Here is a 55271-nt window from a genome sequence, read left to right as displayed (position 1 = left end):
GCTCATGACCATGGCGTGTGGTCTGGCCTTGATAGATAAAACCTTCGCCCAGGCAGCGCGCCAGCTTGTCGGTAGGGTTTTCTGCGAAGTCGCTGTAGTAGGCGTCGGTTTCGCCGGTCAGCAATACGTGCAGGACGTTATGGAAGTCATCGTTCCATTGCGCATCGAAATCGTGCTTTAACAGGCTGGCCTGGTTGAGTTCGTTTTCCAATACCAACCAGACATGACGGCCGGTGTCCACCTGCTGGCGAACCCGATGTGCCAATTGCTTGAGAAACCCCGGGTTGTCGATGGCGTGTACCGCATCCAGGCGCAGGCCATCGAAGCGGTATTCCAGCAGCCACATCAACGCGTTGTCGAGGAAGAAGTCGCGGACTTCCCGGCGATCAAAATCAATGCCTGCGCCCCAGGGCGTGTGCACTTCTTCCTGGAAGAAGCCTTTGGCGTATTGGCCCAGGTAATTGCCATCGGGGCCGAAGTGGTTGTAGACCACATCGAGGATCACGGCCAGGCCATGCTCGTGTGCGCTGTCGATCAGCGCCTTGAGCTGTTCGGGGGAGCCATAGGAAGATTGGGGTGCGTAGGGCAGAACCCCGTCGTAGCCCCAATTGCGCTCGCCGGGAAATTGCGCCAAGGGCATCAGTTCAATCGCGGTCACGCCGAGTTCGGCGAGGCGCGGCAGTTGCTTTTCAACAGCAGCGTAGCCCCCCAATACGCCAACATGCAGCTCGTAAATCACGGCCTCATGCCAGGGGCGGCCCTGCCAGTTGCTGTGTCGCCATTGATAGGCGAGCGGGTCGACGACGACGCTCCAGCCATGCACATCCGCAGCTTGAGCCCTGGATGCCGGATCGGGAACATCCGTTTCGCCGTCGATGTTGTAGCGGTAGTGAGTGCCCGCCGGGCACTTCACCTCTACCTCAAACCAGCCATCGGCCTGGGGCAGCATGGCAATGGACTTGCCGTCTTCCAATTCAACGCTGACATAAAACGCGTCTGGCGCCCACAAGGCAAAACGCGTGTGTTGCGCGTCCAACATGATTGCGCCGTGGGGCCAGGTTTCCAGATTCCGTGACGGCATCTATGAAGCCCTCCCTTGATTATTTAGCCGATTTCCCCAGCGCCTTGGCGACAAGCTGTTCGTACAGTTCGGCGTAGGGTTCTACCGCCTGGCACCAGTTGAAAGGTTGAGTCATGGCGCGGCAGCGCATGGCATTGAGCAGGCCTTTGTTGGCAAATACCCTGAACGTGCGGCTCAACGCTTCTTCGTAGCTCTGTGCGGTGGATTCATTGAACAGGAACCCGGTGACGCCATTTTCAATGGTGTCCGCCAGGCCGCCGGTATTGCGCGCCACCGGCAACGAGCCGAAGCGTTGCGCGTACATCTGGCTCAGGCCGCACGGTTCATAGCGCGAAGGCATCAGCAGGAAGTCGCTGCCGGCAAACATGCGCCGCGCATCGGTTTCGTTAAAGCCGATGCGTACGCCGATTTGGCCGGGGAAGCGCAAGGCCAGTTCACGCATGGCTTGCTCTTCTTCCGGCTCGCCGCGGCCGATAATCGCGATTTGGCCACCGTTTTCGACGATATAACTGCTGACCGCCTCGGTAAGGTCCAGGCCTTTTTGATACACCAGGCGCGAGACCACAGCGAACAGTGGACCGGTGGAGTCGGCCAGCCCGAACAACTCACGCACGTGGGCGGCGTTAATGCCTTTGCCGTCCCAGTCACCGATATTGAAGTTGTGGGTCAGGTGCGTGTCGGTAGAGGTTTCCCAGCTTTCATCGATACCATTGGGAATTCCGCTGAGCAGACCTTGCTGGGTTTTGCTGGCCAGGAAACCATCGAGGCCGCAGCCGAATTCCGGGGTGGTGATTTCCTGGGCGTAGGTCGCGCTCACGGTGGTGATATGGCTGGAGTACGCCATGCCCGCCTTGAGGAATGACATTTTGCCGTAGAACTCCATGCCTTCCTGTTGCAGGGCATGCGGCGGGATACCCAGCTCAGGCGTGGAGGCCAGGCTGACCACACCTTGATAGGCGAGGTTATGAATGGTGAACAGGGTGGGCGTACGCGACCCGCGCCAGTGCATATAGGCAGGCGCCAGCCCGGCAGGCCAGTCGTGGGCATGCACCAGGTCAGGGCACCAGTGGATCTGTGCCAGGTTGGCGGCGATGTCGGCGGCGGCCAGTCCCAGGCGGGCGAAGCGAATATGGTTGTCCGGCCAGTCACGGCCGTTATTGGCGCCGTACGGCGTACCTTCACGCTCATAGAGCTCAGGGCAAATCAAAACGTAGATGACCAGACCGTCCTTGAGGTCCATGCGCCCGATCTTGCAGGGCGGCAATGCAGCGTGACCGCCCAGCTCGCCAATGATATGGATCGGGTTGTCGCTTTCCATCACCTGCGGATAGCCCGGAATCAACACCCGCACATCATGCAGGTGGGCCATGGCGCGGGGCAGGGCGGCAGACACGTCGCCCAGGCCGCCGGTTTTCACCAGGTCGGCGAATTCCGAGGTCACAAACAGGACTTTCTTGCGATTAGGGTTCTGACTCACGATCGGCCGCACAGTGTTGGGCAGGTCGGCCAACGTAGTCGGTCCCCCTGCCGGCTGACTAAAACGCTCTCCCTGAGTATCTACAGCGGCACTGATCATAGTTCTCTCCCACATATTTGGTTGGCTAATGGCCCGCTGCCATCGGCTCCGATTGGCCACATCCTGCGGCCAGGCGCACAAGCACTGTACAAACTGGCAAGGCGTATGCCAGTTGCACTCATTGCTAAAAAAGATTGGATGGACGGGCATTTGGTGTGAGCCGCGTGCACTCGCCTCCCTTAAAAACTGGACCTATGGCAGAGTTGGAAAGTTTCGATTTTTTGCGGGGTTTTTGTTTTGGAACGGACCCATCGGTCATGAGTCTAGGCGAGATCCCAGAGCCTGTACGGTTTATGTGGGAATTTTGTAGGACAAAAAAGTTGTAACGATATGCAAGGTTTGAAACGCGCGCTGATTGAGGGGATCAGCGCGGTGGTTGTAGCGAGGGAGCAAGTCCGCTCTCCACAGGAGTGCGTATGCCCTCGATTGGTGCGTCAGCCAAGCACGCGAATGGGCGCGGCTTTTGCCCACGCCTGAATATCCTCGATCATCTGCTGATAGAACTGCCGATAATTCTGCTCGCTGACATAACCGACATGAGGGGTCGCCAAGACATTCGGCAAACGGCGGAACGGATGATCAGCCGGTAGCGGCTCTTCGCCATATACGTCCAGGGCAGCCCCCGCCAATCGACCCGCTTGCAGCGCCTGCACCAGGGCCTGCTCATCCACAATCGGCCCGCGCGCCGTATTGACCAGGCGCGCACTCGGTTTCATCCAGCTCAATGCCTGGGCATCCACCATGCCGCGACTGCGATCGCTGAGTACGAGGTGTACCGTCAGGATATCCGCCTGCTCAAACAGTTCACGCTTGCTGACCCAGGTGACGCCTGACTCGGCAGCACGTTCAGGGGTGAGGTTTTCACTCCAGGCAATCACCCGCATGCCGAACACCTGGGCAAACTGCGCGACCTTCTGGCCAATGCTGCCCAGCCCGAGCACGCCCAGGGTTTTGCCATACAGATCACCACCCAGGCCAACCTGCCATCCCCCCTCCCGCAGCGAGTTGGCTTCAGCCAGCAGGTTGCGGTTAGAGGCCATGATCAATGCCCAGGTCAGTTCCGGCGCCGCCTGCTTATAGCTGTCGGTGCCGCAGACCTGGATGCCCAGCGCCTTGGCGGCAGGGATGTCGATGGCGGCATTGCGCATGCCGCCGGTCACCAGCAGTTTCAGATTGGGCAAACCTTGCAGCAGGGCTTTATCGAAGGTGGAGCGCTCGCGCATAACGCAAATAACCTCGAACCCCTTCAAACGCTCGACCATCGTGGCGGTATCCGCCGGGTAGTCGTGAAGAAAATGCACTTCGCCGACTGATGCAAGAACCGACCAATCCACTACGCCACTGGCCACATTTTGCCAATCATCAATGACTGCGATCTGTACCGACATTCACGAGTGCCTCGAAAAAGGTTGGATTAAAGGGCGTTAAAGCCCTGTAACAGCGCTTGGTGAAACCGAGCCGGTTCTTCCATCGGTGGTGCATGCCCCAGGCCCGGGAATTCAACCAGGGTGGCATGGGGGATCAGCTTGGCCACTTGTTTGCCCAGCACGTCGTAGTGACCGAGCTTGGCCTTGACCGCAGGCGGTGCGATATCGCTGCCGATGGCGGTGGTGTCGGCCGTGCCGATCAGCAGCAGGGTGGGCATCTGCAAGTCCTTGAACTCGTAGTACACCGGCTGGGTGAAGATCATGTCGTAAATCAACGCCGAGTTCCAGGCGACCTGGGTATGCCCCGGCCCCTTATTCAAGCCGGCGAGCATGTCGACCCAGCGCTCGTATTCAGGCTTCCAGCGCCCGACGTAATAGGTGTTGAGTTCATAGTGGCGGATGCCGTCGGCGCTGAGTTTCAGTTCGCGCTCATACCATTGGTCGACGCTGCGGTAGGGCACGCCCAGGGCTTTCCAATCTTCCAGGCCGATGGGGTTCACAAGCCCCAGTTGCTCGGTTTGCGCCGGATAGAGCAGCGCGTAACGGGTGGCGAGCATGCCGCCCGTGGAGTGGCCGACGAGGGTGGCCTTTTGAATGCCGAGGTGTTCAAGCAGTTGGTGGGTGTTGATCGCCAATTGCTGGAAACTGTATTGGTAGTGATCCGGCTTGCTGGAGGTGCAAAAGCCGATCTGGTCCGGCGCAATCACGCGATACCCGTCGGCGCTGAGGGCTTTTATCGACTCATCCCACGTGGCGCCACAGAAGTTCTTGCCGTGCATCAACACCACAGTGCGCCCGTTGGCCTTGCCCTTGGCGGGCACGTCCATATACCCCATCTGCAAGGTTTTACCTTGGGACTGGAAGTTGAAATGTTCGACCGGGTAGGGGTATTGGAAGCCTTGCAGCTCAGGCCCGTAGGCAGGGCTTTCGGTGGCTGCGAGAGCGGGAAGGGCGCTGCCCAGCAGCAGGCCGGCAGCGCACAGTGAACGGATCAACGTCATGGGGTCAGGCTCCGAAGGCGACAGTGTCCGGATGCTGTGGCGAGGGGATTAAGCGAGGATTAACGGAGCGCGGCGAGATAGGCCGGCGCTGCGGTAGCGATCAGTCGAAGGCTTTCAACCCTGGTTATGCGGTTGCCAGGTGGTTCACCGTCAGCAGGGCCAGTACGCAGTATCGGGCGCATTTTGCAACGGTGACCAGCAGCAGGAATCGCCAGAACGGCTCGCGCATGACCCCGGCCACCAAGGTCAGCGGGTCGCCGATAATGGGCACCCAACTGAGCAACAACGACCAGTGCCCCCAGCGCTGATAGTGCGCGCGGGCCTTCTCCAGGTGCCGTGGGCTGACCGGAAACCAGCGCCGTGCCTGGAAGCGCTCAACCGAGCGCCCCAGCCACCAATTGACCACCGAGCCGAGTACATTGCCGACGGTGGCGATGCAGAGCAGCCCCCACAGGCTGTAATGCCCGCTGATCAACAGGCCCACCAGCACCGCCTCCGATTGCATCGGCAACAGCGTGGCAGCCCCGAAGGCGGCGAAAAACAGCCCCAGGTAACCGGCGAGCATCAATCAACGGGCCGGGTAGTCGGCCACCACCACGTCTTTACCTTCCCGGGTCAGGCCGATGACCTGGTAGGCATCGCTCATTCCGTCCATTTCCATACCCGGTGAACCCATGGGCATGCCTGGCGCTGCAATCCCCAGCAAGTCGTCGCGCTTGCGCAGGGCCAGCACCTGCTCGGCGGGCACGTGGCCTTCGACGAACTTGCCGTCGATCACCGCGGTATGGCACGAACCCAGGCGCGGCGCTACGCCCAGGCGCTGCTTGACGGCGCTCATGTCGGCTTCCACATGGTCATTGACCTTGAACCCGTTGCTTTCGAGGTGGCTGATCCACTTTTTGCAGCAGCCGCAGTTGGCATCGCGATGTACGTCAATGGGAATCAGGTCGGCAGCCTGCGCCAGGGTGGTGGTGAACAGGGCTGAAAGCAGGGCCAGTCGCAAGGTGGTTTTCATGGGATCTCACTGAATGCAGGGCAATAAGCCGGGCATTCTCCCTGCTTTTTCGAGCAGGACGCGGTGGTAATGTTTCAAAATTATACGGAGGTGGTGTTTTCCAACCGATGTTTGAGCTGGTCCAGCGCAATGGCTGACAGAGCGATCATGCGCTCATGCAAGGTGGCAAGCTGCAGCTCGGTCTCGTAGGTCAATACGCGCTTGAACAGGGTGCCGCCGCGATAGGCCTGCAAGAAATAGTGAATGGTGCCGTCGACGGCCAGGGAGGTGAAGACGGTTTTGAATTCACTGGGGCGGCAGGCTACCTGCACGCGATAACTCAAGGGCACGCGCACGCCCAGCAAGTCGATGATTTCGGTAAAGCGCGCGCCGACCGCAAGTGAACCGGTGGTCCCGGTGTCGGCGCTGAGAGAAGTGGGGTGCCACTCGTGCCAGCGATCAGGCTGGGTCACATAGTCGTAAACGATCTCGGGAGGCGCCTGAATAAAGCGTTCCTGACTGATTTGCTCCAAGCGGACCGAAGGCTCAGCAGCGTGCATGACACACCTCCTGTGTGGCGAGTTTTTGCACCGTATCGGAGTTGTCAGAATAGTCCGACTCCCGCGCTTTGCACGGGAGTACTGAGGCAATTGATCAGCGGACTTTGAAGCGACTCATCAGCGCGATCACCCGGCCATTGGCATTCAACAGGCTTTGCGTATTGGTTTCAGTGGCATGGCCACTTTCCACCAGCTCGTCGACCATATGTCGGATCTGCACCATGCTGCGGTTGATCTCCTCGGTCACCGCGCTTTGCTGCTCGGCGGCCGTGGCGATCTGGGTGCTGAGGTTGTTGATATGGCTGACCGAACCCGCCATCTCGTCAAGCCCGGTGTTCACCCGTGCCGTGGCATCTGCCGCCGATTGGCAGCTGGCCTGGGTGTTTTCCATGGCGGCCACCGACGAACTCACCCCGGTAGTCAGGCGTGCCAGCATCTCATTGATCTGCGAGGTGCTGGACTGGGTACGTGCGGCCAGTGCCCGGACTTCGTCGGCCACCACCGCAAAACCACGGCCTTGCTCACCGGCGCGGGCGGCTTCAATCGCAGCGTTGAGTGCCAACAGGTTGGTCTGGCCGGCAATCGCGCCGATAACGCCAAGGGTTTCGGTGATGCGCGCAGCATCCTGGCGCATATTTTCCACGGTGTGGGTAGCGCTGGCGACTTCGCCGATCAAGGCGCTGACGCTGCTGGACGCTTCGCCCACGACCACGCGGGAGCGGTCGGCATGCTCGTTGGCACGCTGGGTAAACGAGGCGGTTTCGGCCGCGTTTTGCGCGACGGTGTCGGCGGTGGAGCTCATTTCGGTGATGGCGGTGACGGTCTGATCGGTCTCCGAGGCGTGGCGGACCAGGATCTGATTGGTGTGGGCCGAGGTTTTCTGCAACTGCTCAAGGCCCGAAGACATGGCCCCCGTGGCCTGGGTCACCTCACCGATCATGTTCTGCAAGTAGACGATAAAGTGGTTCACCGAGTGGCCGATGGCGCCCAGTTCATCTTCGGCACGAATGGTAATGCGTCGCGTCAGGTCGGCATCGCCGGCAGACAGTGCTTCGATATTGGTTCTCAGCGACTTCATGCGCTGCACCAGTTGGCGGATTGCAAAGAACGCCAGCAGCACCAGCAGGAGCACCATGGGAATTTGCAGCAGGGCCAGGCTGCCGAGCACATCATCACGCTGGGCGGTGATCAGCGCCGTCGGGAGGGCTGTGGCGAGGAACCATGGAGTGCCTTCGATCGCACGCAGATAGAAGGTGCTGGCCACGCCCTGGTTGTCGAACTCAGCGCGTTGCAGCCCCTGGTCGCGATGGGCGAGGGCCTTGCTGACCTGAGCGGCAAACGCCGAGGTGCCGGCCAGTTCGCTGATGTTCTTCAACACCACGGGGCTGCTGATGCGCGAACTGTTGCTGATGATCTTGCCGTCACCCTCGACGATCAGCATCTGCCCACCGATGTCTTTTTCCTTGTTGGCCACCAGGTCATTGAAGAACCCCAGGGTCACGTCGATGGTGGCGACGCCATAGGCTGCGCCGTCACGCTGGATGGCCATGGCGCAATTGGTGCGCGGCTCCTGGCTGGCATCGTCTTTATAGGCGGCTGCCCAGGCGCATTGGCCGCGCGGCGAGGCGAGGCCGCCTTTGTACCAGCTCTGGTCGTAGTAATTGGGCGCAGCGTCGCTGTTCCAGAAGGTATTGACGGCCAGCTTGCCCGAGGCATCGCGGTGCCAGAAGGTGCTGTGCTTGTTGCGCCCGGGCGTACGCTGGTTAGGCAGTGGCCAGATGCCACCTCCGAATACTTTCAGCTCGCCGTACTGGTCCACCAGGCCGGGCAGGACTTTGTCGATGGCATCGCTGTCGAGCAGGGGAATGGTTTGGGTGATGCTGCGTTGCTGGGCCTGGACCTTGTTCAGTTCGCCCTTGATCTGTTCGGCCACCTCCGCGACGCGGTTGAGCACCACCTGCTCTTCCGTTTGCTGCAGCTTGGGTGCCACCAACTGGCCTATACCCACGACAGTCAGTACAAATAGCACCAGGACGAACAGCACTAGGAACAGGGTATAGCGGGTTTGGATAGAGCGAATTGGGGGCATGGGGTCGTCCTTACGAAGCGTTTATTATCGACGCGGCTTTGTTAGAGCTTCATCAGGCTATCGGCTTGGTAAGGCGGAGCTTTAGGTAACATCGTGCAACAAAAATCGGGCGCACCCTGAATCGGTGCGCCCGGGCCACACCGGCTACTGATTCACCAAGCCCATCGAGGCCTCGGTGTAGCGCAAACCGGCCGTGGCGCCGGCGGGGAAGATCGACGCCAGCGCTGCCGCTTCGGCAGGGCTCAGGACGATATCGACGGCCGCTACGTTCTTTTCCAGGTACTTGCGCTGTTTGGTGCCCGGGATCGGGATCAGGTAATCCCCTTGGGTGAGTACCCAGGCCAAAGCCAATTGCCCGGCAGTCACGCCTTTTTCGGCGGCCAGCGCCTGCACTTTATCCACCAGCAGCAGGTTTTTTGCGAAGTTCTCGCCCTGGAACCGTGGGCTGGAGCGGCGGTAGTCGTCGGCAGCGAAGTCCTCCGGGCTTTTCAGGGTGCCGGTGAGAAAGCCGCGCCCCAGCGGGCTGTAAGGCACAAAGGCGATGCCCAGGCGCCGGCACGTCTCCAGGCAACCGTTGTCTTCCTGGTCGCGGCTCCACAACGAGTATTCACTTTGCAAGGCGCTGATCGGGTGCACCTTGTGGGCACGCTCCAGGCTGGCGGCGGAGGCTTCACTCAGGCCCAGGTAACGCACCTTGCCCTGTTTGACCAACTCGGCCATGGCGCCGACGCTTTCTTCGATGGCCACCTCGGGGTCCACGCGGTGCTGGTAGTAAAGGTCCAGGGTGTCCACGCCCAGGCGCTTCAATGTGCCGTCAATCGCTTTGCGGATGTACTCAGGGCGACCATTCACACCGCGTGCCGCCGGGTTTGCCGGGTCCCGCACAAAACCGAATTTGCTCGCCAGGAACACCTGGTCGCGTTTGCCGGCGATGGCTTTGCCGATCAGTTCTTCATTGGTGTAGGGGCCATACATGTCGGCGGTGTCCAGCAAGGTGACGCCCAGTTCGAGGGCGCGGTGCAGGGTCGCAATCGCTTCCCGGGTATCAATGCCGGTGGTGTAGAAATCGGTCATGCCCATGCAGCCGAGGCCGATGGCGGAGACGTGAGGGCCGTTCTTGCCGAGTTGACGTGTGTGCATCGGAGCAGCTCCTTGGAGGGAAAGGCCCATTGTTCTCCTCGACAACTCAGGGATAAAGCCGCTAAAACCGCTATCACTATTATAATTTTCTAAACAATCCCCGGAGTTCACCCCGCTTTGGACCGATTTAATGCCATGCGCGTGTTTACTCGAATCGTCGAGTTGGGCGGTTTCGCCAAAGCCGCCGACAGCCTGCAATTGCCGCGTGCCTCGGTGACGATCGTGATCAAACAACTGGAGGCGCACCTGGGTGTGCAGTTGTTGCAGCGCACCACACGGCAAGTCAGCCCCACACTGGATGGTGCTGCTTACTACCAGCGCTGCGTCAGCCTCCTGGCGGATCTTGAAGAAACCGAAGCAGTGTTCTCCACCCGTGGCAGCCCGCGCGGTACGTTGCGTATCGACATGCCGTCGGGGATCGGGCGATTTCTGGTGATCCCCGCGCTGCCCGAATTCAGCACGCGTTACCCGCAGATCGAGTTGGAGATCGGCCTGAACGACCGTCCGGTCGACCTGATCCGCGAAGGCGTGGACTGTGTGTTGCGCGGCGGCCTGGCCCTTGACGAATCCCTGGTGGCAAGGCCTCTGGCAATGATGGACCAGGTGACCTGTGCCAGCGCCGGCTATCTGCAGCGGTTCGGCGTGCCCGAGTGCCTGGAAGAACTGGCCGGCCATCAAGTCGTCGAATACTTTTCCAGCAGCAGTGGTAAACGCTATGGCCTGGAGTTTCAGGTGGGCGAGGAAATTCGTTTGGTGGACTTGCCCAAGCAGGTCGCCGTCAACAGTGCAGATGGTTATCTGGCGGCGTGCGAAGCGGGTTATGGCCTGGTGCAGACGCCGTTCTATCACGCCAAACTGCAGCTGGAAGCAGGCCGCCTGGTGGAGGTGTTAAGCGCCATCAAACCACCCCGATTGCCACTGACCGCGCTTTACCCGCCGCACCGCCAGCTATCGCCGCGGGTGCGGGTATTGGTCGATTGGCTGGTGGAACTCTGCGCCCGGCCGGGCAATGGTTTGCGCCGCTAGGCTTGGGCCTTGCGATAGGCCCCGGGTTGTTGCCCGGTGACTTTGTGGAACGCCCGGGTGAACGCCGCAACCGACTGGTAACCGACCGCCAGCGCTACCTCCGCCACGGTCTGGTCCTGCTTGAAGAGCTGGCACGCATGGCGCATGCGCATCATCAACAGCACCTGCCCGGGCGACTGGCCACACAGCTCGTTAAACCGTTTGAAAAACGCCGAACGCGACAGCCCGGTACAGGCGGCCATGCTTTCCAGGGTCCAGGCCTCAGCGGGGCGGGCGATAAGCTGTTCCAGCAAGTGGGCAAATGCCGGCTGCCGTCCCAATGCCGCCAGGCCGCCGAGCTCGTTGTTGTCGATCACTTGCTGGCGCAGCACATAGAGAAACAACAAGTGGCAAAGACGCTCGAGCAAGGCCGAGGAGGGCGCGGGCATGCGCTGGCATTCTTGCAGGATCAGTTCGAACAGGTTGCGTGCGGCGGTTAACGATGGGTCGCCGGCCCGCAAGATGATCCAGGCGGGCAGGGTGTCGACGATCATCGCCGACAGGCCGGAATGGAAGTGGAAGAAACCGCAGACCAGGCCCACGCCATCGCTGGCCTCGTTATCCAGCGGCAGCATGGCACGGCGTGGACATTCCTGTGCGCCCTGCGCCGTCGCTTCGCCGGACAGCCGATACTCAAGGTCGCGCAGCAGAAACACCGCGTCGCCATTGTTCAAGTGTTGGGGGGTGGATTCTGCGTCGATATGCAGCCAGCACTGGCCTTGCACAATCAAGTGGAAACTCGCGCTGGCCAGGCCATGAGTGCTCGCATGCCAGTCGCCGCAATAGCGCCCGACATGGAACAGACTGGTGTTGAGTTCGAGGCTGTCTAATAACCAATCGACGAGAGCACTGGACGAATTCATCTAACGTAAAGACTCAAGAGCAAGTAATCGCTACTTTAGCCTATTGAGGGGATTTTTTATAACCAACAGACTGGAGACATGAACCCACCAGGAGACCACTCCATGTCCCGTGTACCGTTGCTGACCCCTGAAACCGCACCTGGAGCGGCCAAGCCGTTCCTCGAAAATGCCCTCAAGGGCTCGGGTTTCATTCCCAATCTGCTCGCCGTGCTGGCCAATGCGCCGGCCGCCCTGGAAACCTACATCACTGTCTCCGGCCTCAACGCCAAATCTGAACTGAGCCTGGCCGACCGCGAAGTCGTGCAGCTGATTGCCGCCACCACCCACGGCTGCGATTTCTGCGTCGCCGGTCACACGGCCGTTGCACGCAACAAGGCCAAGCTGCCGGAAGACGTTATTGATGCCTTGCGCCAGCGGGGTGAATTGCCCAATGCCCGTTATGAGACACTCGCCGCGTTCACCCGTGAAGTGATCGCCACCCGGGGCGACGTCAGCGACGCCGGTTTCGAGGCATTCCGTGCCGCCGGTTATTCCGATGGCCAGGCGCTGGAAGTTATTTTGGGCGTGAGCCTGGCAACGTTGTGCAACTTCGCTAACGTGTTTGCCCGTACCCCGTTGAACCCGGAGTTGGCGCAATACCGTTGGGAAAAACCGGCAAGCTGAATGGGCGATCGCCCACCTGCAGTAACAAGGAGAAACACGAATGCTTGACCCAATCTTGAGCCGTTGGCTCGATGTTCAAGCGCAGGCCCTGGATGTGGGCAGTTGCGATCCACAGGAAGTGCTGCCACGGCTGGCAGAAGCCAATGTATTACGTATCGGCGTGCCGAAAGCACTCGGCGGGCTGGGCGGCGATGTGGCCGGTGCAGTGGACGCCATCGCCAATGTCGCCAGCCATTCCCTGGCGGCCGCATTTGTCTGTTGGGGCCAGCGATCCTTTATCGAGTATTTGTTGCAGAGCCCCAATGAACGGCTGCGCGAGCAGCTGTTGCCGGACTTGCTCAGTGGCAAACTCGCCGGTGCCACGGGGCTGTCGAATGCGATGAAGTTTCTATCGGGCATCGAGGCGCTGCAAATCAGCGCCGAGCCGACTGACGACGGCTGGACCCTCAACGGTCGGCTGCACTGGGTGACGAACCTGCGCAAGAACGGGTTTGTCGCGGCCGCGGCGATCGAGCATGCCGGTGGCGGCGCGCCGTTTATCCTGGCGATTCCCGATTCAGTGGCGGGCTTGCAGCGTTCCCGCGACCTGGAGCTGATGGGGCTGCAATCGAGCAACACGGCAGCGCTGGGTCTGGAAGGTGTCGAGCTGAGCCGCGACTGGTTGCTGCACGAGGACGCGCGCCAGTTTTTGCCGGCAGTACGCCCGGCGTTTCTGGGCTTGCAATGCGGCATGTCCATCGGCCTGGCCCGCCGCTCGCTGGCGGAAGTGGCCAACCACCTGGGCGCGAGCCGCACGGTGCTGCGTGATGAGTTGGAAGCGTTGCGGGTGACGCTCGACCATCTGGTCACCGAGCTGAAAAAGGGTTTGCTGGCCGGACGGTTTGCGGCAGAGCCGGTGCCGCTGTTCAAACTGCGTATTGGCCTTGCGGAAACGGCCGCCAGTGCCGTGCAACTTGAACTGCAGGCCAGCGGCGGCAAGGCGTACCTCACCGCACACGGCAGCGGCTTTGCCCGGCGCTGGCGCGAGTCGGCCTTTGTGCCGATCGTCACGCCAAGCCTGGTGCAACTGCGCACAGAGTTGCACCGACAGGCCAATCTATGACCGCAACAGTATTGAGCGCCCAGGGGGTTTGCCTGGGCTATGCCAGCGGGCCGGTGCTGCAAGGGTTCGACTTGCACCTGCGGCCTGGCGAAGTGGTGTCGATCCTCGGGCCCAGTGGCGTCGGCAAATCCAGCCTGTTGCGCGTACTGGCCGGTTTACAGGCGCCCCAGGGCGGAACAGTGCAGGTGCTGGGCGAGCCCTTGAGCGGGCCGCACCCGAGGGTGGCGGTGGCCTTTCAGGACCCCAGCCTGTTGCCCTGGTTGAATCTGGAAAAGAACGTCGCCTTTGGCCTGGATTTCGCCCGCCAACCGCACGTGAGTCATGAAGAACGTCGCCGCCGCGTCGACCACGCTATCGCGGCGGTCGGGCTGGAACATGCCCGTCAGCAGTTCCCCGCGCAGTTGTCTGGCGGTATGGCCCAGCGCACGGCGTTGGCCCGCTGCCTGGCACGGCAACCGCAAGTGTTGTTGCTGGATGAGCCCTTCGGCGCGCTGGATGAAGTCACCCGCGCCGACATGCAGCACCTGTTGCTCAAGGTCAACCGCGAGCAAGGTTCGGCGGCGGTGCTGATTACCCATGATATTGATGAGGCGCTGCTGCTCTCCGACCGCATCCTGCTACTGGGCAACCGCCCGGCGCGGACCCTGGGCGAATGGCACATCGACCTGCCGCAACCGCGCGAAGAACAGGTTGAGGCCATCGGCGCACTGCGTATCGAGATTCTGAAAACCTTACGGCAGGCGAGCCGCCCTCAACCCAACCCTCTTGAACAATCGGAGTTCTCACATGTGTCTGGATGACCTCACTCACTCGCGCCGTGACTTTCTCAAACTTTCCGCCGTGCTCAGTGCCGCCGGTGCCTTGCCACTGCTGAGCAGCCTGCAAGCCCGCGCCGCCAGCGAGCCGGATGCACCGGTGCGTATCGGCTACTTGCCGATCACCGACGCCACACCGTTGCTGGTCGCGCACAACAACGGCCTGTTCGAAGCCGAGGGCATCAAGGCCGAGCGCCCCGTGCTGTTGCGCAGTTGGGCCCAGGTGATCGAGGCGTTTATTTCCGGGCAGGTCAACGTGATTCACCTGTTGTCGCCAATGACGGTGTGGGCCCGCTACGGCAGCAAAGTCCCGGCAAAAGTGGTGGCCTGGAACCACGTCGGCGGTTCCGGCTTGACCGTTTCGCCAGGCATTACCGAGGTGAAGCAACTGGGCGGCAAGTCAGTGGCGATTCCATTCTGGTACTCGATTCACAACGTGGTGGTACAGCAGTTGTTCCGCGACAACGGCCTCACACCCGTGGCGCGAGCTGCCGGTACTGAGATTGCGGCCAATGAAGTCAACCTGATCGTACTGCCGCCCTCCGACATGCCGCCGGCCCTGGCGAGCAAGCGCATCGATGGTTATATCGTCGCCGAGCCGTTCAACGCCCTGGCGGAAAACCTCAAGGTCGGGCGCGTGCAACGGTTTACCGGCGACGTCTGGCGCAACCATGCGTGCTGCGTAGTGTTCATGCACGAGCATGACCTGACCAACCGCCCGGAATGGTCGCAGAAGGTGGTGAATGCCATCGTCAAGGCACAGGTGTGGACGCGTGATAACCGCGAGGAGGCGGTGAAGCTGCTGTCCAAGGACGGCCCGAACCGCTACACGCCGCATGCTGAACCGGTATTGAGCAAAGTCCTGGCCCCGACGGCTGCCGACCGCGCGGCTTACCTGGCCGACGGTGCGATCCAGCACGCCAACTGGGACGAGCACCGCATCGACTTCCAACCTTATCCGTTCCCCAGCTACACCGAGGAATTGGTGCGGCGCTTGAAGGACACGTTGATCGAAGGCGACAAGAAGTTTCTTGCCGACCTGGACCCGGCCTTTGTGGCCAAAGACCTGGTCGACGACCGTTTCGTCCGCAACGCGATCGAGTCGGTGGGCGGCATGAAAACCTTCGGCTTGCCGGACGGTTATGAGCGGCACGAGGAGATTGGCGTTTGAACAACGGCAAAACCGTCATATGGCCTGGCTGGTTGCTCGGTATAAGCGGCCTGGCAGGTTTGCTGGTGTTGTGGTGGCTGGGGGTGAAGGTGTTTGGCGCGGCCGACGGCTTGTCGGCACGTTTCTCGCTGGCCGCTACCTTAAGCAGCCTATGGGAATTGCTCGGGCGCGGTGAGCTCTATCTGCACATCGCCGTTAGCCTCAAGCGTATTTTTGTCGGGCTGTTTCTCGCGTTGTTGGTAGGGGTGCCACTGGGCTTGCTGGTGGGCAGCTCGCGCAACCTGGAGGCAGCAACCACGCCGGCCTTTCAGTTTTTGCGAATGATCTCACCGCTGTCCTGGATGCCGATCGTGGTGATGTTGATGGGCGTGGGTGACCAACCCATTTACTTCCTGCTGGCGTTTGCCGCGGTGTGGCCGATCATGCTCAATACGGCCGCCGGCGTGCGGCAGTTGGACCCGCGGTGGCTGCAGTTGAGTCAAAGCCTGAGTGCGACACGCTGGGAAACCTTGCGTCGGGTGATTATTCCCGGCGTGGTGGGGCATGTGCTGACCGGCGTGCGCCTGGCCATCGGCATTCTGTGGATTGTGCTGGTGCCGTGCGAAATGCTCGGGGTCAGTGCGGGGCTGGGGTATTACATCCTCGACACCCGTGATCGCCTCGCCTATTCGGAGTTGATGGCGATGGTGCTGTTGATCGGGCTATTGGGCTTTGCCCTGGATGCGTTTGCGCGGTGGCTGCACCAGCGGTGGGTGCATGCCGGCTGAACGGCAAGGGTCTCGCTTTGCGCAATGCAAAGCGAGACGCGCAGTGTATCAGCGGCGTTCGTAGCCTTGGCCGCCGTCATAGCGGTGGTCGTGCCAGCCGCCACCGCCGCCGTGGGGGAAAAAGAAGCAGCCGCTCATGCTCAGCATGATCAGCAATGGAATCAGCAGTGTGATTCGACGGAGCATTTTGAAATCCTCTAAAGTACCGACAGGTTCAATCAGGCGTGGAACAAGCCAAAAATTTTCAGCGCCTGTAACATAGGACCCTGCCGACCCCGCGCCATCCCCGTTACTGGGTATGAGCTTGGCATGCTCGGCGATACAAAGTGGATACATTTACCAGCTTCAGGACCCCGTCATGACCCAAAAGCAACGTTTGAAATATTCGATTCTGATTTCTCTGGTGGTACTGGGGACGATGTTTGGCCTGTCCTACCTGCAGAACACCGGCGTCATCAGCGAGAAAACGTTCCAGTACATCGCCATCGCCGTAGCGGTCACTGTGGTAGTGATCAACGGCATCATGCGTCGCAAGGTCAAGCCTAACTTCTGATTCAGGCACACGATTCAGCTTGGAGCGTCATGCGTGCCCGTTGAGTAGTTTGGCGGCCTCTGCATGGAGGCTGTAGCTTTTATCGGCATTGAGGGTGATCACGCCCTCGGTGCACAGGCGCTTGAGTACCTCACGCACGCTCAGAAACGACAGCGGGATGCCCAGCTCCAGCAAATGGCTGTGCACGCCACGCACTCCGAGGGTGCGCTGGTTGTCGGCAGCGGTGAGGAGGGCGTCGATGACCTTCAGCCGAATCAGGCTGGTGCGCAAACCGAAACACTTGAGCAAGTGGCGAATGCGCTGGTTGCCTTGTTGTTCGGGCAGTTTGCCCGGGGCTTTGCCGAATGCGTGTGCGCCGCCGCCGAAATTGGCGTCGGCAGCCGGTGAATGTCCGTCCGTGGGCAGGTGCGAGTTGTACATGCAAAAAACTCCTTATCAGAGCCTGATCAGGAAAATGATGGCGCTCTTGATTAATTAGACGAACCAGCCACGGAAATCATGAAGTCCTTCATGTAGAAATTTTGTCGGTATCCTGTTTGTCACAGATCAAACCCTGTCAATAAACATCCCCTCGTCTAAATTATTCCCGGTTGTCTGCGTTCTTACGTGGGGGGAACAGCCCCGTGTGAGGGTGTTCAATTTGACTGTGGGGTTTGCGTGATTATTTCCAACGGGTTGTCCAGGGCGTGTGTGGCGGGACTGTTGCTGGGGCTGAGCCTTGCCGCATCGGCGCGGGAGCAAGTGACACCGACTTCGGCGGATATTCGCCGTACCACGTTCGGCGTACCGCACATTCGCGCCGCGGATGAGCGCGGCCTGGGGTACGGCATCGGTTACGCGTATGCCCAGGACAACCTGTGCCTGTTGGCCAATGAAGTGGTCACCGTGAACGGTGAGCGCGCGCGGTTTTTCGGCCCCGACCAGTCGACCCCGGAAGCGCGTAACAACCTCGCCAGTGATGTGTTTTTCACCTGGCTGAATACGCCACAAGCCGTTGCCGCTTTCTGGAAAGCGCAACCCCCGCAGATGCAGCAGCGTATTGAAGGTTATGTCGCCGGCTACAACCGCTACCTCAAAGAGCAGGGCGCGCCGGCGCAGTGCCAGGCGGGGTGGGTACGGCCCTTGAACGTTGAAGACCTGGTCAAGCTGACGCGCAGGTTGTTGGTTGAAGGCGGTGTCGGCCAATTCGCCGAAGCCTTGGTCGGTGCGACACCGCCTCAAGCCACCGCCAGCGTGCCTCCCAACACCAGGGCCTTTGAACTGGCCGCCGCGCACCAGCAACGCTTCACCCTGGACCGCGGCAGCAACGCGGTGGCCGTGGGCCGTGATCGTTCGTTCAATGGTCGCGGTATGTTGCTTGCAAACCCACATTTCCCTTGGGTCGGTGGCATGCGCTTTTATGAAATGCACCTGACCATTCCCGGCCAATTGGACGTGATGGGTGCCGCGTTGCCGGGTTTGCCGGTGATCAACATCGGTTTTAACCAGCATGTGGCCTGGACGCACACGGTTGATACGTCCAAGCACTTCACGCTGTATCGCCTCACCCTGGATCCCAAGGATTCGACGCGCTATATGCTGGACGGCAAGTCCATTCCCCTGGATCAGACCTCCGTCAATGTGCAGGTAAAACAAGCCGACGGCAGCGTCAAAGGTGTAACCCATACGGTCTACAGTTCGCAATTCGGCCCGGTGGTGCAGTGGCCCGGCAAACTCGACTGGGACAGCCACTACGCCTTCAGCCTGCGCGACGCCAACCTGGGCAATGACCGCGTGCTGCAACAGTGGGACGCGATGAGCCGCGCCGGCAGCCTCAAGGCGTTGCAAACCTCGGTGCACACCCTGCAAGGCATCCCGTGGGTCAACACCCTGGCCGCCGATGACCAGGGCCAGAGCCTGTACATGAATCTGTCGGTGGTGCCCAACGTCAGCGCCGCCAAACTTGCGCAATGCAGCGATCCACGGGCCGGCCTGCAAATGATCATGCTCGACGGCGCCCGCAGCGCCTGTGCCTGGGATATCGACCCGCGTGCGGCGCAACCCGGCATCTTCGCGGCCGACCAACTGCCGCAATTGCAGCGTACCGACTACGTGCAACACTCCAATGACTCGGCGTGGATGGCCAACCCCAAGGCGCCATTGAGCGGTTTCTCCCCGGTGATCAGCCAGGACCATATCGGCCTCGGCCCCCGCGCGCGATTTGCCGTGCAGCGCCTGCAATCCCTGGAAAAACAACCGATCAGCGTGGCCGACCTGCGAGACATGGTCATGGACAACGAGGTGTACCTCGCGGGCCTGGTGATGCCCGACCTGCTTGAGTTTTGCGCCAAGCACCTCGGCGGTGACGCGGCTGCGCTGCAACCCCTGTGCACCAGCCTGAACACCTGGGACCGGCACGCCAACCTCGACAGCGGCGTCGGCCTGGTGCACTTCATCAACCTGGTCGAACACCTGCAGCAGATCCCTGACGCATGGCGCGTCGCCTTCGACCCTGCACACCCACTGACCACGCCACGCGGCCTGGCCATCGAGCGCGAACCCGTCGCCAAGGCCCTGCGCGACGCCATGCTGGCCTCCACCGCAGACGCCAGCACACTCGGCCTGACCCGCTGGGGCGACATCCAAATCTCCGGCCAAACCCCCATGCACGGTGGCCCGCAACAATTGGGTATCTACAATGCCATGCAAACCGTGCCACGTGCCGACGGCAAACGTGAAGTGGTCAGCGGCACCAGCTACCTGCAAATCGTCACCTTCGATGACCAAGGCCCCCAAGCCCTGGGCGTGTTGGCATTCTCCGAATCCAGCAATCCCGAGTCGAACCACTCAAAGGACCAGACTCAAGCCTTCTCCGAGAAAAAACTGCGCCCGCTGCCCTTCACCGAAGCCCAGATAAAGGCCGACCCGCAGTACCGCGAGCACGTCATCAAGGAGTAGGGCAGGTACGCAACCCCTTGATGCCAATACGAAATATTTTTGAAATCAAGGGGTTGCAGCCAAAAGCAAATGAGTACATAATGGCGCCCATCGAACGCAACGAAGCATTAAAAACTTCAATGTATTCAATGAGTTAGAGTAGAGGCAGGGTTATATAGCCCACTCAAGTTTTTATGCGGTGAATGTCGGCGGTAATGACATTGATCGTTTGAGGCCGAGTAGCAAAATGGTTATGCAGCGGATTGCAAATCCGCCTACGCCGGTTCGATTCCGACCTCGGCCTCCACTCTTGAAAACCCCGTAGATTAACGTCTACGGGGTTTTTTATTGTCTGCGATTTGGTCATCGCTTCCGCAATTTTTCGGATCGCTTCCGCAACCCTACCTTTTTTCGGGAAATTTAAGACGCCGTTATCGGTATGGCCTTCTTCGATTGGACGTGGGATTGTGCTTGAGACTCATGAGCCTGAGAGTCCACAGACGGCCAAAATCGGACGATTTGTAGAAGAAATTATCCCTTTTTGGCGCAGTACTTGGTAAGAAGTCTTCGAGGCCCCATGAGGCAGCCCCCTCCCGCCGGCACCCGCACAAAGTCATGCTAGCTGCCGAGTGAGTTGCTCGAACTGCCGCAGTGGGCCGCAGAGTCTGCGGCGTGGTTCTGGTCGGTAAACGGCTTGAATGCGCTCGCGGATCAGGATCAGTTCAACACTATCACCCGCCGGATCAATGGCGGCCTTAACGGTCTGGAAGATCGCCTGCAGCTGTGGGCCAGGGCGAGGGTGGTGTTATGCGTCTCCTCGATCTGATCCCTACTCAGTTCCGAATTGCAGCCATGGGCCTTGTGCTGGTGGTCCTGGCTCCTGGATCTGCTGCATTGGCATGGACCGCTCAAGGTTGGCGATACGGCCAGCAGTTGGAACGCCAGGCCCGACTCCATGCCGACACCCTCACCGAGATATCCCTGGCCGGCGCTGCCCTGCAGCGCAACGAGCAGGATAAGCGCCTCGGCCTGGAACGGCGCCTTCGGGACAAAGACGAAACCCACCATCAGGAATTGACCGATGAGCAAACCAAGCAAGCTCGCCTGCGTGATCGCCTGGCCACTGCTGATTTGCGGCTGTCAGTCGTACTCGCCACCACCGACGCCAGCGGCAGCTGTTCAATGCCAACCACCACCGCCACCGGCTTCGTGGTTCATGGCCCCACAAGAGTCGAACTTGACCCAGCGCATTCTCAACGAATTATCGGCATCACCGATGCCGGCGATCAAGGATTGATCGCCCTGCGGGCCTGTCAGGCCTACGCAAAAGAAGTTTCTACACCGAAGTAAAAGGAGCGGCCGGGCAGGATGCGTCAACATCCAACCCGGCCACCTTCCCCGCAGATCGTCCCTGCAAGTCCAGCCAAGGCTCCTGCTTCGTGCACAAAGCGGAGCGAGCCTAGCACTGTTTATCCATACAGCAAAGGTCTTGCTTTTATATGTCCACACCTATAATTCCTTGGATGGGCGGCAAACGCCGCCTGGCCGACCGCCTTATCCCTCTCTTCTCACCCCACGAATGCTACGTCGAAGTCTTCGCCGGCGGCGCCGCGCTCTACTTCATGCGTCCCCAGGCCGCGCCCGTTGAAGTCCTCAACGACATCAACGGCGACCTGGTAACGCTGTACCGCGTGGTGCAGAACCACCTAGAAGAGTTCGTGCGCCAGTTCAAGTGGGCGCTCAGTTCGCGCCAGGTGTTCGAGTGGCAGAAGATGACCCGCCCTGAAACCCTCACCGATATCCAGCGTGCCGCCCGTTTTTTCTACCTGCAGCATCATGCCTTTGCCGGTAAGGTGACGGGGCAGACGTTTGGTACCGCGACCACTGGCCCGGCCATCAATCTGCTGCGGATCGAGGAGAATCTCTCGGCCGCTTGGCAACGGCTGTCCGGGACCTACGTCGAAAATCTCCCCTGGCTTGAATGCGCAGAACGCTACGACCGCGCTCACACGTTCCACTACATGGATCCGCCTTACTGGCAGACAGCCGGTTATGGCGTGGACTTTCCGTTCGAGAACTACGAAAGGATGGCTGACTTCATGCGCCGCTGCAAAGGCAAGGTGATGGTCAGCATCAACGATCACCCTGACATTCGGCAGGTGTTCAAGGGCTTCCATTTTGAAACAGTCGACATTCGATACACCACGTCTAACCAACGACAAGGAAGGAGTGAGGTTAGCGGTGAACTGGTGATCATGAACTGGGAGCCGAATGCGTTCGGCGGCCTTTTCTAACGCGCGGGCTGGACCAAACAGGATCCTTTGTTTTTCAAGTTGTCCAACGGGACGTCGACCTTAAACCACTCAAAAACATCGGCCGACTCGTACACTGCCGACCAGAATGGACGGTGGCGAGAGGCAGTAAGTGACCGGGAATGGCCAATGGCAGCCTGCGCGACTTGAGCTGCAGCAGATCTTGGGGGGATGACTATTCGCTCAACTGTTAAGGCGAAGGTGCTGCGTTGGCCGTATACCAGCCCGACGGTGTTTTTGCACACACTTGCGGTCTTAATGGTGTTTCGACGGTGGTATTGGCCTGAGTGGATAGTTGTCGAACGGCAATCACGCAGCCTGCTTTCCACGTGCTGACTTTAATAATTTGAAGTTCCATTTCATAGTCTTTGCCGGGGTCGGGAATGAGCGTGACTGGCGCGGGAAAGCATGATATCTGCGAGCCCCCCATGGCGAACCCTGCAATAAAGGGTTTCCCGGCCGGGATGACATGCTCGTCAAACACCTTGGGTGACTGATTGATGGCTTTGCTCGCCTTACTGGCAGGCATGCCAATCACGCTGTTTTGGCTGTCTGTCGCCCGAAAAGGGTAGAGTCCGGCCGAGTCGACATGCGCCGTTTGCCATCCTGCTTCTTCAGGTGTTTTGGTGAGCAGGGACTCGTTGTAAAACGCCTCGCAGGTCTGTCCACTGATGAAGCCCGCATGGGTGGTGTCGCCCGTGATCAGGCGCACGCGAGCAGTGTTAGCCGGGTCATATTGGCTGATTTGTGCTTCGTTGCGAACATCGGTTTTAGTAGTGGCGCAGCCGATAAGGGTCAGGCTTACTGCCATCGGCAAGAGTAAACGCATGTGTAACATCCATATTCTGTGATGGTTGATGGCCGCAATCATACTATGACGCGGCTGTACTAGCCGACCGGGCATGTGCTTTCAATTTTGACGAAGAAGCCATGTCGCTTGGCCGATAATGTACGGGTCGGTGTAAGAGCGACCATTTTTGGCTGATTGCCGTCTGTCTTGAGGGGCAGGGTGTCACTGCGTGGAAGTAGTGTTGGTACGCGAGTGGTACGCAGGTTTCAGGTCGGCTCTGTAAGGCAAGGAATACCTGGCTTACAGGATTAGCAGTTCCAATTCATCACCGATAAAGCTTGTAATTTTGCGCCTGACTGGCAGCAATCGACCCATTGCAGCCGTTCAGCATGTTGCTAAAATCGACCAAGAATAGACTGCCACCAATAAGTGAAAATTGATGTTTACCTGCCCATGCTGCGGATATGCAGTCTTCGAGGAACACCCAGGGTCATACGATATTTGCCCAATTTGTTTCTGGGAGGATGACGTGTTCCAACTCTATTACCCTCACCAGGTGGATGGACCGAATAGATGTAGCTTGATCGAGGCGCAGGTCAATTTCGTCCAATTCGGTGCCTGCGAGCGAACCATGCTGAAGAATGTGCGAATGGTTAGCGATAGCGATGTGCGGGATGGTGAGTGGTTCCCACTCTGGACTCGCCGAGTCGCCATTCCAGATCCCGACTCCGACAACCAGCATCCTCAACACATGACGTCGAAGTACGACCTCTACTATTGGCTGCGGACCTAGCAGCGCAAAATGGCCGAAAACGGCCAGTTCCGTCGTTTAGAGGAAAGACACCACCCCTGCCACCTGAAAGCAGGCACGCCGTGATAGCCGCCTGCTCATGCAAAGATACAGCTATCCCGGATTACCCGCCCGAAGATGCGCCGCATCGATCTTGCATACCGAATCGCGCAACCTCCCGATCAACGACTGCCGCTCCAACGGTCCCCATTGCGGAGTATCGCTCTTGCGCGTCACTTCATGCCCAAGGGCAAAGGGCTCGGAGAAATAAACCCGGCCGAACTGCGCCATTTCGTCCCGCTCGCAGTTGATCACCTGGATCGCCCGCGAACTGCGAATCTCTGGAAGTTTACCGCTAGGGGCGGCGAGTCCGAGGTAATTGTTGATTAGGTAGAACTGGCGCAAATGCGGATTGCCCTGGTACAAGGCGACGGAGTGTGCGTCGAAGTAGGTTGCCAGTTTGGCGTCCTCCAGCAGTTTGAACATGCCAGCAGGCGTCGTGGCCGGCGCTTCGGCCACGGCTTTCTGCGGCACAGTGCCGTGGGCACAACCACCCAGCAGCAATACCGCTGCTAGGCATGGCAGGCGCCTCATCGTGTGGTTCCCTGTGCCAGGTCCGGGCGTTCCTGCTGCAACAGAAGCTCATCGACGCTGCCCTGCAACGAACAGAGCAGGCGGGTCTTCCCGTCCTCGACGCTCAGCATCAGGAGCTTTTCCGCGGAACCCGCCGCCGGAGCGATGCCCGAGGCCGCCGCAGGGTTGTTCTGCCAGGCGGAATTGGCGTCCGCCTTGATCCGTGGTTTAGAAATGAAGTACTCGCCGGCCTCCTGCCATTCCGCATGCGGCAACTTGGCCATGACTTGCTCGCGGCTGGCATCGATTTCGAAACCCCAGAAGTAGTAAATGCCTTGCTCGCCCAGGTCCATGATCCGGTCGTAGTAGCTAGTCAGGCGCAGGCCCTGGTCGTCGACAGCGGGGGTGAAGTGCTGGAAAGCAGTGTTGAAGTTGCGGCGGTCCAGCACTGGCGGCCAGGCCAGGCCGCGCTGATCGTTGCGGGCCAGCTTGACGGTCTTCCCCAGATCGGCGCGCTGGGAATACAGGTGTTTGAAAAATGACGGCTCACACGAGACCAGGCTTTCGCTGAGGCCGCTGGCCAGTGCATTACCGGAACACAGTCCGAGGAAAAGAGGAAGTATAGCTTTGCTGCAGGAGAAGGATAAAAGGCGACGCATGTCCATTGCTTGGAGAGTCCTGTTGGTGTGAAAAGACTCTATCGTAATTGCGTCAGGACGTTGTTACAAATTGAAAGGACCGGAAAAGGAGGCTGGCGCCAATCAATGCAGAGCAGGTGAGATAGCCTTCCTCCCAAGGCACAGCGGGAGTCCATACCGGGGCAATCATTGTGCGCGGTCCAAAAAGTCAGTTGCTCAGTGGAGAGCTGATCAAAGTCGCTTCTGTCGAGCACAGAAGAACCTAATGTCGGTATCGTGCCAAAGGTAAGGGCGCCCGATAGTATCAAAACGCGGCGGAGTTCTTTTCTCGGTGACCGGCTCCTTTTGGCCGATTTTTGCCGTTTGTGACGGGCAGCAATCGGCCAGAAGCAGACAGTGGACAGTCCACCAATGCATCAGTAATGATACACCCATCAATGTCGCGCTCTTACGTTGTACTGTCGCGCTTACAAAATCACCCTTTAGGCTGATCATGAGTTAATGTGCCGCTATGGAAAGTTATACGACATGCATTCAGCAAATCTGCGACAGTGATGTCGCCTAATAAATACTTAGGAGCAACCATGAAACTTATTTTGGCATTCACAACTTTATTATTTATATTAGCAGGATGTGCTGCAACTGGGAGCCAGTCGCCACAGCAAGCCGCACAATCTGCGGCAATTTTATTTGATCAGCAAAAATTCAATTTAGTTTGGGTTCCCTCAGCGAATAACGGTATCTCCGGAGCTATGGCATCCGCCCTTATCGGAAGTGTAGGTTTAGACTCTCCAATTGTTTCAAGCATTTACCAAATAATTGCCCCTGCAAGCAAAGCTGATGTTCGTGTCGCCATCTCAGGAACTAATAGTTCTTTTGCAGCTAACTCAGCTATTGCAGCTTTAAGTAACACGTCAACTATGCTTCCTAAATTACAACTTGCATTTATCGGCTCGAAATCAGACGCCGAGGCCGTTCGCTCGGTAGTTGAAGCTAAAGGCGGTAAATTCTTACACTCCACACCAAATGGCTCCTAAATAGCGACAAGTGCCGCTGGCTTGAACGGCGACAGTCGGCCATAGCTGTCGGTCGTGATAGGCAGAAATCGGCCAGAAGCAGCCCATCGCGATCAGAAGCGTTTGACGACAACGCATCGCTCTCGCACTCTGTTTTGCCCCCTATTCTTCACTAGGCTTCCCTATGTCATTCGCAACCGTAGTGCTGCTTGACTCCTGGCCACAGCCAAGTACGTCGCCCGAACCCATCGTGTTTGCCACGGACACGCAGCTATGCTTACGGTATTGCACCGCTGGGGAAGAAATAGCTGTAATCCATTTTCCCCTAGTTAAAAAAATTCAGTTCGGCTCACCAAACGACGAGGCTTTGGGTGGTCATCCGCTTATTGGACTTGGCCTCAAGCATTACCAAATTCATCGAATAGATAATTCGCCTTGGCTAGCAGAGCTTGAGCAGAGAAACTCCATTCATCCGCGACACGATAGACAGCGGTTTCTAAAAGATGCCATCCATTATGTCTTCACGTTTCAGGACTCTACCCTGGAATGCATCGTAATTGAGGGGCAGTTCTGGCATCCAAAAGTACAAGTCTTTACCTCGGAGCAGAAGGCAAGGGATGCCTGGCACGAACTGATAAATGACGTGGGCGCATGATCCCAATAGTCACGAGTGGATGCCCGCTTTGGGTCGATAGCTGCCACTCAGTGAAGGTGGAAAAGCCTCAAGATCAACCGTGAGGCTTTATCACCGTCGGCCTCATATAGACCGTGTAATCCGGCCTGATCGGTGAGTTTGTGTAGATTGAAGTGGTTGTAAAACGCTTGGCCCAGTCGCTGATGCTCGAAGCTTCCTTGACTCCAAAGCCAGACGAACTCCTCATAAGCGGCGCGTTCGATCTGCAACGAGGGATCATGTCCCATGTCAGGTTCCTATCATTAGATGGACTCAAGCGTACTAGTTGCCTATCAGCCCTTCCAGCTCGGCCTTTCCAATCAGAAAGTCAGTTATCGGCCAGAAGCGGTCACTGGACAGCTTGCTCCTGAAAAAGTAGCGTGCGATCTAAATGTCACTAATTGGAGTTCCCTCGTGGTTTCTATGGACGTTCAGGAAGAAGTTAGAGGCCGGCTACGCCGCGCAGAAGGCGAGCACGATGTAAAAATGCTTTTAGCTATTGAATCAGGAAGTCGTGCTTGGGGATTCGCCTCTCCCAACAGCGACTATGACGCACGCTTCATCTATGTGAATAAACCCGAGTGGTATCTCGCTGTCGGCCTTGAGGAGCAGCGCGACGTTATCGAATACCCCATCATTGACGACATGGACATCAATGGCTGGGATCTACGAAAGGCACTTAGGCTATTTTGGAAGTCTAATCCAGGCTTTGTGGAGTGGATACAGTCGCCCATCATCTACGAGCATACCGGCTCCTTTCACAAGCGGGCCAAGGAGTTACTTCCGCAGGTGTATTCGGTAGAAAGCGGTATCTACCATTATCGCAGCATGGCTAAAACTAACTACAGGGGGTACTTGCAGGCGCCTTATGTTCCTCTGAAAAAATACTTTTATGTACTACGCCCTTTGTTATCGATACGGTGGCTAGAGCAGTTTGAAACGCCTGCTCCTATAGAGTTTGACAAGCTGCGCGGCGTCATCGAAAGGGAGCCCGAATTCCAGCGTGCCATTGATGATTTGCTTGCCGTCAAGCGTGCGTCTCCGGAGATGGGGTTATCGCCTCAGATCACGCCCATCCAGCAATTCATTGAGCGTGAGCTCAATAGACTAGAATCCATTAAGCCGACCCGTAGCGAACGCAAAGAAGTTGAGCCGTTGCTTTCCGAACTTTTTCGCTCGGTGCTCAAAGAAACCTGGGGATGATAGGTGGAAAAGGGGACAGATTTATTTCTAGGAAAAATAAACCTGTCCCCCTTTTCGTGCATTGCGCGCTCTAAACCTTAGTAAAAGTCATAATAAAGCGCCCATTCGCCGGTTTCGATGTGCTTCCAGAACATGAGGCTGCCGCTGTCGATCACATTCAGGCCGATCTTTGCGTCTGACGAAATCTGAAAGACAAACTCAAAACCTTCACCTGGATCCACCCCCGCCTGGCAGAACGACGGATAGCCGCCGATCTTGTGCGCGTAGGTGTGGGTGATCAGGTCGTAATAGCTCTGTATTTCGCCCGCACGTTCCAGTTTGAGAACTGCTTGTTCAACATCTGCCGGCAAGCCACCGCCATCCCACAGAGGGAAATCCTGCGGCACCGTCTGGGCTTTTAGCGGGAAGGCTTTGAGAAATGAGCCCTCCACCGGCAGCGCTTTGCGCACTAACACATCCAGCGGCCCATATTCGCGGATCACCCAGTTATTGCCCATGGGCTCAAAATGCTCGGGAAACGGGTTTGAGATAAAAACCGTCAGGACACGAACCCCTTTCAGTAGCGAGCTAGTGAAGGGAAGGGCGGGCAGGTAAAACTGTGCATAGGGGAGCAGCTGTTGCCCTGCCTGATTGGTGGGCACGCCTTCGTCGGGGCGGAACAGGAAGACGTTACCCAGCCAGCTTTCTTCGTCTGTGCCAAGAGGACGAAAGCCGCCGGCACTGAATTTTATGGCAGGGCGTGCCAGGCGTTGCTTGATTTCTGAAGTGTCCATGGAAATGGTGCGTTTCCTTTTTTGTTATCGGGCGTAAACGCTACAGCAGGTGGTCTTGTATGCTGTTCTCGGGCGACTAGTGGGCCTAGTGTAGATCTTCGTGACCGGCAGAAAACGGCCAAAAGCAGCCAAAAGCGGCTCCTTGACCGCCGATTAGCCGGGCGGCTCGTTACTTCTCGTGCGAACAACTCTGGAGTCCACCGTCACTCATTCGTTAGTGCTCAATATTTGCGGGCTTCACGTGCGACAGGTAGGATCCGCCCCATCTACCTACTGCGCTAACGCGTTCGCCAGGCTACCCATGGATCGCCCGCACGAGCTACCGCCGTGCATGTATGGACACAGGTAAAGCATGACTCGAAACCTCGCATCGATTGGCCTAATGTTCGCCCTGGCCGGTTGCCAGAGCCCCAACGACATGGGCAAGAGCACCGCCGACTACATCAAGGCGGCACGGCAGACTCCGATGGAACGCTACCTCAAAGAACAGCGCAACCGTTACGAGCCGCTTGGCACCTTCGATTACACGCGGGACGACAACCAGAGCAACGCCTGCCGTGAAGCCATTTACAGCAGGGATGTTGCACCCGCTAGTATGGAGATGGTCAAGGGAAGCAGCGATGCTGGTAATGCGATGTGCCGGCATGTGCTCGGCACGTTTTACGAGAGCGGCAACGGCGTCACTCAGAACATCGGTATGGCCCGCGGTCTGTATCTCGAAGCGGCAAAGGATGACCCTTACGCCTATGTCGAACTCGGGCGCATGGCGCGCGACGGGGTGGGCGAGCCAGCTGATTGGATTAAAGCCCGTGATTACTACCGACTGGGGGGACGATCTGGTGCGGTGGCACTGGGTGGGATGATGGAGCACGGACAGGGCGGTGCGCACGATGTGCCCGGGGCCTTGAAGCTTTACATTGACGCGACGCAGAAGTATGGCGACAAAGCTTGGCAGGCGATACAGCCACTGTTGGCGCGAGGGCTCGAACTCGACGCCGGGCAAGTGCAGAAGTACAACCGGTTGTGGACCGAACGATTTGTACGCGAGCAGCGCAACCGCTTGTTGATGTCTACGGTGTTCCAGCATGTTAAGGCATCCGGTCAGACCTTCACGGTCACCGTGCTTTACCGGTTCACGGCTGGGCAGCCCCGTTCCAAGGCCTATCTGGTCAAGAGCTGCGGCGATCCGGTTATCGACAGTCTTGTGGTGTCGGCAGTGGACAGCCTACCCATGCAGGATCCCTACCTGGTGCCGGCGGGCGAGGACATTCCGCCCATCCAGGTGCCTGTCGTATTAATGCCAACTGCTGGTTGAAGCCTTGTGTTGCCATTGCTGACCTCATCACTGGCAAGCCGGCTCCTGAACAGTCCAAACTTCGAGAGTAGCGTGGGAGCGGACTTGCCCCGCGATGAGACCGGTTCAGGCAACGCTGCGGCCAGCCTACACTCAAGAGCGCTGCTACAGCCGTCAGATATGAATGAAGGCAAGCGCAGCGCGCATGACTGCGTCCGCTCTTTCTTCTGCACCTGACCTAGTACCCAATCCAGCAACCTGCGCCCGGCATCAAGCTCGGAGCTCACCGGCCAATGCTTCGGGTTAGCCCCAGTAGCGAACGTCTGCTATTGGCCGATTCTGTTGAAAAAGTAGGTCTCCTGTCGATCTGTAGCGCGCGGCCAGCTAAAGCAGGGTGGCTAGAAAGCGCCCCCTTGAGAGCCTAAGAAACCAGTATCATCCGATAGGTGATATCGAGAGCAGAACCATGACAGAGAAAGAGGCATGTGCGATTTTGCAAGCACAAGGTTGGGCCTGTGGAAAGGATGAGGTAAGTGACCGCTTTTGCATCAAGTGTTTGGGCGAGATCCAAGTCCAGATCATTCCGACTATAGGGAAGCGCTCGGATCATTTTAGAGTTTCGTTCACGCCCTCCATCTCCTCGACAGCGTTTTCGGATGCTGTCGCGTTCATCTTTGGGGAGAGAAAATATTTTTCACCTGTCATCGTAAGCAACGAAACGCCCCAGAAGTTAGAGACCATTGGCGCTGACGATGTAGTCGAGCTATCTGACAGGGCGTTATCTTGGGCTCAGAATCAAGATATAGATGCGGGCCTGGCGCTCTACAGGTCTTTACCTACAGACGCCAAAGGAGCAATGCCACTCAGGCATCTAGCTGCACTAGCAATTGCGCAAGATGTCGATCAGTTAGAGGATTACAAAAAAAGCTTTGAAAAGGGCGAAAGGCTGGGGTTCGTCCCATACATCACCGTTGAAATGATTGAGCGCTCGCTGCTGATTGCGCAGGGAAACGCTCCCAAGGTTAACTGATTCCCTGAGTAGCTCCATCGACTGATCTGCGGCAAAATCACTCCATCGGCCAGCGGGAGAGTACGCAGCATGATGGGACAGTTATCGAGTGGGCAGGATCGGCTGTTTTACTCGTTCAACCTTGAAGACCACATCCCAAAAAATCATCTTCTGCGCAGCATTGATCGGTGCCTCGATCTGAGCGACCTGCGCCACTACCTCGCCGATTTCTATAGCCCAATTGGGCGTCCTTCGATTGATCCTGAGTTGATGATCCGCATGCTAGTCGTGGGCTATTGCTATGGCATTCGCTCCGAACGGCGCTTGTGTGAAGAGGCTCATTTGAACTTGGCGTATCGCTGGTTCTGCCGGTTGAGCCTTGAGGATGAAGTACCTAATCACTCTACGTTTTCCAAGAATCGACACGGCCGTTTCCGGGACAGCGATCTGTTTCGCTGGTTTTTTAATGAAGTGCTGCATCGCTGCATGGACGCGGGTCTGGTCAAGGGCGAAGGCTTTGCCGTGGACGCCAGCATCATCAAGGCGGACGCGAGTCGGCAACATGGAGCGCCTAGCGATGAAGAGATCAACTGGCGCGACCCGTCTCTGAGCGCTCGTGCTGTCCGTGAATACCTCGAAGCACTCGATGAGGAGGCGCTCGCTGAAGCTCTTCCCAAGCGCTTATCGCTGACTGATCCTTTAGCCCGTTGGACGGCCGCCCCGGGTGGCCCAGCGTTTTTCGCCTATTCCACGAACTACCTGATTGATGTCGAGCATGGCGTGATCATGGATGTAGAACCGACACCGGCTCATCGAACGGCTGAGGTCGAGAGTACCAAAACCATGATTGATCGAGTCGAAGAGTTGTTCGACATCAAACCGGATCGCTTAATCGGTGACACCGCATACGGCACAGCACCGATGTTGGCCTGGATGGTGGAAGAGAAAGATATCGAACCGCATGTGCCGGTGTGGGACAAAACCGAGCGCAAGAACGACAGTTTTTCGAGCACCGATTTCCACTGGAATGACGAGGCTGAGGAGTACTCCTGCCCGGCCGGCAACCCATTGCGCAGCGAATGGCGAGCCTTCAAAAATGAGCGCTCACACGTCACCAAAGCCAACACCATCATCTTCCGATCCAGACAGACCGACTGCGCGACGTGTCCGATGAAAACCAAGTGCTGCCCGAACACTGCGTTTCGTAAGATCGCCCGCTGCGTCCATGAAGCTGCTCGGGATACGGCCCGGCGCATTGCAGTAACTCCGTCGTATCAGCGCTCTCGCCACGAACGTAAAAAGGTCGAAATGTTGTTTGCCCACCTCAAACGCATCCTGAAATTGGATCGCTTGCGACTACGTGGCATGAGTGGCGCGACGGATGAATTCACGCTGGCCGCTGCGGTGCAGAACCTACGACGGCTGGCCAAATTTTCATCTCAAGGGCCACCAGTCACGGGATAGGTGCGCCTGCACCAAGCAAAAAACCTCAAATTAACCCAATAACAGAGCAGCAACGGTCAACGAAGGGCCGAAAAACCACTCAATGTGGTGAGTAGGCTCTCCAGTGGTGTCGTGCCTGAGTTTAGGCGATCTGAAAATCCGACTTTTTCAACAGAATCGGCCGAAAGCAGTCCGTCAGAATAATTCATATTGCCCATTATTAGGCTTCCCTACAGCCACCAGGAAATACGCCAGCCTAGCCTGGAGCGCACAATGAGATCCACGAAAAGTCAGGTGACGCCGGCCAGCTGTCGCTTGGACGGAGGCGCCGGGCTAAGTTTATGCGTGACATAGGTCATAATGCGTGTTGCATCGCGGGGATGTGGTTTGGTCGACTCGGTGGTTTTCCCCCGCCTCCACAGGCCAAACATGATGAGCTGCGAACCCGCTGGAAATGTCTGCAGCCAGACGCCATCCTCATGACTCACGCTAACTTCAAAATACTCTTGACGATTTGGATCATCGGTGCGGTTGTATTGAGATTCGCAGTTCAGGTAAGTCGTAGTGTAGGTGGCGCTGGCAGGTGGCGATCTGTGGGATTTGACAGTGCCCAGCAGCGCCAACGGCATATCGAGTTGAGCTCCAGGTGCCAACTTGTCCCAGACTTCGTCATAACGCCCGGACTCAAAGAAAAAGTCTTGCCACGTTAACGTGTGTTCACCAAAGCGCAATGTCAGTTGCGCTGCCAGAAGCTCATCGTCATCGCAGGCTGCACGCAAAGCAAGCAAGTCGGTGGTAGTGCGCAGATAGCTGTCGAGTTGTTGGTGGGTTGCACGAAATCCTGTCGGGCGTTGTGGCGAGTTACCAGTGACGGATGGCGGTGGTGTGGCTGCATTGCCTGAGGCCCCTTTGTCTTTCAACCCTCGATGGAGAATCAGTAGGCGCAGTTCGCGTTTACCATCGTCCAGCGCATGCATGAAGTTGGGGTCGGAGGCAGCAGCAAGGATCAACTTAAGGCGCCCGGGCGCGTCGTAGCGGCAGCCTAGAATATGCTCAGACCCTCGGCTCAGTCCGATATAGGCCGGCACATGAATGGGTTCAACCCGATCTATTCGATTTTTCGTGTGTCGTTTTACAAATCGAACGGCGCTGCCACAGTTGGGGCTGTCACAGAACAGCGCCGGTGTCGCCAGGTTGTTGTCATGTTGTGTTTGTAGACTATCGACAGAGTGGCGGGCACCGCGTGCATCCACAGCAGACAACATCTTTATGCCTTTACTCATCCGTAGGAACTCCCTGTTTGGCGGGATGGGGCCCAGTATCTTATCCGCTGGTCATGACGAAGCAACATCGTAATGCGCTTGGCGATGAGAGCCGGGTCAATCTGCTCGATTGGCAGGACGTCGGGAAGAGCTAAAAACAGTTCCGCAACTCAAATCGGACACCCTTGCCCGCTTGAGTTTCAGGGCCTTAGCAGTCAAAGCACTGCGGAATAGATTGTTATTTAAGATATTGTTTTATAAGTAAATAGTCGTGGATTGCAAATCCGCCTACGCCGGTTCGATTCCGACCTCGGCCTCCACTCTTAGAAACCCCGTAGATTAACGTCTACGGGGTTTTTTATTGGGCGCAGGAAAGTTAGAAGGCAATGGGCTGCCGTCATTTTCAAAGAGAATAGTGGTCTGACCCTGAGGGATCCCCTCACGGGTCTGGCAGAAAGCGTTCTCCAGCTATTCAACACTTCGAGCAGAATTTTGCGGTGCATGGACCATGAGGCCGAGGAACGGCAGAATGTGATTACCACGCCCCTCTTGACCTGCCCCGATATTTCGAGACAAGCACTCGTTGAAGGGTAGATAGCATTCGCACTCACTGGAATGTGCCTTTTTGTGAAGAATCAACATCGTTAGTTAAGATGTTTTTTGGTTCATATGCGTTTCGAATTTTCTTCCGTAGTGGCTTCGATATTCGATGGTGAAAAATATTTCCTTCGCTAGCTTTCTAGCAATTTCTCTTCCTTCCATAAAGCTACGACCATTGGTGGGGATATTTACCTCGAACAATATTTTTTCTGAGCTTTTATCGATCCCCTCGTCTTTAGATAAGTACATCGCAATAACTTCTGATTTACCTTTATCAGGTGTTAAATTATTTACGAGTTTTAAGAAATCTACAAAGGTGCTATCGGCATCCAGTATTTTAACGCCGCCTATGCTTAATGAATATTTTTCAATAATAGCAGGACCAAACCCCGTGTTTTTGACAGAGACACGAAAGGTCTGAAATCCATTTTTAAGGGTGCTATTGAATTGTCTATCGACTATAAGCTGGGGTTTTATCTGAAGTTCATTGTGAGTTCGTACGGCATAGAAATGGTGAATTGTTATGAATAAGGAGAGTGTGGCAATAAATATGCTAATCGTCACGCCCATAGGTAACTGCCATCCGAGATCCCAAGATTGACCAAAAAGGAAGCCGAAAATGAAAATTAGTAAAGAGGTTAAAAAGAGAGGAGCAAAAAATATTTGCATTGTGACAGATACCTTGCGGTTGAAGTGGTAATCTCGGAGAGCAGATTGTCTTAAAATCAGATGTTAAGAATGCCTGTTAGATAGTACGTTATGAATGTTAACTCATTCATTGTTTTTTATTGGTTAGCACAGTTTTTAAAGTGTTCAAAGCATTTGTATTTGTCTGATTACTGAGTCGCTCTCGCTCTAGGTCAATCGTTGTCTGGCCTTTATTTAAAACAAAATTTCTTTCGGTTTTTGATAATGTGTTTATAATTTGATTAATTGGTTTTGGGGCTTTATTGTTGATCGCGATGTTCGTCGCTATTTGTTTTGATTCGATATTGGTAATTTCATTTTGAAAATATTTAATTTCGGATAGGCTTTGCTTGTAGAGTCGCAGAAAAAAGTAAGCAAATACTTCGATGAGTAATACTAATGAAACTCTGGGAATGAAATGAACTAGCAATTCTTCGGGGGATTGTGTACTTGGGGAGTTAAATACTGAGTACGCTAATGCACTCAGGCCAATCAGAGTGGTCATAATTCCTAGAAAGAGATTTAAATTACCACGTTTCGCTAAATTATCAATTTCTAAAGACAGTCTAAGAGTGGTTTTGCTGAACTGATCCTCAAGTACAACAGCTTTTGTTGTGTTTGTAAGTATCTGCTTTATGCCTGAGATGTAATCGCTCAGAGCTTCGGATTCCAACTTTGCTTGTATGTTGCTGATTACTCTTTCTTTATCCTGCGTAGTAAAATTTTGAGTTTCATTTTTTTGTTGTTGACGCAATAACAAGCGTAATTCGAAGAGCTGTTTTTCCACGCTCTTAAGTCTGTTTAGGTTGTCGGGTGTATTGGAGTCGTTTTTGACTCTCGTTGATGGTTCTAAATAATTGAGTATGGCGGCGCCTAAGCTTATTGCCATAATGGATATAATGATTAATGTGCTATTAAATGAGTTCACTAAAGAAGGGTTGATTATTTTTAGTGTTGCAAAGATGAATATAAGGCAAAATATTAAAAATATAAGCCAGGTGAGCATTTTTCGTCTTTTGTTTTTTATGATAAATCTTTCGTACTCTTCGCCTATGTCTTCGTTAAGGATGTTGCTTTTAATTCGGTCGTACAGGCGGTGTTCGTTTGCGTCCATAGTTTTGTGATAATCCTTTTTCGTGGTGTTGGTCTATCTTGCAAAATAGTGTTTTTAAGTTAGTGCTATTTAATCTTGAAGTTTAGCTATTGGTAGGTCGCTTAACGCTGCTGCAGCATAATGGCGGTGTGCCATTTTTACAAGTGTGATCGTCAGCTGCCCTCACCCGTGAAAAACGTCTGACGCTTCTAATCGTAAGCCTTTCGGAGCTAGGTGCCCAGGCCCAAGTTGAACAGTGTGAGTGGCCTAGCCAGTAGCCGGTTTAAGTAGGCGGCAATCGGTTGGTAGGAAGCCAGTAGAAGGGGAGAAGGTTCCCAAACTAAAAAAACCACTTGCGATATGTGGGGTTTCAACCGGGTCGGTGGTCGCGAGTAATCAAACAGCGGTGACTTTGAGAGCTGCAGCAGCTTGACTTTAAAGGGCAGTCTTGAAGTCGACGAATGCGAGCACACTTTTATGGGGAATCTATGTTTTCAGCTAGATTGATCTGTTATTTAGCGCGCATTATTGGGTCGTTGGGACATGAGAGGGGGGACCAGATATAGTTCCGCAACCCTACGCGGCCTGCAGGGAATATCTGAGCTGCGCTCGCATGAAAATAGCGGAGATGCGGAACTTTAATCGATCCAATAAATTGATTTATATAAGAAATATCGTGGATTGCAAATCCGCCTACGCCGGTTCGATTCCGACCTCGGCCTCCACTCTTAGAAACCCCGTAGATTAACGTCTACGGGGTTTTTTATTGGGCGCAGGAAAGTTAGAAGGCAATGGGTTGCCGTCATTTTTCACTGTTCAACGTTACCGGCAGCAGCGAGCAGGGTAGGTATACAACGGTGTGAAAAACCTCGGCTATGGTTGTTGCTCATTAGGCGAGGGTATAGATATGCGCAGCAGATCCAAGCAGCACACAGACATTTCCGACTATAAGGAATTTGACATCGCTGTACGCATTACCGGTCCATCCGACAAGAACACTGACGAAGGTTTCACCGTCACTATCAGTATCAGCAAAAACGGGCACGAGGTCATTCCGACGTTTAGAGAATCCGACATCTTGCACAAAGCCTATGAGGATGCGCTGAGTATTGGAATCACGATGGCGAGACAAGAGATCGATAAGTTGGATTGAGCCTCAACTGAAAAGCGAGGTCAGGCTACTTTTTCAAAGAAAATAGTGGTGTGACCCCGTTTGCTGCTGTGTGTAGTTCAAAAAATAAAATTATGGGGCGAGGTGGTGAGGTGCTATGTACATTCGTTGCTATCTTGGGGGATGAAAATGAAAACTTGCTTGGTGCTTTTAGTGATAGCGATGCTTGCAGGGTGTGCAGACAGCGGACCTATGAAAGTTGGGCCTGATACTTACACCATCTCGACGAGAGTTCCTTTCGGTGGTCCCGCCTCTGCAAAAGGCCAGGCGCTGAAAGAGGCGAACGTATTTTGTGAGTCTCAGGGACGAGAAATCATGCTTGACCATATGCAGGCGAGCGAGTGTGCATTGCACGGTGGCTGTGGAGAGGCGGAAATATTTTTCTTTTGCCTGGCCAAAGGTGACCCCCAGTTGAAACGCCAAAAATACAGCCCCGATCCAACGCAGAAGATTGAGATTGATCAGCGCTGATGCGAAGCCACGAACAGGTCCTGGCTTTGGCGTAAAAACGGGCCAGACCCTATGCTTGACCTCGCCATTCATCCACGGAGCACCAAGCCCATGTCAAACACGGCCAGCATGTTCACCCGCCAGTTCTTTCATGGCACACGGGCAGACCTGGAGCCAGGCGACTTGATTCGCGTCGGCTACCCATCCAACTTCACGGAAGGTGAGCCGCTGTCCTGGGTATATTTCGCGGGCACGCTGGATGCTGCAATCTGGGGCGCTGAACTGGCGCTTGGCAGCGGGGCAGAGCGGATTTATGTCGTAGAGCCAACGGGGTCAATGATGGATGATCCCAATTTGACGGATAAGAAATTTCCCGGAAATCCCACGCTGTCCTATCGTTCCGCCGAACCACTGCGGGTTGTTGCCGAGGTGACGAAGTGGCAAGGGCATTCGCCCGACCGTTTGCAGCAGATGAAGGACAACCTCGCCCGTTTGAAGGCGGAAGGCGGCGACGTCATCATCGACTGAAAAAACGGGGTCAGACTAAATTTTCAAAGAGAATAGCCGTCGTTAAAGTGAGTGGCAGGGTGTTCTGCTGATCAACAAGGAGTGTGGGAGTGGTCAGTAAAAAACTTGACGCGTTCCGGGCGTGGTTCACCCCCAAGCGTCGACGGCATGCAGGAGGCGCTTTGCTTATTGCCTCGTTGGTCGGTCCCTTTTTATACCCAAGCGGTTATTGGGTCAGCGTGATGACGTCTGGGATCATATTTTTCTTCAGCGCGTGGCCGTCCGTCGCTCACGATAAGTCTTGAAACGGCGCTCAAACCTCTTCTGTCCGAGCCCTCGCAAGCGCTATCTCGCCGGTAATCGCCGCGCGGGCCTAAGCAACCGGGCATTGTTCACGGGGCTTCTGCCCGGACGATACGGTGCACTTTGACCTCTTCTGCGTACACACCAAGCTTTTCCTGTTGAGCCACCAACAGCGCGCACACTTTCATCAGCGCCACGGCTTCATCCGGCGTTCTGCCACTTTGCGCCATGGCCGTCAGCTCAACCACCGACCAGCCGATAACAGCGGTCGCGTCTTCAAGGTCGTAAAACAGTTCCTGCTGAGCCGTTCTGGGCCCGTCGAGCCCATGGATCAATTCTTCCATTTGTTTCCCCATTTACGGCTTCAATTCAAGCGCCATCACCACCATTCCGATTTCAGCCAGGTCCGTACTGAACGGGATTTCGCCGATGCGTTGAAACCCGACCGTCTCATAAAAGCGCTGCGCATTTGCATTGGTTTTGAGCACGTCCAGCCAAAGCAAGCGTTCCCCGCGCTGGGCGGCTTTTTCACGAATGAACTGCAACAGTCGTTTTCCGTAACCCATCCCCGCGGCGGATTTCAGGAAGTAGATTTTCTGCAGTTCTGCACCCACTTCACCGGTTAAAGGCGCAGGCGTTGACCAGTTGACCTTGGCAAATCCAACGGCCTTGCCACGTTCGTCTGAAGCAATCAGCCAGACCTGCCTTTCGGGCAATTCGAGTGACCGGCCCAGTGCACTGGCTGAGAAGTCTTGATCGAGGAAACCCTGCATGCCGGCAGGAGACCATAACGTCGAAAAATGTTCGCGGTAGGTCTCGCAACCGACTTCGCGCAGCGTATCAATATCGGCGTTAGTCGCTTCACGAATGTGGATCATGTACTTCCCTGGTTGATGAGTTTGCAGCCCTTTTACAGCGTCCAGCCTAACCCAAGCGCTTTATGCAGGGAGGCGAAATCCTTGAGCAACTCCGCATCCCCTGAAATCCGACTCTCTTGCGCCTGGTAGCGTGTACGTTCCGCATCCAGCCAGTCGAGCGTACTCGCCGTGCCGGCACGATAACGCTGGCGTGTCAGGTCGGATGCACGCACTGCCGACGATTCTACATTGCGCAACAGCACGACATTCTGGCGTTGATGACCATAGCGCGCCAACGCCACATCCGCATCGCGCAGCGCACTCAGCACCACGCGCTTGTACTGCGCAAGCGCCTCATCACGTCCGGCCTCTGCGCCGTTGACACTGGCAGCAACGCGGCCGAAGTCCAGGGCGTTCCAGGTAATCCGCGGCAGGATCAACCAAGTGCCGTTGTCCTTGCGCGCAAGGTGCCCAGGGTCGCTGGCCGAAAAGGACAGGTCGCCCATCAGGCTGAGTTTGGGAAACCAATCGGCGGTTTTTTCACCGATCTGCGCCGTGCTCGACGCCAGTTTGCGCTCGGCCATGCGGATGTCCGGGCGGGCCTTCAAGAGGGCCGCCGGGTCGGCAACGGGCACGGCGCTGGGGATGGCGGGCAGGGCGCGGGCCGTGGCGAGCTGGCTGTCCACGTCGCCGGGTTCCAGGCCACAGAGCAGGCTGAGTTGGTCGAGGGACTCGACGATGGCGGCTTGCAGTGGCAAACGCTGAGCCTGGGTGTTTTCGGCTTGGGTCAGTACCTGCTCCAGTTGCAGTTGCGAGGCAACGCCCCGGTCGCGGCGTTGCTGGGTGAGGTCCAGGGCCTGGTTTTCGATGTCGATGCTGGCTTCGACCAGCGCAAGACGGGCTTGTTGGTCGCGCAGGTCGGTGTAGGCCTGGACGATTTCGGCGGCGAGTTGCACTTGAGCATCGGCCAGTTGCGCCTCGCTCGCGTCGGCTTCTGCCTGGGCTGCTTCGACGGCACGCCGGGTGCCGCCGGACAGGTCAGCTTCCCAGCTGGCGTCGAAACCGGCGAGGTACAGGCTCAATGGGCCTCGGCCGCCGCCACTGCTGCCACCCAGTGCCGAGGTGTCGGGCGAGCGTAGTTTGAGCATTGCCGCGTCGCCCGTGACCTTGGGCATCGCGTTGGCGTGTGCGCCGCTGAGGCTGGCGCGGGACTGTTTTAAACGTGCCTGGGCGGTAGCTATGTCCGGGCTGTTTTGCAGGGCCTTGGCGACCAGTTCATTGAGTTGCGTATCGCCGAGTGTCCGCCACCATTGCGCTACTGCGGGCGTGGCCGAGGCAGTGTTATCGGCATGGGGCAAATGCCCGGCCGCCAGGGTTTTCGGCGCAACATTGGGCGCGCCATGGTAGTCCGGGCCTACGGTGCAGGCGGACAGCAGCGCAACGCTCAGTAGGACGGGAAGGGTGCGAGGAATCATCGTGGTACCGTGCGCTTTTTCAGGATGAAGATCAGGGGCAGGCACGCCAGCATCGCGAGTCCCAGTAGATAAAACGAGTCGTTGTAGGCCATCACCGAAGCCTGTCGCGCAATGTCATTGGCCAGTTGCGCAAAGGCTTGTAACTGTGAGGTGGACGCATCGCCGGTTTGTGCCAGGTAGCTGGCGGCGCTGCTCGCCATATGGTCCTGGGCCAATTGGCTGTTGGCCTGGATGCCTTCGCGCAACATGTCGTCGTGAAAATGGCTGCGCCGGTCCATCAGCACGCCCAGCAATGCCAGCCCGATGGTGCCGCCGAGGTTGCGCGACATGTTGTAGAGCCCGGCGGCATCACCGGCATCGCGGGTCTCCACTGAGCGCATCGATAGCTGGCTGAGAGGCATCATCACCAGAATCTGCCCGAAGCCACGCAGCAGTTGGGACCAAACGAAGTCATGGCCGACGCTGTCCGTCGTGAGTGTGGTGTCGACGAAGCAACTGGCCCAATACAGCAACAGGCCGGCACCGACCATCCAGCGCAGGTCATAGCGGCCGAGCATCCTGGGCAAGACCGGCATCAGCAGAAACGCCGGAATCCCCGACAACAACATGATGGCGCCCGCCTGTTGAGCGTTGTAGCCGGAGACAATGCCGAGGAACTGCGGCACCAGGTACGCCGTGCCATAGATCCCGGCACCCACGGCGGTACCGATCAGCAGCACGCTGCCAAAGCTTTTGTTGAGCACCAGTTGCAGGCGCAGGATCGGCGTACTCGACCTGAACTGGCCGACGGCAATCAGGAAGAACCCGGTCACGGTGGCGATGCTCAGCCAGATAATCAGCAGCGAATCAAACCAGTGTTCACGCTGGCCTTCTTCCAGCACCACAGTGAGCGAACTCAGGCCCATGGCCAGGCCGAGAATGCCCAGCCAGTCGGCGCTGATAAAGCGTTGCAGGTTCATCCGTTCGGTTGGCAGGCCGGTGATCAGCAAGGTAATCAGGGCGACGCTGATGGGCAGGTTGAGAAAGAAACACCAGCGCCAGTTGATGTTTTCCGTGAGCCAGCCGCCAATCACCGGGCCCAGCAAGGGGCCGAGAATCACGGTCATGCCGAACATCGTCGTGCCGATCGCCAGTTGGTGCGGGGGCAGGCGGGTACGCACGATGGTCTGGGCGGTCGGGATCATTGCGCCGCCGGCAAACCCCTGGCCGATGCGCCCGGCGATCATCGCGCCAAGGCTTGAGGACAGGCCGCAGAACATCGAAAACGCCGTGAACATCAAGGCGGTGCCAATCAGGAATCGGCGCAAGCCGAATACGCGGGTCAGCCAGGCGGCGAGGGGAATCATGACGATTTCCGACATCAGGTAGCCGGTGGCGATCCACGTGCCTTCGGTGCCGGTCGCGCCGATCTGGCCCTGGATCTGCGGAAGTGCCGAGTTGGTAATCGATACGTCCAGCGTCGCCAGCAAGGCGCCCAGCGCTCCGGCGGCGACGGCGATCCAGTCGGTCAGCGAGGCGTTGCGCGGCTTTTCTGCGACCGCATCGGCCATCAGCGCCTCAGCCATGATTGGCATCTGCGGCGTGGGTGCGGGTGTCGACTTCAACGGTCGCCGACAGGCCTGGCATCAATGCCGCACGCAGGTCATCCGGTATATCCAGGGCAATGCGCACCGGTACACGCTGCACGATTTTGGTGAAGTTACCGGTGGCATTCGACGGCGGCAGCAAAGCGAACTGCGCGCCGGTGCCGGGAGACAGGCTGTCGATATGCCCCTGCAGATTGCGCCCCGGCAATGCATCCACATGCACCGTGACGGACTGCCCGGGGCGCATTTCGCCGATCTGGGTTTCCTTGTAATTGGCCGTGAGGTAAATCGCGCTGATCGGCACCACCGTCAACAGGCGGGTGCCCGGTTGCACGTACTGGCCGACACGCACGCCCCGATCGGCCACACGCCCATCCAGCGGGCTGCGAATCACCGCATCATCGACATCCAGTTGGCTCTGCGCCTCACTGGCCTTGGCCACGCCGAGTTGCGCCTGTGCCTGTTTGAGTTGGGCCTCAAGCGTGCCGTAGCGGGTCTGGCTGGAACGCAAAGCTGCTTGTTTGGCAGCCACGGTGCTGCGCGCTTGAGCTAATTGGTTGTTGAGTTGCGCCAGGCGCTCTTGCGGCTCGGCGCCCGAGCGGGCCAACGGCGCGTAGCGCGCAACTTCGGTTTGAGCATGTTGCGCATCGGCTTGTGCGCCTTGCAATTGGGCGCGGGCCTCGGCGATGGTCGAGTCCTGTTGCACCAGGTCGGCCTGGGCTTTGGCGTAGTCGGCATTGCGTGCGGCAATCGTGGCCGACGCTTCATCGCTGACCGCCTGGTACTTGCGCGCATCCAGGCGCACCAGCACGTCGCCGCGCTTCACGTTCTGGTTGTCGCTGACCAGCACGTCGGCCACATAGCCGTTGATCTTGGGTGCCACGCTGATGCTGTCGGCTTGCAGGTAGGCGTCATCAGTGGTCTCGATGAAGCGCCCGGTGAGCCACCACCAGGCGGCCCAGCCCAGGCCGATCAACAGCGCGACGGTGGCAATGCCCAGGAGTATGCGTCGCGCCTTGCTGCGCTGGCCATTGACGGTGTCTTCAGGAATGACCTGAGGGGAGGGAGGTGCAGCGGACATCGGGTCACTCCAGTTTTATAACGGATGGAATAAATTCTATTTTTCGCGAATTTTTGTCAACTGGTATATTTTGGTCCGGTATTCGAAAGGAGCTGCACATGGCACGACATAAACCAGCCGCCGAAGGTGGCTACCAGCGTGGCGAAGAAACCCGTGCGCGCATTGTCGAAGCGGCGGTTGCGGTGTTTGGTGAACGCGGTTACGACCGCGCGTCCACCCGCGACATCGCCACGGCGGCCGGGGTCAATGCACCGGCGATCCAGTATTACTTTGACGGCAAGGAAGGCGTTTACCTGGAGTGCGTCGAGCACTTGATCACGCTGTTGTGGCGCAAGATGGCGCCAAGCGTGGAAGCCGCCGAAGGCGCGCTGGCCGATGCAAAGGCGGACGATAAAACCTTGATCGACGTGTCGTTAGGCATTTTGGGCACTGTGGTTTCGACCATTCAGGACAGCCCACAGACCACCGCCTGGCGCGCGTTTCTGGATCGCCATCAGGCAGGCTTGTGCCCACAAAGTGCGACCACCGCTTTTGAAGACCGTTTCAAGGCGCGCATTGGTCGGGTAATCCGCCAACTGATCGCGCGCCTGGCCGGCTTTGCAGTGGAGGACGAACGCACAGTGATTCATTCCATGGCGCTGTTCACCCAAGGGCTGGCGTTTCGGGTGCAGAAACCCAAGTTGCTGGAAGCGCTGAACTGGGCCGAGGTCAATCTGAAGGAAATGGAACTGGTGCGCGACGTGGTGCTGACACAGGCGCGGTTTACCCTCGAAGGGCTGGTCAGGCAGCGCGATGTGCGAGGCGAAGCCGCTGATTGATCAAGCACTGCAAGCCCTCGGCGGTATCGTCAGACGACCGCCAACGCTTACGCACTCTGCCTGGCAAAGCGGACCCTGTGCCGCCCAGGTTTGCGTCCTTGCGCAAGGCCTGGGTGACGCAACAATTGTCGTGGTTAAACCGCCGAATACGCGGCGAAAACCGGCCTGCCGTTGTGAAATGTTGTGAAGCGTGAAGAATGGCCCTTTGCCCATGCTAACGTCCGCGTCGGGGTATCGTCAGCACGACGATTTCATTCGTTCCATTGAGGGAGCAGCGCCGATGTCTACTACCGTAACGCCCACGGCCGGCGGGCCGAACACTCCAAAGTCCTCACCGTCTACGTTCGATGACAAGTTGAACATTGCCAAGTCCAGCAAGGTCATTGCCGACTATATGCGCCAGACGGGCAAGTCAGCGATTACCAAGCAAGAGCTGACGCAGTTGGCCAATAATACCTCCGGCAAGGTGCCCACGGAGGTATCCGACGCTGCCAAGTACATGGAGCGCCATCCGGATGTGTTCACCGCCATCGAAACCCACGACGTGGCCGGTGCCGATAACCTTTCGGGGGTGTGGAACTTCGATTGGGCCGCCAATGGCGGGTTGAACGGTACGTCGACCGACGCCATTGCCAAAATGCAGGACACGTTCGATTTCGCCATCGCCAAGTCCGCGCAAATTACCGAGATTTCCACGGGTAAAAAAGCCGAACTGGACTCGACCAAGCAACGGCCACAAAACTGAGCAACGTGTGTTGTCAGCCAAGATAAACGGCTCCCGGTGCAGTCGTCGGGAACCGTTTCCAGTCGAGGTGAAGCCTCGTTATCCGTGGTAAACCTGATGGACTATTTTTGACTAGGGCCAAAGTGTATTCCTCGATCCACCCCTAGCTGTACGGGGCGGTTGTGACCGCAACCGACTACTGTCGCAGGCATACCATCACCGCTTGGATGCCGCGCCATGTTCATGTCTACCAGCCTGCTGTCAGCCTTTGTGCTGTTTGCCTTCGTGTCTTCAATTACCCCAGGGCCCAACAACACGATGTTGCTCGCGTCAGGGGTGAATTTCGGGTTCCGCCGGTCGATTCCCCATGCGTTGGGGATCAGTATTGGTTTCATGCTGTTGGTGATATCGGTAGGCCTGGGCCTGGGTGAAGTGTTCAAGCTCTTCCCTTGGGCCTACACCGTGTTGCGCTATGTGGGCGCGACGTACTTGCTGTACCTGGCGTGGAAGATTGCGACGTCCGGGGGCATGTCCGACAGCAGTGGTGAGCACGGCAAGCCCATGACCTTTTTAGGCGCAGCCGCATTTCAATGGGTCAACCCCAAGGCATGGATCATGGCGCTGGGCGCGATCACCACCTATACGCCGGCTGAGGGTTACGTGACCAACGTGCTGGTGATTGCCTTGGTGTTTGCAGTGGTCAACTTGCCCAGCGTGTGCGTATGGGCAGGCTTCGGCACCGGCCTGCGTAATGTCTTGCGCGAGCCACGCTGGATAAGAGTGTTCAATTGGTCGATGGCCGGGTTGTTGGTGTTGTCGTTGTACCCGATGCTCTTTGTCAGTTGATCGGGTGCGTCGATGACCCCGCAAGCGGCCCGGCCGGTTTCGGTGTCACACCGGTGAGATGGTCGCCAGCAAGCCAATGCCGATGGTCAACACCAAAAAGCCGAACAGAAAAATTGCCATCTTGGTCATAAGGCCTCCGAAGGGAAGGGGAGCGACGGGAATGTCGGGATGGCGCCCATTGTCCGCTTCGGCGTCATTTCGATACAGGCGCAGATAGCAAAGAAAAAACCGTATCAGATGGTCCGACAACTGCGAGGTTGCGGGGCCGAAAGGCCGGCGGTTTTCTAAAGATCAGGCATTACCCTTCGCGGCAATGCACTGGGACAGCTCCCGCATTTGCCCCTAAGATAGCGCCCACTGCATCAACAATAAGAGTGGGCCAACCCTCGATGGAAAGACGCCAGTTCAGCGGTGGCATGCAAGGCAAGAACCTGCGCTACCTGAATGAAAACGCCCAGCCGCCGTCGCAGGTCACGCGCGTCGGGTTTTTGCTGCTCGAACACTTCTCCCTGCCCGCATTCACCCAGACCCTCGATACGCTCATCACCGCCAACCTGCTTCGCCCCGAGCTGTTTGCCACCCGTACGTTTGGTTGCGGCGATGGCGAAGTCATCAGCGACCTGGGCCTGGTGATCCGCCCCGATGCACGCCTGGCGCTGTCGGTGCTGCCGGACCTGGACTTATTGGTCGTCTGCGGCGGCTTTCGCACCGAACTCAAAGCGGGCGACGATTTTATCCATCTATTGCGCAGCGCCGCCGAACAGGGTGTCAGCCTCGCCGGTTTGTGGAACGGCTCCTGGTTCCTGGGCCGCGCCGGGCTGCTGCAGGGCTACCGTTGCGCCATCCACCCGGAGCATCGCCCGGCGCTGGCGGAAGTATCCAAGGCCGCCCAGGTCACCAGCGAACCCTACGTGATCGACCGCGACCGACTGACCGCGTCCAGCCCCTCGGGCGCTTTCCACATGGCCCTGGATTGGATCAAAGGTTTGCACGGCAAGGCGTTGGTCGAAGGCATCGAAGACATCCTCGCCTTCGAAGAATCGCGCTACCGACGCATCAAACCGACGGAAAATGTCTGCGTCAGCGCGCCGCTGCGTGAAGTGGTCAAACTGATGGACGCCAACCTCGAAGAACCCCTGGAGCTGGACCAACTGGCCGTTTACGCCGGCCGCTCGCGCCGCCAGCTTGAGCGACTGTTCAAAGAGCAACTGGGCACCACACCGCAACGCTATTACATGGAACTGCGTGTAACCGAGGCGCGGCGCTTGTTGCAGCACACAGAGCTATCGCAAGTGGACGTGCTGGTGGCGTGCGGGTTTGTCTCACCGAGTCATTTCAGCAAGTGCTATAGCGCGTATTTCGGGTACAGGCCGTCTAAGGAAAAGAGACTGGTGAAGTAGTGCGGATGAAACTCAACGAAGAAATCTTCGTTGCGAGGTAGGCCTGTGTAGGGGTAACTGGCGAACTTGCCAATACCAGTAAATTCAACGTTTGCCCCATAAAGTCCAAGGTGCCGCACAGTGTTGAAACGGTTTCGTCCTGTGTATTTGTTACGGTCAAGCTAACGGATTGAAACGCGAGCTTGCTGGTGACTGCATTGATGTCGGTAAAACCGGTGAGTTCGACAGCGGTGCCAGTGTCGCTTGTCGTTAAATAGCCTCGAACAACCCCGAATCGATGTCGGCTGTCAGCCTCAACAATCAATGACAGGGTCGTTTTATCGAGTGCGACCCAGTGGCCGGCTAACGCGTTTTCGACCGGTATCGATTCGATCGGGTCAAAGGATGTGGTCAGGGGTTGCTTTGCCACTCGATGATAAACCAGCTTGTCGAGGTAGTTCCCGCGGTTCGCGAAGTCAGGAAAGTCACTGGATGCGACCAACAGGTGCGACAGTGTCAGCACATCACCTCTATCGTCAGTACTCAACTGCCCGCTCAATCCCGAGACCCAGTTCCAACTTGGATCGCTCGTTTCCTCGCCAAGGTCGTGCCACTCAATGGCCAATGCCAACGGCTGATTTTTAATGCGCGAGGCACCTGCCCCCGATGCAAATCCGCGGATTGCGTAGTGGCCGGTTGAGCCTGTTGAAGATTGATAAGTGCCGCAGACTTGCCGGTCCAAGACGTTCAGGGTCATCAATGAGCCATAGTCGTTCTGCCAGGTGCCCGCGACCGAGACAGCTTGACTGGCAACACCGGGCAGGGTGGTCCTCCCGTTGAGCACCGTTCGTTCGCCGGGGGCGAAGCGCCGCGAAGAAGATTGCGTAATGATCTGCGGGCCATCAGGGCGATTGAATAGCCAGACGCCCACCGGTGACAGGGAGTAAACCGTGTTCGAGCATTTCACCACTTGGTATTCATACACCGTGTAGCAATGCTCCATTACCACTGACCCCACCAGCACCAGGTCGGTGAGACCCAGTGCATTGAACTGTGGCAGCACCTGACCTTTTTGCGGACCTTCTTCGATCAGGCAGTTGTAGAGATTGGCTCCCAATGTGATTTCGCCGTCGGCGAATTTCAGCACAACGTCAGGTTCGCCTCCCTGGGCAATACGGGCCAGTGTCTGGCGCATCAATGTATCGTCACCCTTGAACCGCGAAGAACCGGAATCGATAGCGAACTTGATATTGGAGGCCAGTTGTTCTGTGCCGACTGAATAAGACTTGAGTTCGGTCGACCAGATGTATTCAATCCCGGGCAAGGCGGTGTAGACGGACCAGGGTAAAAACAGACGTGGGCCCTGGGTTTTTAGAGGGTCGACGGCGCCCATTTCGCAGGTGCCATTGCGCTCATGGCTGTTCCAGTCAAACGCCACAAAGGGGTAGGCCGGGGACAGTTGCCCCTCACGCATCAATGCCTGGAGCACAAACGAGTTGCGACTCTCAACATGCGCACTGCTGCAAGGCAGGCCCAGTGCGCCGTCCCAGTCGAGCTGTTTGAATTGCTCACCCTCATAACGTGCGGCTAAAAACAGCTGGGTGTCCAACCGAGCGCCTGCAGGCGTAGTCAATACATCTGAAGCCGTCTCGACCTGCATCGTGCCCCATGGGCCAAAGCTGTAAGGCCGACGCAGGCAATCGGTAAAACTGAAGGTGCTGGACGCTTCAACGTCAAAACGGCCATCAGCGAAATGCACACATTGATCGTCCGGGCAGAGCGTTGATGTGACCCAATTGATATTGGTGCCTGAGTCGATGGCGAACTTCAGCATTTGCCCTGGCGTGCCGAGATTGAGCGTGCAGTACCAGGGCGAGGCGCCGTTGTTCTGAAAAGGCCCGCGCTGCATGGGGAAAACCAAGCGGCCGGGCGGTGGGGTGTTGTCCATGGGAACTCCGTTTCCAAGGGGCATGTGGGGCTCCCGACTGATGTCGGGAACCGGATAAGGAGCCTATTCAATCTGATAGGGCAGCCCGCGAATGCCAGCAACTCGACCTTGGATCAGTCGGATTTGACGGTGAAGCAAGAGGGCTTCAACGCAGTGCTTCGCCTTCCGTTTCGGGAATAAACGCGGCGAGCACCATCGTGACCAGCAGGAATGCGTTGATGATGGTGGTGGTCAGGTTGAACGAGGAGCCATAGGCGATCAGCGCACCGATCAGCGATGGCGCCAGCACGTTCGCCACGCGCTGGGCGGAGATGGCCCAACCGTACCCTGCTGTGCGCAGGGCGGTCGGATACAGTTCGCCAATCCAGGTACCCCATACACCCCAGGCGCCGAGGCTGAAAAAGGCCAGGGCGAAGTTGCTCAGGTAGAGCATCTCCAGGCTCTGGGCGTTGGCGAAGCCGTAGCCGGCAAGGACCGCTGCGCCAATAAAACTCATGATGACTTTTTTACGGCCCAGTCGTGCAGTCAAATAAGACGCTGCCATGTAGCCCGGAATCATGCACAGCGCCGACAACGCAATAAAACCGTAACTTTGCGGCAGGCTCAGGCCGCGTTGCTGGAGCAACGTCGGCAGCCACGTTTGCAGGCCCCAATAACCCCACGAAAACGTAAAATTAACGGCTATTTGCAGCAGACTGACTTTGAGCAGGCCGGCACCGAACATATCGCGCTGGCGACCTGACGTCGTACGATCAACCTGCAGCTCGCACCCCTCAGGTATGAGCACCGTGCCTTGGCTCAATGTATAAATTGTTGCCTTGGCATCTTCCTGACGCCCCACTGACGCCAGCCAGTAAGGCGACTCCGGTACCCAGCGCGCCACGGCAATCGCCCATAACCCGCCGAGCGAACTCAAGACGATAACGGCGCGCCAACCGTACGGCAGGAGCCACACGGTGGCACCCAAAGCCAACAACATTCCGATCGGCCAACCCGAGGCGAGATACACCGTCAACGCGCCGCGATGGCGCACCGGCAACAGCTCCTGAAAATGCGTAAACGTCACCACGATCATGCCCACGGCCGCTACTCCGGACAGCAATCGCAGGGCATACAAGGTGGAATAATCCGGTGCAAACGCGCTGGCCAACGAGATCACCCCATAGCTGCCAAGGCTCCAGATAATCGCGCGCTTGCGGCCGATGTGCTCGGCCAGCTTGCCCCAGGCCAACGCACCCAGCAGCATGCCGATGAACATCGCGCCGATCAGATGGCCTACGGCGAGTGCATCCAGGGAAAAGTCCGCAGCAATCAGCGGCGCGGTGTAGACGATGATCATCATCTCCCACGCCTCAATCGCAAACACCAAGAACAACACCAGACAGCACTGCAGGTGGTTACGCGTTAGCGGAACGTCTCTGAACACATCACCCACGTTGCGATTGAGCGCCGCCGTGTTTTGTAGCGTCGAGGGAATATCACTCATGGTGGCTATCCTTTTTATGGTCAGGCTTTGATGCGATTACCTATGGGCGCGGGGCCCTGGAACAAGCCGAATCGTTCGATTTCGGCCTCGGGTGGCGGCTCACAACTGCCCACTCGGCTTGGGCGCCAGCCAAACCTGCGTTTCATGCCGGCCATGGCTTCGGCCACTTTGAATGCCGCCACCACCGGGTCTATCACCGGTACGCCGACTTCTCGCTGCACCTCCTCGAAAAAGCCGAATTCGATGGTGCAGCCCAGGATGATGGCCTCGGCGCCGTCATCTTCGACGGCGCGCCTGGCTTGTTCGATGATCTTGCGGCGAGTCACCGCGTGGTCTAGCTGGAACTCATCCACGCCCATGCCCAGCGGTCGCATTGACGCCAACCTGTCGCCGGCACCGTAGCTTTGGACGAGGCTGCGCATCTGCTCGATCCATTTGGTACGGCCGACAATGATCGAGTACCGATTCGCCAGGTGCGCGGCCACTTGCAGGCTGGCCTGGCAGGGGCCCACTACCAGGGTTTTACCGGAGAGTTCGCGGGCATCCGCCAACGCCGGGTCGTAAAAGCAGCCCAGCACCAATGCATCCACGCCCGACTGTGCACAATCGCGGGCGATGCGTACGGTGCGTTCATAGGTGAGGGCCTCATAGGCGCGGTATTCCAGGTGACTGGGGCTTGAGGTCATGTCAAACGACACGACCTCAACCTCGGTGGAAGGTTGTTTGATGCTGTGCAGCAGCTCGGCGATAGGGGCGTCGAAGGTCGGGCACCCGATCGGGTTGAGCCAGCGCACGATGACCGGCATGTCATGTGGCGCAAGCGTGCTGGTAGTGCTGTCCATACGGTATTCCTCATAGATGAGTGGAGTGGCGCTAGAAAAATTTCACCAGTGCCATGGTCAAGCTATTGGAACGGGGCAGGTTGTCGCTGTGGTAGTAATCGAAGTTGAAATTGGTCGACAGGTAGAACCCCTGTTTGCTGAAACCTGTGTAGGTCATCGCCGGGCCGATTTTGCCTTGGCGCGATTCCTTGAAATCCGAGGCCGTACGATTGTTGATGTGATAGGCGTGATGCACGCCGAGCCATAAGTCATCGGTCACCAGGTACCCGGCCGCAATGTTTGCAAACCACAAGCTGACACCGCCTTGAAGCCGAGTGGGGTCGCCGTCGCCAAGGTCGGTAGCGTGACGATTGCGCGCGGCGTAATGGATGCCGACCGGCGTGAATGTGGCGGCGAAACGCCCTACACGTAGATAGTTGGCGACGCTGAAACTGGCACCATAGCGGTTGCCAAAAGCGCCATACCCCGTGCCTTCATCGTTGCCGTTGGGAAACTCCAGCGAAAGGGTTGGGTTGACCCAGAACGTGGTGAAGTCGTCGGAACCGTATTCGCTGGTGGGTTCTACCGCGTTGTAGTAATAGGCCAGGCCCAGGTTGGGGGAGGCGACCCCCCACGAACCATTGCTGCGCGTGCCATTGGTGCCGGTGTAACCCGCATCGGCACCGACCCAGAACTGCAACTGATCGCGCTGCGTTCCGGTAAAGCCGGTTTCGGAGAAGTACGCCAGGACCGTATTACTGCCCGCACGCACGTCGCCATCTTGGGTGCGACTGAACACGGGGAAAGACTCCAGTGCCCACTTCCCGGGTACTCCCGGCTGGGCGAATCCAATGAACTGATCGCCCTGTGCCGAGGGTGTGAATCCCAAAATCAAGGCAAGCGCGGGCGCTACCCATAAACGCGATGAGTGTTGCAGTTTCATGGTGGTGCTCTCTTTTTTGTTGTTGTTCTGGTAAGCCGAGCGTCAGGGGGCGCGATGCCCCCCCGGGGCTAAAGTGTCAGGCCGTAGACCGAGCGGGCGGTTGCGGCGTCGATATAGCCATTTTTAAGATCCTCGCGAACGGCGTGCGGGTCGCGCCGGCTGGCCGGGCCATACCCGCCACCCGCGCCGGTGCGCACTCTGACCAGGTCTCCGGCATTCAAGGCAATGCCGCTGGCCATGCAGTAGCGCTCGTGTTGACCGTCTTTGCGGATGACCTCGACATAATTGGGCGTGCCTTCGCCACCTTGGTCCAGGCCCCAGGGCGGGATGACCGAACGGGTGTAGCCGCAGGTCATGAAGCTGCCATCGGCGCGAATCCGGTAGTCGATGCACACGCCGCGGCCACCGCGGAACTGGCCATGGCCGCCGGGTTCGTCATTCAGCTCCATGCGCTCTACATACAGCCCATAACGAGCCTCACATACCTCGACGGGGCAGTTGTAGGTCTCACCATGCAACCCGGAGTAAACAGCATTGTTTCCGTCGCGCCCGGGTTCGGCGCCCCAGCCGCCGATTTCCGGCTCTACCAGGGTGAACAAGCGGCCGGTGTCCGGGTGTACGCCGCCAATAATTGTGGCGCACACCGAAGCGAAATTGCCGGCGGGCAAACGGTCGGGAAACTGCTGGGCCAGGCAGCACAGGATCAGGTCGTGCACCCGAATCAGATTCTCGAAGTAAAAGCCCTCGGCGGCGGGCGGCAGGGCGTCGAATAACGAGCCTGGGCGAGTCAGCACCCGCAGGGGGCGAAAAGTACCGCCATTGGTGATGCCTTGCGGCGTAGTCAAGGCCTTGAACGCCATTTGCGCCGCGACCACCGCACCGTCGCGACTGAGATTGGTCGGCCCCAGGCACTGGTCCGGGTTGTCCCGCAGGTCGATCACCAATTCGTTGCTGCGGATATCAATCCGCACTTTGAACAGGCTGCCGTCGTCTTGCAGCTCTTCAAGGTTCAACTGCCCGGCAGGCAATGCGGCCAGGGCTTTGAGCGACATTTTTTCGCCCAGGTCCATGAAGTCTTTCATCGCCAGCAAAAACAGCGCCGTACCGTATTTTTCCGTGAGTTCGCGCAACCGCGCTGCGCCTCCGCGTACGGCGGCGACCCCGGCCCAAAGGTCACCTTCCATGAAGTCCGGCATACGGGTGTTTGCACGCAATATCTGCAACACCGAACGGATCGGTTGGCCCTTGCTGATGAGCTTTACCGATGCCACGCGCAGGCCCTCCTGAAAGATATCCGTGGCATCCGTAGATAACGACCCAGGCACTCGACCGCCCACATCGTTCCAGTGCGCAATATTCGCGGTCCAGGCAACCAGTTGGCCGTCGGCGAACACCGGCATGGCCAATACGACGTCGTTCAGGTGAGTCACCGCACCATCGTGAGGGTCGTTGCTGATAAAAATATCGCCCTCTTCAATGTCCTGCGGCAACGGATGATGCTGGCGAATTTTTTTCACGGCTTTGTCCAGTACACCGACAAAGGCTGGGATGCCTGCGCCGGAACTGGCGATCTCGCCGTGGGCGTCGGTGATGCCTGTGCCCATGTCCAGCACTTCGTAGATCACCGGGCTCATGGCGGCTTTGCGCATGGCGGTGAACATCTCGTCGGCAATCGCCTGAAGCGAGTTCTGGATGATGTCGCGCGTAAAGATATCGAGGGTGCTCATGGTGAATACTCCGTCAGCCATTGATCATGATGTGCAGGTTGCCAAGACGATCCACCTGCACGCGGTTGCCGGGGTGTACAACCACGGTAGTGCCTGCGTCCTCAACAATGGCCGGACCGAAAAATGTCATCAGGGGTTCAAGCAGGGCGTAGTCATAGAGGCTTGCCTCATGAATGCCTTCCTGGGCGTAGTCGACGCGTCGCCGACCCTTGCAGGCATCACCGATCAGTCGTCCGGTGATGGGCAGGGCCTGAGGTGCCAACTTGCCGATTTGAGCGATGGCCACCAGGTGAAAGCCGATGATTTCCACGGGTGCTTGCAGGGAATAGGTGTAGTGCTGCTCATAGAGCGTGTGAAAGCGTTGTTCGATCACGGCCCAGTCCGTGTCGATGCGTTCGTTCGGGTCGAGCAGCACTTCTACCGAATGCTCTTGGTTTTGGTAGCGCAACTTGCAATGCATCTGGATTTCGACGTGCTGAGGGGGGATGGCTTGCGCGACGAACTGTTCGCGGGCGGCCCCCGACAACTCTTCGAGAAACAGTTGAGCCTGCTTGAGTTCGCCGTCGTGGGCAGTCTGCACAAAACGGTTGATAAAGAGGTCGCGTCGCAAGTCCGAGAGGGTCATGCCCCAAGCCGAGAAGACCGAAGCATTGCGGGGCACGATGACTTTTTGCACACCCAACTCTTGCGCAAGTGCAACGGCATGCATGGCGCCACCGCCGCCGAACGCCATCAACGTGAGCTCGCGCGGGTCATGCCCACGGCTCAAAGACACCAGCTTCAACGCGTTAACCATGTTGTCGTTGGCCAAGCGCACGACGCCGCGTGCGATCTCGTCAGGCGGCAAATGCAGGCGCTGGCCAAGGGCGTCCAGTCCACGCACAACGGCAGGCAGGTCGGCCACCACGTTGCCGCCGCAAAAGTAATCCGGGTTGATGCGCCCGAGCATCAGGTTGGCGTCGGTGGTGGTGATCTGCGTGCCGCCGTTGCCATAGGCGGCAGGCCCCGGCACGGCGCCGGCGGAATGGGGGCCAACATGCAGTTTGTCGAAGTCGTCAACCCAGGCGACCGAACCGCCGCCGTTGCCGATTTCCACCAGATCCACCACGGGAACCATGATCGGGTAACCTGCATTGATCCGGTTACGTTCGATCCAGTAGTCCGTCTTGATCGACACTTGGCCGTTGCGAATCAGTGCGCATTTGGCTGT

55 protein-coding genes, 1 tRNA gene and 3 pseudogenes (2 of these 59 only partly in view) are annotated in these 55271 nt (G+C 57.6%); 26 read left to right on the top strand and 33 right to left on the bottom strand.

The window, feature by feature from the left end; translation table 11 throughout:
* From treZ to ACI77D_RS14685, 10 genes and pseudogenes are all read right to left on the bottom strand, one after another.
* Positions 1-1081 carry the 5' portion of a malto-oligosyltrehalose trehalohydrolase gene (treZ, locus tag ACI77D_RS14730; RefSeq protein ID WP_407016871.1) on the bottom strand. 665 nt of this gene lie to the left of the window's left edge, so the window shows 1081 of its 1746 coding nt (coding positions 1-1081); its start codon is at positions 1079-1081; its stop codon lies beyond the left edge, outside the window.
* 19 nt (positions 1082-1100) lie between these two features.
* Complete coding sequence (gene glgA, locus ACI77D_RS14725) at positions 1101-2657, bottom strand: glycogen synthase GlgA (RefSeq protein ID WP_407016870.1); 1557 nt, start codon at positions 2655-2657, stop codon at positions 1101-1103.
* Positions 2658-3091: 434 nt separating this feature from the next.
* Positions 3092-4045: a D-2-hydroxyacid dehydrogenase family protein gene (locus tag ACI77D_RS14720; protein ID WP_407016869.1), complete on the bottom strand. Its 954-nt coding sequence runs from the start codon at positions 4043-4045 to the stop codon at positions 3092-3094.
* A gap of 26 nt (positions 4046-4071) precedes the next feature.
* Positions 4072-5085 (bottom strand): alpha/beta fold hydrolase, encoded by a 1014-nt coding sequence (locus ACI77D_RS14715; RefSeq protein WP_407016868.1) that lies wholly within the window; start codon positions 5083-5085, stop codon positions 4072-4074.
* Positions 5086-5209: 124 nt separating this feature from the next.
* Positions 5210-5650, bottom strand: coding sequence for a YqaA family protein (locus ACI77D_RS14710; protein WP_407016867.1), 441 nt, complete (start codon positions 5648-5650; stop codon positions 5210-5212).
* A 3-nt stretch (positions 5651-5653) separates the two neighbouring features.
* Positions 5654-6100, bottom strand: a complete 447-nt coding sequence (locus tag ACI77D_RS14705; protein WP_128591594.1) for a DUF411 domain-containing protein — start codon at positions 6098-6100, stop codon at positions 5654-5656.
* A gap of 80 nt (positions 6101-6180) precedes the next feature.
* A complete protein-coding gene (locus ACI77D_RS14700) occupies positions 6181-6639 on the bottom strand; it encodes an SRPBCC family protein (RefSeq protein WP_407016866.1) in 459 nt (152 codons plus the stop codon).
* A 94-nt stretch (positions 6640-6733) separates the two neighbouring features.
* Positions 6734-7252 (bottom strand): annotated as a pseudogene (locus tag ACI77D_RS14695) (methyl-accepting chemotaxis protein); the annotation flags it as partial.
* Positions 7253-7594: 342 nt separating this feature from the next.
* Positions 7595-8728: pseudogene (locus ACI77D_RS14690) on the bottom strand (cache and HAMP domain-containing protein); the annotation flags it as partial.
* Between the two features lie 144 nt (positions 8729-8872).
* The gene (locus ACI77D_RS14685; protein ID WP_407016865.1) at positions 8873-9868 is read right to left on the bottom strand and encodes an aldo/keto reductase; all 996 of its coding nucleotides are present in this window, start codon (positions 9866-9868) and stop codon (positions 8873-8875) included.
* Between the two features lie 117 nt (positions 9869-9985).
* Here ACI77D_RS14685 and ACI77D_RS14680 point away from each other — a divergent pair, with 117 nt between their 5' ends.
* Positions 9986-10894, top strand: coding sequence for a LysR family transcriptional regulator (locus ACI77D_RS14680; RefSeq protein WP_407016864.1), 909 nt, complete (start codon positions 9986-9988; stop codon positions 10892-10894).
* On the opposite strand, the gene ACI77D_RS14675 is transcribed toward ACI77D_RS14680, so the two are convergent.
* Positions 10891-11796, bottom strand: a complete 906-nt coding sequence (locus ACI77D_RS14675; RefSeq protein ID WP_064452596.1) for an AraC family transcriptional regulator — start codon at positions 11794-11796, stop codon at positions 10891-10893. The genes ACI77D_RS14680 and ACI77D_RS14675 overlap by 4 nt on opposite strands.
* 102 nt (positions 11797-11898) lie before the next feature.
* On the opposite strand from ACI77D_RS14675, the gene ACI77D_RS14670 reads away from it, so the two are divergent.
* The 5 genes from ACI77D_RS14670 to ACI77D_RS14650 are packed head-to-tail and all read left to right on the top strand — an operon-like array spanning position 11899 to position 16314.
* The gene (locus ACI77D_RS14670) at positions 11899-12459 is read left to right on the top strand and encodes a carboxymuconolactone decarboxylase family protein (RefSeq protein WP_407016863.1); all 561 of its coding nucleotides are present in this window, start codon (positions 11899-11901) and stop codon (positions 12457-12459) included.
* Positions 12460-12499: 40 nt separating this feature from the next.
* A complete protein-coding gene (locus ACI77D_RS14665) occupies positions 12500-13561 on the top strand; it encodes an acyl-CoA dehydrogenase family protein (RefSeq protein WP_407016862.1) in 1062 nt (353 codons plus the stop codon).
* Positions 13558-14361, top strand: a complete 804-nt coding sequence (locus ACI77D_RS14660; protein ID WP_407016861.1) for an ABC transporter ATP-binding protein — start codon at positions 13558-13560, stop codon at positions 14359-14361. Before ACI77D_RS14665 ends, ACI77D_RS14660 begins: the two co-directional genes overlap by 4 nt.
* A complete protein-coding gene (locus tag ACI77D_RS14655) occupies positions 14348-15547 on the top strand; it encodes an ABC transporter substrate-binding protein (RefSeq protein ID WP_064452593.1) in 1200 nt (399 codons plus the stop codon). The genes ACI77D_RS14660 and ACI77D_RS14655 overlap by 14 nt, the downstream gene beginning before the upstream one ends.
* A 17-nt stretch (positions 15548-15564) precedes the next feature.
* On the top strand, positions 15565-16314 hold the full coding sequence (locus tag ACI77D_RS14650; RefSeq protein WP_167353731.1) for an ABC transporter permease: 750 nt from the start codon (positions 15565-15567) through the stop codon (positions 16312-16314).
* 48 nt (positions 16315-16362) lie between these two features.
* On the opposite strand, the gene ACI77D_RS14645 is transcribed toward ACI77D_RS14650, so the two are convergent.
* Positions 16363-16500, bottom strand: coding sequence for a hypothetical protein (locus ACI77D_RS14645; RefSeq protein ID WP_167353702.1), 138 nt, complete (start codon positions 16498-16500; stop codon positions 16363-16365).
* 172 nt (positions 16501-16672) lie between these two features.
* Between ACI77D_RS14645 and ACI77D_RS14640 the strand changes: the two genes are divergently transcribed.
* Positions 16673-16867, top strand: a complete 195-nt coding sequence (locus tag ACI77D_RS14640) for a hypothetical protein (RefSeq protein ID WP_053255884.1) — start codon at positions 16673-16675, stop codon at positions 16865-16867.
* 27 nt (positions 16868-16894) lie between these two features.
* Here ACI77D_RS14640 and ACI77D_RS14635 read toward each other — a convergent pair whose 3' ends face one another.
* Positions 16895-17287 carry a hypothetical protein gene (locus tag ACI77D_RS14635; RefSeq protein WP_064452591.1) on the bottom strand — a complete coding sequence of 131 codons (393 nt, stop codon included), beginning with the start codon at positions 17285-17287 and terminating at the stop codon, positions 16895-16897.
* A 237-nt stretch (positions 17288-17524) separates the two neighbouring features.
* Here ACI77D_RS14635 and ACI77D_RS14630 point away from each other — a divergent pair, with 237 nt between their 5' ends.
* The 5 genes and pseudogenes from ACI77D_RS14630 to ACI77D_RS14610 all read left to right on the top strand — a co-directional run bounded on the left by ACI77D_RS14630 (position 17525) and on the right by ACI77D_RS14610 (position 22077).
* A complete protein-coding gene (locus tag ACI77D_RS14630) occupies positions 17525-19804 on the top strand; it encodes an acylase (RefSeq protein WP_407016860.1) in 2280 nt (759 codons plus the stop codon).
* Positions 19805-20016: 212 nt separating this feature from the next.
* A tRNA-Cys gene (locus ACI77D_RS14625) sits at positions 20017-20090 on the top strand.
* 324 nt (positions 20091-20414) lie between these two features.
* Positions 20415-20609, top strand: a pseudogene (locus tag ACI77D_RS14620) (glycoside hydrolase family 19 protein); the annotation flags it as partial.
* On the top strand, positions 20591-21133 hold the full coding sequence (locus ACI77D_RS14615; protein WP_407016859.1) for a lysis protein: 543 nt from the start codon (positions 20591-20593) through the stop codon (positions 21131-21133). The pseudogene ACI77D_RS14620 and the gene ACI77D_RS14615, both read left to right, overlap by 19 nt.
* A 149-nt stretch (positions 21134-21282) precedes the next feature.
* Positions 21283-22077, top strand: coding sequence for a DNA adenine methylase (locus ACI77D_RS14610; protein WP_407016858.1), 795 nt, complete (start codon positions 21283-21285; stop codon positions 22075-22077).
* A gap of 208 nt (positions 22078-22285) precedes the next feature.
* On the opposite strand, the gene ACI77D_RS14605 is transcribed toward ACI77D_RS14610, so the two are convergent.
* Positions 22286-22924, bottom strand: a complete 639-nt coding sequence (locus tag ACI77D_RS14605) for a hypothetical protein (RefSeq protein ID WP_201229124.1) — start codon at positions 22922-22924, stop codon at positions 22286-22288.
* Between the two features lie 400 nt (positions 22925-23324).
* On the opposite strand from ACI77D_RS14605, the gene ACI77D_RS14600 reads away from it, so the two are divergent.
* Positions 23325-23678, top strand: a complete 354-nt coding sequence (locus ACI77D_RS14600) for a CPCC family cysteine-rich protein (RefSeq protein WP_407016857.1) — start codon at positions 23325-23327, stop codon at positions 23676-23678.
* A 111-nt stretch (positions 23679-23789) separates the two neighbouring features.
* Here the strand turns inward: ACI77D_RS14600 and ACI77D_RS14595 are convergent, their stop codons facing one another.
* Positions 23790-24269 (bottom strand): surface-adhesin E family protein, encoded by a 480-nt coding sequence (locus ACI77D_RS14595; protein ID WP_015371096.1) that lies wholly within the window; start codon positions 24267-24269, stop codon positions 23790-23792.
* Entirely contained in the window at positions 24266-24913 is a 648-nt protein-coding gene (locus tag ACI77D_RS14590) for a hypothetical protein (protein WP_407016856.1), read from the bottom strand. The genes ACI77D_RS14595 and ACI77D_RS14590 overlap by 4 nt, the downstream gene beginning before the upstream one ends.
* Before the next feature lie 557 nt (positions 24914-25470).
* Here ACI77D_RS14590 and ACI77D_RS14585 point away from each other — a divergent pair.
* Positions 25471-25923 carry a hypothetical protein gene (locus ACI77D_RS14585; RefSeq protein ID WP_407016855.1) on the top strand — a complete coding sequence of 151 codons (453 nt, stop codon included), beginning with the start codon at positions 25471-25473 and terminating at the stop codon, positions 25921-25923.
* Positions 25924-26086: 163 nt separating this feature from the next.
* The gene (locus tag ACI77D_RS14580) at positions 26087-26557 is read left to right on the top strand and encodes a hypothetical protein (RefSeq protein ID WP_407016854.1); all 471 of its coding nucleotides are present in this window, start codon (positions 26087-26089) and stop codon (positions 26555-26557) included.
* Positions 26558-26604: 47 nt separating this feature from the next.
* On the opposite strand, the gene ACI77D_RS14575 is transcribed toward ACI77D_RS14580, so the two are convergent.
* Entirely contained in the window at positions 26605-26823 is a 219-nt protein-coding gene (locus tag ACI77D_RS14575; RefSeq protein ID WP_145166012.1) for a hypothetical protein, read from the bottom strand.
* A 19-nt stretch (positions 26824-26842) separates the two neighbouring features.
* Here ACI77D_RS14575 and ACI77D_RS14570 point away from each other — a divergent pair, with 19 nt between their 5' ends.
* Entirely contained in the window at positions 26843-27778 is a 936-nt protein-coding gene (locus ACI77D_RS14570) for a DNA polymerase beta superfamily protein (RefSeq protein WP_407016853.1), read from the top strand.
* Positions 27779-27855: 77 nt separating this feature from the next.
* Here the strand turns inward: ACI77D_RS14570 and ACI77D_RS14565 are convergent, their stop codons facing one another.
* Positions 27856-28551 carry a DUF1963 domain-containing protein gene (locus tag ACI77D_RS14565; RefSeq protein WP_169866135.1) on the bottom strand — a complete coding sequence of 232 codons (696 nt, stop codon included), beginning with the start codon at positions 28549-28551 and terminating at the stop codon, positions 27856-27858.
* Between the two features lie 382 nt (positions 28552-28933).
* Here ACI77D_RS14565 and ACI77D_RS14560 point away from each other — a divergent pair, with 382 nt between their 5' ends.
* The 3 genes from ACI77D_RS14560 (at position 28934) to ACI77D_RS14550 (ending at position 32318) form a co-directional block, all read left to right on the top strand.
* Entirely contained in the window at positions 28934-29866 is a 933-nt protein-coding gene (locus ACI77D_RS14560; protein ID WP_407016852.1) for a tetratricopeptide repeat protein, read from the top strand.
* A 445-nt stretch (positions 29867-30311) separates the two neighbouring features.
* Positions 30312-30875, top strand: a complete 564-nt coding sequence (locus tag ACI77D_RS14555; protein WP_407016851.1) for a DUF6990 domain-containing protein — start codon at positions 30312-30314, stop codon at positions 30873-30875.
* Positions 30876-30944: 69 nt separating this feature from the next.
* Positions 30945-32318, top strand: coding sequence for a transposase (locus ACI77D_RS14550; RefSeq protein WP_407016850.1), 1374 nt, complete (start codon positions 30945-30947; stop codon positions 32316-32318).
* Between the two features lie 269 nt (positions 32319-32587).
* On the opposite strand, the gene ACI77D_RS14545 is transcribed toward ACI77D_RS14550, so the two are convergent.
* The 3 genes from ACI77D_RS14545 to ACI77D_RS14535 all read right to left on the bottom strand — a co-directional run bounded on the left by ACI77D_RS14545 (position 32588) and on the right by ACI77D_RS14535 (position 35960).
* On the bottom strand, positions 32588-33580 hold the full coding sequence (locus tag ACI77D_RS14545; protein WP_407016849.1) for a hypothetical protein: 993 nt from the start codon (positions 33578-33580) through the stop codon (positions 32588-32590).
* Between the two features lie 627 nt (positions 33581-34207).
* A complete protein-coding gene (locus tag ACI77D_RS14540; protein ID WP_407016848.1) occupies positions 34208-34828 on the bottom strand; it encodes a hypothetical protein in 621 nt (206 codons plus the stop codon).
* A gap of 106 nt (positions 34829-34934) precedes the next feature.
* Positions 34935-35960 (bottom strand): hypothetical protein, encoded by a 1026-nt coding sequence (locus ACI77D_RS14535; protein WP_407016847.1) that lies wholly within the window; start codon positions 35958-35960, stop codon positions 34935-34937.
* An 838-nt stretch (positions 35961-36798) separates the two neighbouring features.
* Between ACI77D_RS14535 and ACI77D_RS14530 the strand changes: the two genes are divergently transcribed.
* From ACI77D_RS14530 to arr, 3 genes are all read left to right on the top strand, one after another.
* Complete coding sequence (locus ACI77D_RS14530; protein ID WP_221294876.1) at positions 36799-37092, top strand: hypothetical protein; 294 nt, start codon at positions 36799-36801, stop codon at positions 37090-37092.
* A gap of 147 nt (positions 37093-37239) precedes the next feature.
* On the top strand, positions 37240-37581 hold the full coding sequence (locus tag ACI77D_RS14525; RefSeq protein WP_407016846.1) for a hypothetical protein: 342 nt from the start codon (positions 37240-37242) through the stop codon (positions 37579-37581).
* 90 nt (positions 37582-37671) lie between these two features.
* Positions 37672-38088, top strand: coding sequence for an NAD(+)--rifampin ADP-ribosyltransferase (gene arr / locus ACI77D_RS14520; protein ID WP_221294875.1), 417 nt, complete (start codon positions 37672-37674; stop codon positions 38086-38088).
* Between the two features lie 371 nt (positions 38089-38459).
* On the opposite strand, the gene ACI77D_RS14515 is transcribed toward arr, so the two are convergent.
* The 5 genes from ACI77D_RS14515 to ACI77D_RS14495 are packed head-to-tail and all read right to left on the bottom strand — an operon-like array spanning position 38460 to position 43369.
* The gene (locus ACI77D_RS14515; protein ID WP_064452586.1) at positions 38460-38714 is read right to left on the bottom strand and encodes a hypothetical protein; all 255 of its coding nucleotides are present in this window, start codon (positions 38712-38714) and stop codon (positions 38460-38462) included.
* A gap of 12 nt (positions 38715-38726) precedes the next feature.
* A complete protein-coding gene (locus tag ACI77D_RS14510; protein WP_221294873.1) occupies positions 38727-39248 on the bottom strand; it encodes a GNAT family N-acetyltransferase in 522 nt (173 codons plus the stop codon).
* Between the two features lie 32 nt (positions 39249-39280).
* The gene (locus ACI77D_RS14505; RefSeq protein ID WP_407016845.1) at positions 39281-40702 is read right to left on the bottom strand and encodes an efflux transporter outer membrane subunit; all 1422 of its coding nucleotides are present in this window, start codon (positions 40700-40702) and stop codon (positions 39281-39283) included.
* Positions 40699-42267: a DHA2 family efflux MFS transporter permease subunit gene (locus ACI77D_RS14500; RefSeq protein ID WP_221294871.1), complete on the bottom strand. Its 1569-nt coding sequence runs from the start codon at positions 42265-42267 to the stop codon at positions 40699-40701. Before ACI77D_RS14500 ends, ACI77D_RS14505 begins: the two co-directional genes overlap by 4 nt.
* Positions 42260-43369 (bottom strand): HlyD family secretion protein, encoded by a 1110-nt coding sequence (locus ACI77D_RS14495; RefSeq protein ID WP_407016844.1) that lies wholly within the window; start codon positions 43367-43369, stop codon positions 42260-42262. The genes ACI77D_RS14500 and ACI77D_RS14495 overlap by 8 nt, the downstream gene beginning before the upstream one ends.
* Before the next feature lie 98 nt (positions 43370-43467).
* On the opposite strand from ACI77D_RS14495, the gene ACI77D_RS14490 reads away from it, so the two are divergent.
* The 3 genes from ACI77D_RS14490 (at position 43468) to ACI77D_RS14480 (ending at position 45757) form a co-directional block, all read left to right on the top strand.
* Positions 43468-44187, top strand: coding sequence for a CerR family C-terminal domain-containing protein (locus ACI77D_RS14490; protein WP_221294869.1), 720 nt, complete (start codon positions 43468-43470; stop codon positions 44185-44187).
* Positions 44188-44467: 280 nt separating this feature from the next.
* On the top strand, positions 44468-44932 hold the full coding sequence (locus tag ACI77D_RS14485; protein ID WP_064452581.1) for a hypothetical protein: 465 nt from the start codon (positions 44468-44470) through the stop codon (positions 44930-44932).
* 216 nt (positions 44933-45148) lie between these two features.
* The gene (locus ACI77D_RS14480) at positions 45149-45757 is read left to right on the top strand and encodes a LysE family translocator (RefSeq protein WP_064452580.1); all 609 of its coding nucleotides are present in this window, start codon (positions 45149-45151) and stop codon (positions 45755-45757) included.
* A gap of 45 nt (positions 45758-45802) precedes the next feature.
* On the opposite strand, the gene ACI77D_RS14475 is transcribed toward ACI77D_RS14480, so the two are convergent.
* On the bottom strand, positions 45803-46006 hold the full coding sequence (locus tag ACI77D_RS14475; RefSeq protein ID WP_167353671.1) for a hypothetical protein: 204 nt from the start codon (positions 46004-46006) through the stop codon (positions 45803-45805).
* 167 nt (positions 46007-46173) lie between these two features.
* Here ACI77D_RS14475 and ACI77D_RS14470 point away from each other — a divergent pair, with 167 nt between their 5' ends.
* Entirely contained in the window at positions 46174-47157 is a 984-nt protein-coding gene (locus ACI77D_RS14470) for a GlxA family transcriptional regulator (RefSeq protein ID WP_262668022.1), read from the top strand.
* Here ACI77D_RS14470 and ACI77D_RS14465 read toward each other — a convergent pair.
* The 6 genes from ACI77D_RS14465 to ACI77D_RS14440 form a co-directional block, all read right to left on the bottom strand.
* A complete protein-coding gene (locus ACI77D_RS14465) occupies positions 47132-49084 on the bottom strand; it encodes an avidin/streptavidin family protein (protein ID WP_259762436.1) in 1953 nt (650 codons plus the stop codon). The two genes, ACI77D_RS14470 and ACI77D_RS14465, sit on opposite strands and share 26 nt — an antisense overlap.
* Positions 49085-49229: 145 nt before the next feature.
* Positions 49230-50570, bottom strand: a complete 1341-nt coding sequence (locus ACI77D_RS14460) for an MFS transporter (RefSeq protein ID WP_259762438.1) — start codon at positions 50568-50570, stop codon at positions 49230-49232.
* 20 nt (positions 50571-50590) lie between these two features.
* The gene (locus tag ACI77D_RS14455) at positions 50591-51412 is read right to left on the bottom strand and encodes an aspartate/glutamate racemase family protein (protein WP_064452577.1); all 822 of its coding nucleotides are present in this window, start codon (positions 51410-51412) and stop codon (positions 50591-50593) included.
* A 31-nt stretch (positions 51413-51443) separates the two neighbouring features.
* The gene (locus ACI77D_RS14450; RefSeq protein WP_407016843.1) at positions 51444-52190 is read right to left on the bottom strand and encodes a hypothetical protein; all 747 of its coding nucleotides are present in this window, start codon (positions 52188-52190) and stop codon (positions 51444-51446) included.
* A 212-nt stretch (positions 52191-52402) separates the two neighbouring features.
* Positions 52403-54061 carry a hydantoinase B/oxoprolinase family protein gene (locus tag ACI77D_RS14445; protein WP_064452575.1) on the bottom strand — a complete coding sequence of 553 codons (1659 nt, stop codon included), beginning with the start codon at positions 54059-54061 and terminating at the stop codon, positions 52403-52405.
* A gap of 13 nt (positions 54062-54074) precedes the next feature.
* On the bottom strand, positions 54075-55271 hold the 3' portion of the coding sequence (locus ACI77D_RS14440; protein ID WP_407016842.1) for a hydantoinase/oxoprolinase family protein. It continues 882 nt past the right edge of the window; only the last 1197 of its 2079 coding nucleotides appear in the window; the start codon falls outside the window, past its right edge; its stop codon occupies positions 54075-54077.

The sequence above is a fragment of the Pseudomonas sp. O39 genome (assembly GCF_045447295.1).
Classification (GTDB): domain Bacteria; phylum Pseudomonadota; class Gammaproteobacteria; order Pseudomonadales; family Pseudomonadaceae; genus Aquipseudomonas; species Aquipseudomonas antarctica_A.
Note: the sequence above shows the minus strand (reverse complement) of the source record. Positions and strands in the feature narration are given on the sequence as shown.

Excerpts from the sequence above, each read along its gene's own strand:
- glgA (WP_407016870.1), bottom strand. The coding sequence starts at position 2,657 with ATGATCAGTGCCGCTGTAGATACTCAGGGAGAGCGTTTTAGTCAGCCG.
- ACI77D_RS14720 (WP_407016869.1), bottom strand. The coding sequence starts at position 4,045 with ATGTCGGTACAGATCGCAGTCATTGATGATTGGCAAAATGTGGCCAGT.
- ACI77D_RS14715 (WP_407016868.1), bottom strand. The coding sequence starts at position 5,085 with ATGACGTTGATCCGTTCACTGTGCGCTGCCGGCCTGCTGCTGGGCAGC.
- ACI77D_RS14710 (WP_407016867.1), bottom strand. The coding sequence starts at position 5,650 with ATGCTCGCCGGTTACCTGGGGCTGTTTTTCGCCGCCTTCGGGGCTGCC.
- ACI77D_RS14705 (WP_128591594.1), bottom strand. The coding sequence starts at position 6,100 with ATGAAAACCACCTTGCGACTGGCCCTGCTTTCAGCCCTGTTCACCACC.
- ACI77D_RS14700 (WP_407016866.1), bottom strand. The coding sequence starts at position 6,639 with ATGCACGCTGCTGAGCCTTCGGTCCGCTTGGAGCAAATCAGTCAGGAA.
- ACI77D_RS14685 (WP_407016865.1), bottom strand. The coding sequence starts at position 9,868 with ATGCACACACGTCAACTCGGCAAGAACGGCCCTCACGTCTCCGCCATC.
- ACI77D_RS14675 (WP_064452596.1), bottom strand. The coding sequence starts at position 11,796 with ATGAATTCGTCCAGTGCTCTCGTCGATTGGTTATTAGACAGCCTCGAA.
- ACI77D_RS14670 (WP_407016863.1), top strand. The coding sequence starts at position 11,899 with ATGTCCCGTGTACCGTTGCTGACCCCTGAAACCGCACCTGGAGCGGCC.
- ACI77D_RS14665 (WP_407016862.1), top strand. The coding sequence starts at position 12,500 with ATGCTTGACCCAATCTTGAGCCGTTGGCTCGATGTTCAAGCGCAGGCC.
- ACI77D_RS14660 (WP_407016861.1), top strand. The coding sequence starts at position 13,558 with ATGACCGCAACAGTATTGAGCGCCCAGGGGGTTTGCCTGGGCTATGCC.
- ACI77D_RS14655 (WP_064452593.1), top strand. The coding sequence starts at position 14,348 with ATGTGTCTGGATGACCTCACTCACTCGCGCCGTGACTTTCTCAAACTT.
- ACI77D_RS14645 (WP_167353702.1), bottom strand. The coding sequence starts at position 16,500 with ATGCTCCGTCGAATCACACTGCTGATTCCATTGCTGATCATGCTGAGC.
- ACI77D_RS14640 (WP_053255884.1), top strand. The coding sequence starts at position 16,673 with ATGACCCAAAAGCAACGTTTGAAATATTCGATTCTGATTTCTCTGGTG.
- ACI77D_RS14635 (WP_064452591.1), bottom strand. The coding sequence starts at position 17,287 with ATGTACAACTCGCACCTGCCCACGGACGGACATTCACCGGCTGCCGAC.
- ACI77D_RS14615 (WP_407016859.1), top strand. The coding sequence starts at position 20,591 with ATGCGTCTCCTCGATCTGATCCCTACTCAGTTCCGAATTGCAGCCATG.
- ACI77D_RS14610 (WP_407016858.1), top strand. The coding sequence starts at position 21,283 with ATGTCCACACCTATAATTCCTTGGATGGGCGGCAAACGCCGCCTGGCC.
- ACI77D_RS14605 (WP_201229124.1), bottom strand. The coding sequence starts at position 22,924 with ATGCGTTTACTCTTGCCGATGGCAGTAAGCCTGACCCTTATCGGCTGC.
- ACI77D_RS14600 (WP_407016857.1), top strand. The coding sequence starts at position 23,325 with ATGTTTACCTGCCCATGCTGCGGATATGCAGTCTTCGAGGAACACCCA.
- ACI77D_RS14595 (WP_015371096.1), bottom strand. The coding sequence starts at position 24,269 with ATGAGGCGCCTGCCATGCCTAGCAGCGGTATTGCTGCTGGGTGGTTGT.
- ACI77D_RS14590 (WP_407016856.1), bottom strand. The coding sequence starts at position 24,913 with ATGGACATGCGTCGCCTTTTATCCTTCTCCTGCAGCAAAGCTATACTT.
- ACI77D_RS14585 (WP_407016855.1), top strand. The coding sequence starts at position 25,471 with ATGAAACTTATTTTGGCATTCACAACTTTATTATTTATATTAGCAGGA.
- ACI77D_RS14580 (WP_407016854.1), top strand. The coding sequence starts at position 26,087 with ATGTCATTCGCAACCGTAGTGCTGCTTGACTCCTGGCCACAGCCAAGT.
- ACI77D_RS14575 (WP_145166012.1), bottom strand. The coding sequence starts at position 26,823 with ATGGGACATGATCCCTCGTTGCAGATCGAACGCGCCGCTTATGAGGAG.
- ACI77D_RS14570 (WP_407016853.1), top strand. The coding sequence starts at position 26,843 with ATGGACTCAAGCGTACTAGTTGCCTATCAGCCCTTCCAGCTCGGCCTT.
- ACI77D_RS14565 (WP_169866135.1), bottom strand. The coding sequence starts at position 28,551 with ATGGACACTTCAGAAATCAAGCAACGCCTGGCACGCCCTGCCATAAAA.
- ACI77D_RS14560 (WP_407016852.1), top strand. The coding sequence starts at position 28,934 with ATGTTCGCCCTGGCCGGTTGCCAGAGCCCCAACGACATGGGCAAGAGC.
- ACI77D_RS14555 (WP_407016851.1), top strand. The coding sequence starts at position 30,312 with ATGACAGAGAAAGAGGCATGTGCGATTTTGCAAGCACAAGGTTGGGCC.
- ACI77D_RS14550 (WP_407016850.1), top strand. The coding sequence starts at position 30,945 with ATGATGGGACAGTTATCGAGTGGGCAGGATCGGCTGTTTTACTCGTTC.
- ACI77D_RS14545 (WP_407016849.1), bottom strand. The coding sequence starts at position 33,580 with ATGAGTAAAGGCATAAAGATGTTGTCTGCTGTGGATGCACGCGGTGCC.
- ACI77D_RS14540 (WP_407016848.1), bottom strand. The coding sequence starts at position 34,828 with ATGCAAATATTTTTTGCTCCTCTCTTTTTAACCTCTTTACTAATTTTC.
- ACI77D_RS14535 (WP_407016847.1), bottom strand. The coding sequence starts at position 35,960 with ATGGACGCAAACGAACACCGCCTGTACGACCGAATTAAAAGCAACATC.
- ACI77D_RS14525 (WP_407016846.1), top strand. The coding sequence starts at position 37,240 with ATGAAAACTTGCTTGGTGCTTTTAGTGATAGCGATGCTTGCAGGGTGT.
- arr (WP_221294875.1), top strand. The coding sequence starts at position 37,672 with ATGTCAAACACGGCCAGCATGTTCACCCGCCAGTTCTTTCATGGCACA.
- ACI77D_RS14515 (WP_064452586.1), bottom strand. The coding sequence starts at position 38,714 with ATGGAAGAATTGATCCATGGGCTCGACGGGCCCAGAACGGCTCAGCAG.
- ACI77D_RS14510 (WP_221294873.1), bottom strand. The coding sequence starts at position 39,248 with ATGATCCACATTCGTGAAGCGACTAACGCCGATATTGATACGCTGCGC.
- ACI77D_RS14505 (WP_407016845.1), bottom strand. The coding sequence starts at position 40,702 with ATGATTCCTCGCACCCTTCCCGTCCTACTGAGCGTTGCGCTGCTGTCC.
- ACI77D_RS14500 (WP_221294871.1), bottom strand. The coding sequence starts at position 42,267 with ATGGCTGAGGCGCTGATGGCCGATGCGGTCGCAGAAAAGCCGCGCAAC.
- ACI77D_RS14495 (WP_407016844.1), bottom strand. The coding sequence starts at position 43,369 with ATGTCCGCTGCACCTCCCTCCCCTCAGGTCATTCCTGAAGACACCGTC.
- ACI77D_RS14490 (WP_221294869.1), top strand. The coding sequence starts at position 43,468 with ATGGCACGACATAAACCAGCCGCCGAAGGTGGCTACCAGCGTGGCGAA.
- ACI77D_RS14485 (WP_064452581.1), top strand. The coding sequence starts at position 44,468 with ATGTCTACTACCGTAACGCCCACGGCCGGCGGGCCGAACACTCCAAAG.
- ACI77D_RS14480 (WP_064452580.1), top strand. The coding sequence starts at position 45,149 with ATGTTCATGTCTACCAGCCTGCTGTCAGCCTTTGTGCTGTTTGCCTTC.
- ACI77D_RS14470 (WP_262668022.1), top strand. The coding sequence starts at position 46,174 with ATGCAAGGCAAGAACCTGCGCTACCTGAATGAAAACGCCCAGCCGCCG.
- ACI77D_RS14465 (WP_259762436.1), bottom strand. The coding sequence starts at position 49,084 with ATGGACAACACCCCACCGCCCGGCCGCTTGGTTTTCCCCATGCAGCGC.
- ACI77D_RS14460 (WP_259762438.1), bottom strand. The coding sequence starts at position 50,570 with ATGAGTGATATTCCCTCGACGCTACAAAACACGGCGGCGCTCAATCGC.
- ACI77D_RS14455 (WP_064452577.1), bottom strand. The coding sequence starts at position 51,412 with ATGGACAGCACTACCAGCACGCTTGCGCCACATGACATGCCGGTCATC.
- ACI77D_RS14445 (WP_064452575.1), bottom strand. The coding sequence starts at position 54,061 with ATGAGCACCCTCGATATCTTTACGCGCGACATCATCCAGAACTCGCTT.